At 38.3% G+C, this 57,671-nt stretch carries 58 protein-coding genes (1 of these 58 running past the window's edge); 41 read left to right on the plus strand and 17 right to left on the minus strand.

Translation table 11 applies throughout. The annotated features are described in order from the left end of the window. On the minus strand, positions 1-98 hold the beginning of the coding sequence (locus NOX80_RS15535; protein ID WP_256550716.1) for a metallophosphoesterase family protein. The gene continues 400 nt to the left of window position 1, outside the view; the window shows 98 of its 498 coding nt (coding positions 1-98); the start codon lies at positions 96-98; its stop codon lies off the left edge, out of view. Positions 99-254: 156 nt separating this feature from the next. On the opposite strand from NOX80_RS15535, the gene truA reads away from it, so the two are divergent. The 9 genes from truA (at position 255) to NOX80_RS15580 (ending at position 8,542) form a co-directional block, all read left to right on the plus strand. Continuing rightward, the gene (truA, locus tag NOX80_RS15540) at positions 255-998 is read left to right on the plus strand and encodes a tRNA pseudouridine(38-40) synthase TruA (protein WP_256550717.1); all 744 of its coding nucleotides are present in this window, start codon (positions 255-257) and stop codon (positions 996-998) included. 5 nt (positions 999-1,003) lie between these two features. Then, a complete protein-coding gene (locus tag NOX80_RS15545) occupies positions 1,004-2,752 on the plus strand; it encodes an ABC transporter ATP-binding protein (RefSeq protein WP_256550718.1) in 1,749 nt (582 codons plus the stop codon). Positions 2,753-2,940: 188 nt separating this feature from the next. Next, a complete protein-coding gene (gene lpdA, locus NOX80_RS15550) occupies positions 2,941-4,329 on the plus strand; it encodes a dihydrolipoyl dehydrogenase (protein WP_256550719.1) in 1,389 nt (462 codons plus the stop codon). Between the two features lie 194 nt (positions 4,330-4,523). Continuing rightward, complete coding sequence (locus NOX80_RS15555) at positions 4,524-5,159, plus strand: DUF4377 domain-containing protein (RefSeq protein WP_256550720.1); 636 nt, start codon at positions 4,524-4,526, stop codon at positions 5,157-5,159. A gap of 171 nt (positions 5,160-5,330) precedes the next feature. Beyond that, on the plus strand, positions 5,331-6,509 hold the full coding sequence (locus NOX80_RS15560) for a retropepsin-like aspartic protease (protein WP_256550721.1): 1,179 nt from the start codon (positions 5,331-5,333) through the stop codon (positions 6,507-6,509). Positions 6,510-6,515: 6 nt separating this feature from the next. Next, complete coding sequence (locus NOX80_RS15565) at positions 6,516-6,977, plus strand: GNAT family N-acetyltransferase (RefSeq protein ID WP_256550722.1); 462 nt, start codon at positions 6,516-6,518, stop codon at positions 6,975-6,977. Between the two features lie 77 nt (positions 6,978-7,054). Next, the gene (locus tag NOX80_RS15570) at positions 7,055-7,444 is read left to right on the plus strand and encodes a VOC family protein (protein ID WP_256550723.1); all 390 of its coding nucleotides are present in this window, start codon (positions 7,055-7,057) and stop codon (positions 7,442-7,444) included. A gap of 2 nt (positions 7,445-7,446) precedes the next feature. After that, the gene (locus tag NOX80_RS15575; RefSeq protein WP_256550724.1) at positions 7,447-8,016 is read left to right on the plus strand and encodes a Crp/Fnr family transcriptional regulator; all 570 of its coding nucleotides are present in this window, start codon (positions 7,447-7,449) and stop codon (positions 8,014-8,016) included. Positions 8,017-8,098: 82 nt separating this feature from the next. Beyond that, complete coding sequence (locus tag NOX80_RS15580; protein ID WP_256550725.1) at positions 8,099-8,542, plus strand: carboxymuconolactone decarboxylase family protein; 444 nt, start codon at positions 8,099-8,101, stop codon at positions 8,540-8,542. 44 nt (positions 8,543-8,586) lie between these two features. Here NOX80_RS15580 and NOX80_RS15585 read toward each other — a convergent pair whose 3' ends face one another. After that, a complete protein-coding gene (locus NOX80_RS15585; RefSeq protein ID WP_256550726.1) occupies positions 8,587-9,276 on the minus strand; it encodes a hypothetical protein in 690 nt (229 codons plus the stop codon). 174 nt (positions 9,277-9,450) lie between these two features. Between NOX80_RS15585 and NOX80_RS15590 the strand changes: the two genes are divergently transcribed. Continuing rightward, a complete protein-coding gene (locus NOX80_RS15590) occupies positions 9,451-9,855 on the plus strand; it encodes a VOC family protein (RefSeq protein ID WP_256550727.1) in 405 nt (134 codons plus the stop codon). A gap of 334 nt (positions 9,856-10,189) precedes the next feature. Here the strand turns inward: NOX80_RS15590 and glyA are convergent, their stop codons facing one another. Further along, positions 10,190-11,464 (minus strand): serine hydroxymethyltransferase, encoded by a 1,275-nt coding sequence (gene glyA, locus NOX80_RS15595; RefSeq protein WP_256550728.1) that lies wholly within the window; start codon positions 11,462-11,464, stop codon positions 10,190-10,192. 111 nt (positions 11,465-11,575) lie between these two features. Here glyA and fahA point away from each other — a divergent pair, with 111 nt between their 5' ends. The 12 genes from fahA (at position 11,576) to argH (ending at position 25,186) form a co-directional block, all read left to right on the plus strand. Next, positions 11,576-12,859: a fumarylacetoacetase gene (gene fahA / locus NOX80_RS15600; protein ID WP_256550729.1), complete on the plus strand. Its 1,284-nt coding sequence runs from the start codon at positions 11,576-11,578 to the stop codon at positions 12,857-12,859. 111 nt (positions 12,860-12,970) lie between these two features. Next, positions 12,971-14,155, plus strand: coding sequence for a hypothetical protein (locus NOX80_RS15605; RefSeq protein ID WP_256550730.1), 1,185 nt, complete (start codon positions 12,971-12,973; stop codon positions 14,153-14,155). 163 nt (positions 14,156-14,318) lie between these two features. Further along, on the plus strand, positions 14,319-15,167 hold the full coding sequence (locus NOX80_RS15610) for a TolB family protein (protein ID WP_256550731.1): 849 nt from the start codon (positions 14,319-14,321) through the stop codon (positions 15,165-15,167). A gap of 4 nt (positions 15,168-15,171) precedes the next feature. Continuing rightward, positions 15,172-16,641: an N-acetylmuramoyl-L-alanine amidase gene (locus NOX80_RS15615; RefSeq protein ID WP_256550732.1), complete on the plus strand. Its 1,470-nt coding sequence runs from the start codon at positions 15,172-15,174 to the stop codon at positions 16,639-16,641. A 471-nt stretch (positions 16,642-17,112) separates the two neighbouring features. Continuing rightward, on the plus strand, positions 17,113-17,730 hold the full coding sequence (locus NOX80_RS15620) for a GNAT family N-acetyltransferase (protein ID WP_256550733.1): 618 nt from the start codon (positions 17,113-17,115) through the stop codon (positions 17,728-17,730). A 40-nt stretch (positions 17,731-17,770) separates the two neighbouring features. Continuing rightward, entirely contained in the window at positions 17,771-18,961 is a 1,191-nt protein-coding gene (argG, locus tag NOX80_RS15625; RefSeq protein ID WP_256553026.1) for an argininosuccinate synthase, read from the plus strand. Further along, positions 18,954-19,919 (plus strand): N-acetyl-gamma-glutamyl-phosphate reductase, encoded by a 966-nt coding sequence (gene argC, locus NOX80_RS15630; RefSeq protein WP_256550734.1) that lies wholly within the window; start codon positions 18,954-18,956, stop codon positions 19,917-19,919. The genes argG and argC overlap by 8 nt, the downstream gene beginning before the upstream one ends. Positions 19,920-19,951: 32 nt before the next feature. Further along, the gene (locus NOX80_RS15635; RefSeq protein WP_256550735.1) at positions 19,952-21,088 is read left to right on the plus strand and encodes an aspartate aminotransferase family protein; all 1,137 of its coding nucleotides are present in this window, start codon (positions 19,952-19,954) and stop codon (positions 21,086-21,088) included. 6 nt (positions 21,089-21,094) lie between these two features. Further along, positions 21,095-22,048, plus strand: a complete 954-nt coding sequence (locus NOX80_RS15640) for an N-acetylornithine carbamoyltransferase (RefSeq protein WP_256550736.1) — start codon at positions 21,095-21,097, stop codon at positions 22,046-22,048. After that, positions 22,035-22,823: an acetylglutamate kinase gene (gene argB, locus NOX80_RS15645; protein ID WP_256550737.1), complete on the plus strand. Its 789-nt coding sequence runs from the start codon at positions 22,035-22,037 to the stop codon at positions 22,821-22,823. The genes NOX80_RS15640 and argB overlap by 14 nt, the downstream gene beginning before the upstream one ends. Position 22,824: 1 nt before the next feature. Beyond that, complete coding sequence (locus NOX80_RS15650) at positions 22,825-23,901, plus strand: M20 family metallo-hydrolase (protein WP_256550738.1); 1,077 nt, start codon at positions 22,825-22,827, stop codon at positions 23,899-23,901. A 4-nt stretch (positions 23,902-23,905) separates the two neighbouring features. Continuing rightward, a complete protein-coding gene (gene argH, locus NOX80_RS15655; RefSeq protein WP_256550739.1) occupies positions 23,906-25,186 on the plus strand; it encodes an argininosuccinate lyase in 1,281 nt (426 codons plus the stop codon). A gap of 32 nt (positions 25,187-25,218) precedes the next feature. On the opposite strand, the gene ytxJ is transcribed toward argH, so the two are convergent. Next, complete coding sequence (gene ytxJ / locus NOX80_RS15660) at positions 25,219-25,602, minus strand: bacillithiol system redox-active protein YtxJ (protein WP_256550740.1); 384 nt, start codon at positions 25,600-25,602, stop codon at positions 25,219-25,221. A gap of 153 nt (positions 25,603-25,755) precedes the next feature. Here ytxJ and clpB point away from each other — a divergent pair, with 153 nt between their 5' ends. The 4 genes from clpB to NOX80_RS15680 all read left to right on the plus strand — a co-directional run bounded on the left by clpB (position 25,756) and on the right by NOX80_RS15680 (position 30,024). Beyond that, positions 25,756-28,353 (plus strand): ATP-dependent chaperone ClpB, encoded by a 2,598-nt coding sequence (gene clpB / locus NOX80_RS15665; RefSeq protein WP_256550741.1) that lies wholly within the window; start codon positions 25,756-25,758, stop codon positions 28,351-28,353. 168 nt (positions 28,354-28,521) lie between these two features. Further along, entirely contained in the window at positions 28,522-29,202 is a 681-nt protein-coding gene (locus NOX80_RS15670) for a hypothetical protein (RefSeq protein WP_256550742.1), read from the plus strand. Positions 29,203-29,214: 12 nt separating this feature from the next. After that, on the plus strand, positions 29,215-29,811 hold the full coding sequence (locus NOX80_RS15675; protein ID WP_256550743.1) for a hypothetical protein: 597 nt from the start codon (positions 29,215-29,217) through the stop codon (positions 29,809-29,811). A 39-nt stretch (positions 29,812-29,850) separates the two neighbouring features. Then, positions 29,851-30,024 (plus strand): hypothetical protein, encoded by a 174-nt coding sequence (locus tag NOX80_RS15680; protein ID WP_256550744.1) that lies wholly within the window; start codon positions 29,851-29,853, stop codon positions 30,022-30,024. 12 nt (positions 30,025-30,036) lie between these two features. Here the strand turns inward: NOX80_RS15680 and NOX80_RS15685 are convergent, their stop codons facing one another. After that, on the minus strand, positions 30,037-30,777 hold the full coding sequence (locus NOX80_RS15685; protein ID WP_256550745.1) for a hypothetical protein: 741 nt from the start codon (positions 30,775-30,777) through the stop codon (positions 30,037-30,039). Between the two features lie 373 nt (positions 30,778-31,150). Here NOX80_RS15685 and NOX80_RS15690 point away from each other — a divergent pair, with 373 nt between their 5' ends. Both NOX80_RS15690 and NOX80_RS15695 read left to right on the plus strand, forming a co-directional pair. Next, positions 31,151-32,344 (plus strand): thioredoxin family protein, encoded by a 1,194-nt coding sequence (locus tag NOX80_RS15690; RefSeq protein ID WP_256550746.1) that lies wholly within the window; start codon positions 31,151-31,153, stop codon positions 32,342-32,344. Positions 32,345-32,427: 83 nt separating this feature from the next. Further along, positions 32,428-33,657, plus strand: coding sequence for an MFS transporter (locus NOX80_RS15695; protein WP_256550747.1), 1,230 nt, complete (start codon positions 32,428-32,430; stop codon positions 33,655-33,657). Between the two features lie 56 nt (positions 33,658-33,713). On the opposite strand, the gene NOX80_RS15700 is transcribed toward NOX80_RS15695, so the two are convergent. Together NOX80_RS15700 and NOX80_RS15705 are read right to left on the minus strand one after the other, a co-directional pair. Then, positions 33,714-34,391: an imm11 family protein gene (locus tag NOX80_RS15700; protein ID WP_256550748.1), complete on the minus strand. Its 678-nt coding sequence runs from the start codon at positions 34,389-34,391 to the stop codon at positions 33,714-33,716. A gap of 10 nt (positions 34,392-34,401) precedes the next feature. Then, complete coding sequence (locus NOX80_RS15705) at positions 34,402-34,905, minus strand: imm11 family protein (protein WP_256550749.1); 504 nt, start codon at positions 34,903-34,905, stop codon at positions 34,402-34,404. Between the two features lie 194 nt (positions 34,906-35,099). Here NOX80_RS15705 and NOX80_RS15710 point away from each other — a divergent pair, with 194 nt between their 5' ends. After that, a complete protein-coding gene (locus tag NOX80_RS15710; RefSeq protein ID WP_256550750.1) occupies positions 35,100-36,758 on the plus strand; it encodes an ankyrin repeat domain-containing protein in 1,659 nt (552 codons plus the stop codon). A 61-nt stretch (positions 36,759-36,819) separates the two neighbouring features. Here the strand turns inward: NOX80_RS15710 and NOX80_RS15715 are convergent, their stop codons facing one another. Together NOX80_RS15715 and ccsA are read right to left on the minus strand one after the other, a co-directional pair. Next, positions 36,820-37,053 carry a hypothetical protein gene (locus NOX80_RS15715; protein WP_256550751.1) on the minus strand — a complete coding sequence of 78 codons (234 nt, stop codon included), beginning with the start codon at positions 37,051-37,053 and terminating at the stop codon, positions 36,820-36,822. A gap of 133 nt (positions 37,054-37,186) precedes the next feature. Next, positions 37,187-40,324: a cytochrome c biogenesis protein gene (ccsA, locus tag NOX80_RS15720; RefSeq protein WP_256550752.1), complete on the minus strand. Its 3,138-nt coding sequence runs from the start codon at positions 40,322-40,324 to the stop codon at positions 37,187-37,189. 297 nt (positions 40,325-40,621) lie between these two features. Here ccsA and NOX80_RS15725 point away from each other — a divergent pair, with 297 nt between their 5' ends. Both NOX80_RS15725 and NOX80_RS15730 read left to right on the plus strand, forming a co-directional pair. Then, positions 40,622-43,693 (plus strand): choice-of-anchor I family protein, encoded by a 3,072-nt coding sequence (locus tag NOX80_RS15725; protein ID WP_256550754.1) that lies wholly within the window; start codon positions 40,622-40,624, stop codon positions 43,691-43,693. A gap of 129 nt (positions 43,694-43,822) precedes the next feature. Continuing rightward, positions 43,823-44,887 (plus strand): NAD(P)H-dependent flavin oxidoreductase, encoded by a 1,065-nt coding sequence (locus tag NOX80_RS15730; RefSeq protein WP_256550755.1) that lies wholly within the window; start codon positions 43,823-43,825, stop codon positions 44,885-44,887. A 65-nt stretch (positions 44,888-44,952) separates the two neighbouring features. Here the strand turns inward: NOX80_RS15730 and NOX80_RS15735 are convergent, their stop codons facing one another. Further along, on the minus strand, positions 44,953-46,170 hold the full coding sequence (locus NOX80_RS15735) for a porin (protein ID WP_256550756.1): 1,218 nt from the start codon (positions 46,168-46,170) through the stop codon (positions 44,953-44,955). Between the two features lie 89 nt (positions 46,171-46,259). Between NOX80_RS15735 and prmA the strand changes: the two genes are divergently transcribed. Together prmA and NOX80_RS15745 are read left to right on the plus strand one after the other, a co-directional pair. Continuing rightward, on the plus strand, positions 46,260-47,093 hold the full coding sequence (gene prmA / locus NOX80_RS15740) for a 50S ribosomal protein L11 methyltransferase (protein WP_256550757.1): 834 nt from the start codon (positions 46,260-46,262) through the stop codon (positions 47,091-47,093). A 26-nt stretch (positions 47,094-47,119) separates the two neighbouring features. Next, on the plus strand, positions 47,120-47,395 hold the full coding sequence (locus NOX80_RS15745) for an ATP-dependent Clp protease adaptor ClpS (protein WP_256550758.1): 276 nt from the start codon (positions 47,120-47,122) through the stop codon (positions 47,393-47,395). Positions 47,396-47,441: 46 nt separating this feature from the next. Here the strand turns inward: NOX80_RS15745 and NOX80_RS15750 are convergent, their stop codons facing one another. Together NOX80_RS15750 and NOX80_RS15755 are read right to left on the minus strand one after the other, a co-directional pair. Further along, entirely contained in the window at positions 47,442-47,855 is a 414-nt protein-coding gene (locus NOX80_RS15750; protein ID WP_256550759.1) for a DUF6691 family protein, read from the minus strand. A gap of 2 nt (positions 47,856-47,857) precedes the next feature. Continuing rightward, positions 47,858-48,418, minus strand: a complete 561-nt coding sequence (locus NOX80_RS15755; protein WP_256550760.1) for a YeeE/YedE family protein — start codon at positions 48,416-48,418, stop codon at positions 47,858-47,860. 117 nt (positions 48,419-48,535) lie between these two features. On the opposite strand from NOX80_RS15755, the gene NOX80_RS15760 reads away from it, so the two are divergent. From NOX80_RS15760 to NOX80_RS15775, 4 genes are all read left to right on the plus strand, one after another. Beyond that, on the plus strand, positions 48,536-49,021 hold the full coding sequence (locus tag NOX80_RS15760) for a DUF4199 domain-containing protein (RefSeq protein ID WP_256550761.1): 486 nt from the start codon (positions 48,536-48,538) through the stop codon (positions 49,019-49,021). Positions 49,022-49,023: 2 nt separating this feature from the next. Then, positions 49,024-49,491, plus strand: coding sequence for a 2-dehydro-3-deoxyphosphooctonate aldolase (locus NOX80_RS15765; RefSeq protein ID WP_256550762.1), 468 nt, complete (start codon positions 49,024-49,026; stop codon positions 49,489-49,491). Positions 49,492-49,582: 91 nt separating this feature from the next. After that, positions 49,583-50,401: a 3-deoxy-8-phosphooctulonate synthase gene (gene kdsA, locus NOX80_RS15770; RefSeq protein ID WP_256550763.1), complete on the plus strand. Its 819-nt coding sequence runs from the start codon at positions 49,583-49,585 to the stop codon at positions 50,399-50,401. A gap of 15 nt (positions 50,402-50,416) precedes the next feature. Continuing rightward, the gene (locus NOX80_RS15775) at positions 50,417-51,262 is read left to right on the plus strand and encodes a hypothetical protein (RefSeq protein WP_256550764.1); all 846 of its coding nucleotides are present in this window, start codon (positions 50,417-50,419) and stop codon (positions 51,260-51,262) included. 46 nt (positions 51,263-51,308) lie between these two features. On the opposite strand, the gene NOX80_RS15780 is transcribed toward NOX80_RS15775, so the two are convergent. Both NOX80_RS15780 and NOX80_RS15785 read right to left on the minus strand, forming a co-directional pair. Next, a complete protein-coding gene (locus NOX80_RS15780; RefSeq protein WP_256550765.1) occupies positions 51,309-51,665 on the minus strand; it encodes a DUF1801 domain-containing protein in 357 nt (118 codons plus the stop codon). Positions 51,666-51,683: 18 nt separating this feature from the next. Further along, positions 51,684-51,917, minus strand: coding sequence for a hypothetical protein (locus NOX80_RS15785; protein WP_256550766.1), 234 nt, complete (start codon positions 51,915-51,917; stop codon positions 51,684-51,686). 135 nt (positions 51,918-52,052) lie between these two features. On the opposite strand from NOX80_RS15785, the gene NOX80_RS15790 reads away from it, so the two are divergent. The 4 genes from NOX80_RS15790 (at position 52,053) to creD (ending at position 54,819) form a co-directional block, all read left to right on the plus strand. Beyond that, positions 52,053-52,661: a hypothetical protein gene (locus tag NOX80_RS15790; protein WP_256550767.1), complete on the plus strand. Its 609-nt coding sequence runs from the start codon at positions 52,053-52,055 to the stop codon at positions 52,659-52,661. Positions 52,662-52,666: 5 nt separating this feature from the next. Then, positions 52,667-52,963, plus strand: coding sequence for a winged helix-turn-helix domain-containing protein (locus NOX80_RS15795; protein WP_256550768.1), 297 nt, complete (start codon positions 52,667-52,669; stop codon positions 52,961-52,963). A gap of 51 nt (positions 52,964-53,014) precedes the next feature. Beyond that, positions 53,015-53,470 (plus strand): ubiquinone biosynthesis protein COQ4, encoded by a 456-nt coding sequence (locus NOX80_RS15800; RefSeq protein WP_256550769.1) that lies wholly within the window; start codon positions 53,015-53,017, stop codon positions 53,468-53,470. A 107-nt stretch (positions 53,471-53,577) separates the two neighbouring features. After that, a complete protein-coding gene (creD, locus tag NOX80_RS15805; RefSeq protein ID WP_256553027.1) occupies positions 53,578-54,819 on the plus strand; it encodes a cell envelope integrity protein CreD in 1,242 nt (413 codons plus the stop codon). A 47-nt stretch (positions 54,820-54,866) separates the two neighbouring features. On the opposite strand, the gene NOX80_RS15810 is transcribed toward creD, so the two are convergent. The 3 genes from NOX80_RS15810 to NOX80_RS15820 are packed head-to-tail and all read right to left on the minus strand — an operon-like array spanning position 54,867 to position 57,616. Beyond that, on the minus strand, positions 54,867-55,967 hold the full coding sequence (locus tag NOX80_RS15810; RefSeq protein ID WP_256550770.1) for a peptidylprolyl isomerase: 1,101 nt from the start codon (positions 55,965-55,967) through the stop codon (positions 54,867-54,869). A gap of 20 nt (positions 55,968-55,987) precedes the next feature. Beyond that, entirely contained in the window at positions 55,988-56,599 is a 612-nt protein-coding gene (gene gldI, locus NOX80_RS15815) for a gliding motility-associated peptidyl-prolyl isomerase GldI (RefSeq protein ID WP_256550771.1), read from the minus strand. 3 nt (positions 56,600-56,602) lie between these two features. Then, complete coding sequence (locus tag NOX80_RS15820) at positions 56,603-57,616, minus strand: DHH family phosphoesterase (RefSeq protein WP_256553028.1); 1,014 nt, start codon at positions 57,614-57,616, stop codon at positions 56,603-56,605. Positions 57,617-57,671: the final 55 nt, after the last annotated feature.

Below are 57,671 nucleotides of genomic sequence, written 5' to 3' on the forward strand. Positions count from 1 at the left end.
TCTCCTGCATGCCAGACTTCATCAGCCTGATCTACATATTTTAAAATGGTCGCATCCATATGGCTATGCGTATCCGAAAGCAATAAAATCTTTTTCAAAATAAAACTTTTTTATCGTGGCGTTCAACATTACTAATCCCTACAAAAATAAACATAGTTAACCGTGTTTTAACTTAAAATTATAGCAATTTCAAATTTGTCAATTCTCGAATTCCCGTATCTTTGTTCTTTTTGTATTAATCTGGAAATTGAACTTTGAGGTATTTCGTAGAATTTGCTTATAACGGGAAGAATTATCACGGTTGGCAGTATCAGCCACATGCTATATCTGTACAGGAAACTTTAAACAAAGCCCTGTCGCTTTTATTAAAAAAAGAGATTGATCTTGTGGGTGCAGGAAGAACCGACACCGGAGTACACGCCCGACAAATGTTTGCTCATTTCGATTTTGACGAAATACTCGATTCGGATTACTGGGTGCAAAAACTGAATTCTTTTTTACCGAAAGATATCAGCGTGTATCGCTTTATCGCCTTACACGATGCGGCTCATGCCCGTTTTGATGCAACCGGCAGAACTTACGAATACCATATCCACACGTTTAAAGATCCATTTGAAAACGAAGGAAGCTGGTTTCATTTCCATCCGTTAAACGTTGAAGCCATGAATCAAGCTTCGCAATTGTTATTTGAATATACCGACTTCGAGTGCTTTTCAAAAGTACACACCGATGTTCGGACATTTAACTGTACGATTACTGAAGCCCACTGGCAGCAAAACGGTACAAAATTAGTTTTTACCATTACCGCCGACCGTTTTTTACGAAACATGGTTCGTGCCATAGTGGGCACTTTAATTAAAATAGGACTGGGTAAAACAACATTGGACGAATTCCGAAAAATAATCGAAAGTAAAGACCGTAATCAAGCCGGTTTTTCCGTTCCGGCTCACGGTTTATACCTGACCCGGGTTGTTTATCCCTATATACAAGAGCGTTAATTCTTATGAAAGCCATAAAATCTATTTCTTTAAAAAAAGTATTGCGCTTTGCCAAACCTTACCAGGGGCGGTTTAACGCTGTTATTGCATGGGCTATATCCCTGTCAATATTTGCCGCATTACGTCCCTATCTGCTAAAAGAAACCGTAGACCGTTACTTAACGACCCACGATTCGAAAGGACTTTTGTTCTTTATTCTAATCATGGCCGTTATATTGCTTCTCGAAGTCGCTTCGCAATTTTATTTTGTGTACTGGGCGAACTGGCTGGGACAAGATATTGTAAAAGATATCCGTGAAAAACTGTTCCGTCATATCAGTAATTTCAAAATGAAGTACTTCGATAACGAACCGGTTGGAAAACTGGTAACGCGTTCTGTTTCCGATATCGAGTCAATTGCAAGTATTTTTAGTCAGGGGCTATTTATGATTGTCAGCGACTTACTGAAAATGGTTGTAATACTCGGAATCATGTTTTACATGAACTGGAAATTAAGTTGTATCGTTATTCTGGGTATGCCGATATTACTATATGCCACTCGTATTTTTCAGCAAAAAATGAAAATCGCTTTTGAAGAAGTGCGAAATCAGGTCGGAAATCTAAACACCTTCGTACAAGAGCGTGTAACCGGGATGAAAATCGTACAGTTATTCAACCGTGAAGCCATTGAATATGAAAAATTCAAAATCATCAACCAGAAACACAATGATGCCTGGTTAAAAAATATCCTTTATAACTCTATCTTTTTCCCGATAGCCGATATTGTATCTTCCGTAACATTAGGTTGTATTGTTTGGTATGGCGGATTAAACATCATTAACGGCGACAATATGACTTCATTTGGTGATTTATTTGCTTACACCATGTTAATCAACATGTTGTTCAATCCGTTACGTCAGATTGCGGATAAATTCAATGTAATGCAAATGGGGATTATCGCAGCCGAAAGAGTATTTGAAGTACTCGATATTGATGATCATTTACAAACTTCCGGAACCATTGAAGCCAAACATTTTAAAGGCGATATCCGTTTTGAAAACGTACGTTTCAGCTATATCGAAGGAGAAGAAGTTTTAAAAGGCATCAATCTAAAAGTAAATGCCGGTGAAACAATCGCAATTGTAGGATCGACCGGAGCCGGAAAATCGACAATTATTAACCTGCTGAACCGATTTTATGAAATTGACAGCGGTACGATTACGATTGATAATACTGATATTAAAGAATTCACAATCAACAGCCTTAGAAAGCAAATTGCCATCGTATTACAGGATGTATTTTTATTTGCCGATTCCATTTTAAACAATATTACACTTTACAATCCTGCTATTAGCCGGGAAGATGTGATTGAAGCCGCTAAAAAAATCGGTGCGCATGATTTTATTATGAGCTTACCTGAAAATTATGATTACAATGTAAAAGAACGAGGTATCATGCTTTCTTCCGGTCAGCGACAGCTTATTGCCTTTTTAAGAGCCTATGTAAGCAATCCGAGCGTACTGATTTTGGATGAAGCCACTTCTTCGATCGATACGTATTCGGAAGAACTGATTCAAAAAGCAACCGAAACCATTACAAAAGGCAGAACTTCCATTGTTATTGCCCACCGACTGGCAACGATTATCAATGCCGATAAAATTATTGTAATGGACAAAGGTGAAATCGTAGAAGAAGGCACCCATTATCAATTGCTAAACAAGGAAAACGGGTTCTATAAAAACCTGTATTATTCCCAGTTTGCCGTTACAGAATAAACAACAGAAACAAGTTATTTATTCTTAAAATTAAACAATCAGCAGTATTTTCCCGGTAAAACTGGAAATACACTATTTTTAAGCGATTTGTTTTCGGGATATTTTGAAATTTGATAGTATTAAACTTTTCAGGAAACAAATAAATCCCTATTTTCGTACGCAGAAAATTCATTAGAAATTATACATTTATGAAATACGATATTATTGTTTTAGGAAGCGGGCCAGGTGGTTATGTAACAGCCATCAGAGCTTCACAATTAGGCTTTAAAGTAGCCATTATTGAAAAAGAAAACTTGGGAGGTATCTGCTTAAACTGGGGATGTATTCCAACGAAAGCGTTATTAAAATCGGCTCAGGTTTTTGATTACCTAAAACATGCTGCTGACTATGGTTTAACGGTTAAGGAGTTTGATAAAGATTTCGGTGCTGTTATTTCCCGCAGCCGTGGTGTTGCAGACGGAATGAGCAAAGGGATTCAGTTCCTGATGAAAAAGAATAAAATCGATGTTATTGACGGTTTCGGAAAAGTAAAACCGGGTAAAAAAATCGATGTTACCGATAAAGACGGAAAAGTAACAGAATATAGCGCAGATCATATTATCATTGCAACAGGAGCGCGTTCCCGTGAATTACCAAACCTTCCTCAGGACGGTAAAAAAGTAATCGGATACCGTCAGGCAATGACATTACCGGAGCAACCAAAATCAATGATTGTTGTGGGTTCTGGTGCTATCGGAGTTGAGTTTGCCCATTTCTACAATGCAATGGGAACTGATGTAACTATCGTTGAATTTATGCCGAATATCGTTCCGGTTGAAGACGAAGATATCTCAAAACAATTTGAGCGTTCTCTTAAAAAATCCGGTATCAAAATCATGACAAATTCATCTGTTGAGAAAATAGATACAAGCGGAAACGGTGTAAAAGCAACTGTAAAAACAGCTAAAGGAGAAGAAATCCTTGAAGCAGATATTTTACTTTCGGCTGTTGGTATTAAATCCAATATCGAAAACATCGGATTAGAAGAAGTTGGTATTGCTACCGACAGAGATAAAATCCTTGTTAACAGCTACTACCAGACTAATGTTCCGGGTTATTATGCTATCGGAGATGTGGTTCCGGGCCAAGCATTGGCACACGTTGCTTCTGCTGAAGGAATCCTTTGTGTGGAAAAAATTGCAGGTCTGCATGTAGAACCAATAGACTACGGAAATGTACCGGGATGTACGTATGCTACTCCGGAAATCGCTTCTGTAGGTTTAACAGAAAAACAAGCAAAAGAAAAAGGATACGAAATTAAAGTGGGTAAATTCCCGTTCTCAGCTTCTGGTAAAGCAAAAGCTGCCGGAACTCCTGATGGTTTCGTAAAAGTGATCTTTGACGCTAAATACGGAGAATGGTTAGGATGCCATATGATCGGTGCCGGTGTAACGGATATGATTGCAGAAGCAGTTGTAGCACGTAAACTGGAAACTACAGGTCATGAAATCCTGAAAGCCATCCACCCTCACCCTACTATGAGTGAAGCGGTTATGGAAGCTGTAGCAGATGCTTACGGTGAAGTGATCCACTTATAAAACAAGAAAAACACGCATTTAAAACCGCTTTGAAATTTCAGAGCGGTTTTTTTATACCCTACTTTTAAAAATTAATACGATTTTTTTTAACAAAATTGACTATATTTGTAATAATCATTCACTTCACTACATCGTCCGGCTTCGAAACAGAAGCAGGACAAAATCCAAAAATTATTAATTTAAATTCTTGTATTATGTTTAGAACCGTAATGTATTTAGTAGCATCGCTTTTTTTATTTGCATCTTGTAGCAAAAACGAAGTGATAAAACTGACGATCGCTTCAGAAGAAGCCGATTGTGTTGGTGTAGCACCTCAAAAATGTCTTTTAGTTAAAAAAGAAGGTCAAACCGAATGGGAAAACCTGTATAACGGAATTGACGGATTTATCTATGAAGACGGAAACGAATATGTATTGGAAGTAAAAGAAGAAAAAATCGACAACCCGCCGGCTGATGCTCCATCAGTAAAATATGTACTGGTAAAAGAAATTTCGAAAGTTGCAAAAGTATCGGAAGGCTTACCGGAAAAAGCTGAAGCACCGGTGTCGGAAACCTATCAGATTACCGTAGCCTCTCAAAAGGCAGATTGTACCGGCGTAGCGCCTCAAAAATGTTTCCTGGTTAAAAAAGACGGCCAAAAAGACTGGGAATTCTGGTACAGCGGTATTGAAGGCTTTAACTATGAAGAAGGTAACGAGTATGTATTGGAAATCAAAGAAGAAAAAGTAGCCAATCCTCCTGCCGATGCATCATCCGTAAAATATATTCTGATAAAAGAGGTTTCTAAACTAAAGAAAATTTCGGAAAACCTCCCGAAACCAAAAAAATAAAAGACTGTCGAATCCTGAAATTTCAGGTAAACTACAGATAAAAATGGGCTTTTTTCACAATTAAGCCCATTTTTTATTTTTAAAAAAGATAAATTTTAACGAAATTTCAGGCATACTTTTTGTGTTTTTCCGCATCTATTAGAAACCAATTACACCAAAACGAAAAAAATTATGAGCCGTTATTTATACTTACTTCTGCTATTTCTTTTACCGATTTCTAAAAATGCCCAATCGATTACACTTAATCAAGGTAGTACTACCCAAAAAGAGTATTACTCCGAAATTCCTTTTGAAAATATAAACAACAAATTAATCGTTCCGGTTGTTATCGAGAATAAAACCTATCGCTTCCTGCTGGATACCGGTGCGCCTTGTGTGATTACCAGCAAGCTTAGCAAAGCACTGCAAGCTAAATTTCTGGCCAACATCAATACTAAAGACGCCAACGGAAAAAGTGATACCTTAAAAATGGTATCACTACAAGAATTAAAGTTAGGTGACATTACTTTTCAGGATATCCCGGCTATCGTTGCCGACAATAAATTAGTTTTTGATTGTTTTAATATTGACGGGTTTATCGGTAGTAATATGCTCCGTAATTCTGTTCTGCAATTATCATCCGTAAAACAGTCTATCATCCTGACCGACTCCCCTTCCCGATTAAAACTAAACAAAAAACACGCTTCCAAACTCTATCTGTATGACACACAAAGTAGTCCCTATATTAAGATAAAACTAAAAAACAAGGAAGAAGCCAGCGAGGAATTACTCTTCGATACCGGTATGAACAACATATATGATATGTCTTTACGTGCTTACGAAATCCTGAAGCCGGCCAATATTTTTACAGATGTTGAAGAAGGCTACGGAAACGCGTCAATCGGAATATTCGGTAATTCAGAAAGCACCAAAAACTACCGCTTTACAGTACCGCAAATCAAGATCAACGGTATGCCGTTTAAAAATATCACGATTGAAACAACAAATGATCAAAATTCCCGTATGGGTGCCGAGTTAATCAAACACGGATTAGTGACTCTGGATTATAAAAACAAATATTTTTATTTCGAACCCTATAAAGACAGTTATGATTTGAGCGAGAAACGATTTGGTTTTAAACCAACGCTTGTTAATGACAAACTGGTTGTAGGCATAATATGGGACGATTCAATAAAAGGCATTATCGGTATTGGCGATGAAATTGTTCAGATTGATGATGTAAACTATGACAATATGGATCACTGCCTGATCATCACTCAGGCTTCACTGTTAAAAGGTAAAGATACAGCCGTTGTAACCTTCCGAAACAGTGTAGGTGATTTAACCACGTTAACCTTAAACAGAAAATGATCGCAAATGAGTATACAACCGATTTACAGCAAATCTATCCCTTACACTCTTCTGCTATTAGCCGATCCGTATATCGACATGATCAATAGCTATATACATGAGTCATTTTTATATGGGATACAATCCGGAAACGATTATATTGGCGTCTATGCCTTATATCCGATTGATGAATCCAGTGTTGAAATAAAAAACATCGCGGTTCGGGAAGATCATCAGCAAAAAGGTTTCGGAAAACAATTACTGCAACATGCCTTATCAGAAGCACATAAACGCGGTTTCCGGGACGTGCTGATCGGAACCGGGAATTCCAGTATTCCGCAATTGTCTTTTTATCAGAAACTCGGTTTTGAGGTAACCGCAATAAAAAAGAATTTCTTTATCGAGCATTACAAAGAGCCCATCTATGAAAACGGAATTCAATGCAAGCACATGATTGTCTTAACCAAACATATTGCTTCTAATTTATAAGCCTTATATTTGTTTACCTAATGGAAAAAAAAAAATCGGAAACAAGAACAACTTATCCGTAATTAAATATACCTACCATGATTCAGTTTGCCTATACCATTTTATATGTTCAGAATGTAGCATCAGCAATGACTTTTTACGAAAAAGCATTTGGTTTCCAACGTAAATTTATAACTCCGGATGAAGATTACGGCGAATTAATTTCAGGTGCTACTACATTGTCTTTCGCTGTTCATACTTTGGCCAAATCGAATCTAAAAGACGGCTATATCGAAAGCAATATCGCTGAAAAACCATTTGGTATCGAATTAGGCTTTACAACTGAAAACGTAGAAAAAACGGTAGAAGAAGCACTTTTAGCCGGCGGTACACTTACAGAACCTGTTAAAACAAAACCGTGGGGTCAAAAAGTGGCCTATGTTAGAGATACAGAAGGCTTTTTAGTTGAAATCTGTAGCCCGATGTAAAAATGGAACAACTGATACAACATATCGGGAAATCTGTTGTACTGACACCGGAAGAAAAAAACAACTTAAGCCTTTATTTTCATAGTCAAACGGTTTCTAAAAAAGATTTTTTACTTTCCGAAGGCCAGGTCTGTCAATTCAACTATTTTATCATAAAAGGTTGTTTTCGCCTTTATCTCTGTACCGAAAACGGAAAAGAACAGGTGATTCAATTTGGTATTGAAAACTGGTGGATTACTGATTATTCGAGTTATACTTCCGGAAGACCTTCGAAATTTTATATACAAGCAATCGAAACATCCGAAGTATTGTATATCAGTCGCAACGAACAGGAACAGCTTTTTGAAAAAGTGCCCCGATTGGAAAGTTATTTCCGGAAAAATCTCGAAAGAGCCTATGCCGCTTCTCTTACCCGGATTGAATATCTTTTCTTATTATCCGGAGAAGAACGCTATCGGAATTTTGCTAAAATCTATCCGGGTTTCGTACAACGGGTTCCGCAATATATGCTGGCTTCTTTTCTGGGAATCAGTCCGGAATACCTTAGTGAAATCCGAAAAAAACCGGAGTAATTCACTTTCTTAAACCAGCTTAATTTTTTCCCGGTTTACAGTCTGTAATTTTGACTTAAATAAAAATAAAAATCAAAATAATATGGACACTAGAATCAACATCAGTCAGTTAGAACCGGAAGCGTATAAAATCATGTATGCTTTTGAAAAATATTTAAGTACAACCAAACTAACTCCCATCCACAAAGAGCTTATTAAAATAAGAGCTTCACAGATGAACGGATGTGCATTTTGTATTAATATGCACACAAAAGACGCGCGTAAATACGGTGAAACCGAACAACGAATCTATGCGTTGAATGCATGGCGGGATACTAACTTTTTTTCAGAAGAAGAAAAGGCTATTTTAGCCCTGACGGAAGAAATGACGCTGATTTCGAATCACATATCAGATGCCACCTATGAAAATGCCCGTAAAGCTCTTAATGATGACAATTATCTGGCACAGGTGATGGTCGCAATCATTACAATCAATTCCTGGAACAGAATCGCAATTTCGACTAAAATGATGCCGGAACAGGATTGATTAAACAATCTAATACCTGATAGGATAGAAACCTGTCAGGTATTTTATTCCTTAATAATCATAATTGTAGCTTTAAAACCGGTAGCCAGATCCCATCGGTTAGCCGAAAGTAAAGTTCCTTTATCATCATACACCTGGAATTCCGCTGTATTGGGTCCGGAACTCCCTTGATTCAATGCTTCGAAGTCTAATTTATTAAATCCTTTTTCGAGTCCTAAAGTCGTCCCTTTATATTCGCCATACAGAATAATCTGCGGGATCATGATTTTACCGTTAACTAAGAATTTAATCATATCACCGTCCACATATTCGTGATCGCGGTATATGATTTTCACATATTCGGATTTGGTTCGGATTTCGCCAAACGACTGGTCTCTTTTAAATATTCTGGAATCGCCGTTACCTTCGCCTTTAAGCTCTTGTTTTAGCTTTTCCACATAAACATCGCCCGGGTTGGCAAATTTTTCTTTTTCCGCTCCGAATTTGGAATTATCCTCTCCGATCTGAAACGAGGAATTGTTCGGTTTTATGGATTCCAAAGGATTTACAGGCCCGTCAAAAATAGACGAACTAAAATTCATCGAAGGAAAAGCAGTGGTATTAGATGATTTATCCGGGCTGATCGCCGGTATTTTTAAACGGGGAATCGGTTTGGATTTCGTCACAAAATCATTTTGCGCCCATCCGCTTGCCGATAAGCCGATAAAAAATAGCAAGAAATATATTGACTTCACTCGTTTTCTTTTAAAGTCTAAAAATAGCAAATAAAGACCGACCTGAAAATATTCCGGCTATTTTTAACGCTATTTTAATCCTTTTAATTCTTAACTTTTCATTACCACTACCGCAAACGAAAAATAAGTACCTTCATGGTCTTTCTTCTGATAACCAACTAAAAAGGCATACTTATGGCAACAAAAATCTTTGTAAACTTACCCGTTAAAGACCTCAATCGATCGGTTGTATTCTTTACAAAACTGGGATTTACCTTTAATCCGCAGTTTACAGACGACAAAGCCACCTGCATGGTCGTTAGTGATACTATTTTTGTGATGTTACTGGTTCATGAACGCTTTAAAGATTTCACCCGTAAACCGATCAGTGACGCTTTACAAACAACTGAAGTCATACTTTCTCTGGACACTGACAGTAGGGAAAACGTAAATGCTATTATCGCCAAAGCAGTAGAAGCCGGCGGTATAGTCTATGCAGAACCTATGGATTACGGCTGGATGTATTCGCATAGTTTTTCGGATTTGGACGGTCATCAATGGGAAATTGTTTTTCTCGATCCCGAGGGAATGCCGCAGTAAAAATTTATGATTTTTTTAAGACAAATCCGCAATAAATAATAGCGAAAACCGTAATTGACTAATAACTTTTTTTGTAACTTGCAGTTCGTTAAATAATAATTAAATCATTGATTTACTTATGGTACAGCTAATGATTATGCTAGTCAAACAACTGATACTGCTGATAATTAATTTCGGCCAGTTGTTGTAATTTAGCGCCCCTATTTAATTGTAACTATTTAAATCCTTACTACAGGTTTTATATAGATGCCGACTCTTTTATCTTTAATTTTAATACCAATAAAAAATCCCTCTGAACTGAATGGAGGGATTTTTTTATGATTATAAAGATGGTTTAGAAAACGAACATCGCTCTTTCTCCCATCATATCATTTACAGCATCAGCTACTTCTTCCAGTACCGCTTCATCTGTATGATTCATAATTACTTTATCAATAAGCGCTACAATTGTTTCCATATCAGCTTCCAATAAACCTCTTGTGGTTACAGCCGGAGTTCCTACACGGATACCGGATGTTACAAACGGTGATTTATCATCAAAAGGAACCATATTCTTATTTACAGTGATTTCAGCTTTAACCAATGCATTCTCAGCTTCTTTACCGGAAATATTTTTATTTCTAAGGTCAATAAGCATCATATGGTTATCTGTACCACCGGAGATAATATCATATCCTCTTTTTACAAAAGCAGCTGCCATCGCTTTAGCATTTTTCTGAACTTGCATAGCATAAGTAAAGAATTCATCGCTTAAAGCTTCTCCGAAAGCGATTGCTTTAGCCGCAATAATATGCTCTAACGGACCACCTTGATTCCCAGGAAATACCGATCCGTCTAATAAAGACGACATCATACGGATTTCTCCTTTTGGCGTTTTGATTCCAAACGGGTTTTCAAAATCTTTCCCCATCATAATCATACCCCCTCTTGGACCGCGAAGCGTTTTATGCGTCGTTGTTGTAATGATATGACAATGCGGAACCGGATCATTCATCAGTCCTTTAGCAATTAAACCGGCCGGATGCGAGATATCTGCCATTAAAATAGCACCTACGCTATCAGCGATTTCACGGAAACGTTTAAAATCCATATCGCGGGAATACGCAGAAGCTCCGGCAATGATAAGTTTAGGTTGTTCTTTGGTAGCCACTTCCTGAATCGTATCATAGTTTAGCATTCCGGTTTCTTTTTCTACTCCGTAAAACACCGGATTGTATAATTTACCGGAAAAGTTAACCGGTGAACCGTGTGTTAAGTGTCCTCCGTGTGAAAGGTCGAAACCTAATATTTTATCACCCGGTTTTAAACAGGCAGCAAAAACAGCTGTATTAGCCTGTGAACCCGAGTGTGGTTGTACGTTTACATATTCTGCTCCAAACAAAGCTTTAGCTCTGTCAATTGCAATTTGCTCAATTACGTCCACTACTTCACATCCGCCGTAATAACGTTTACCCGGATATCCTTCGGCATATTTATTTGTTAAAACTGAGCCCGCAGCTTCCATTACCTGATCGCTCACGAAATTCTCAGATGCAATAAGTTCCAAGCCGTGAATTTGTCTGTCTTGTTCTTCAAGAATTAAGTCGAAAATTTGTTCGTCGCGTTGCATTTTATAATATTTCGTTAAATTGAGCTCAAAAATACGAAATTGGTTTGTTAAATTCACAATAGCTACTATATTTGATTTCGAATTTTTCAACAACAAAAACAAACATACAACATGCCTATAAGTGCCAACGACCCTAATAGAAAATCGTGGTTACACGTCCCTGAGAACAGTGATTTCCCTATACAAAATATTCCTTTCGGAGTTTTTATAACAAAAGATGATGTCGTAACAATCGGAACGCGTATCGGTGATTTTGCTATCGATATGGGAGCCTTACAACAGTTAGGCTATTTTGAAGGAATTGAATTAACGGATGATATGTTCATGCAGGATACGCTGAACGATTTTATTTCAGATGGAAAAAAAACCTGGCGTCTTGTCCGCAACAGACTGGCAGAGATTTTTGACGCCGAAAACCCGCAATTACGTGATAACGAAGCGCACAAAGAAGTCGTTATTTTTAACGTAAACGAAATTGAAATGCAATTACCGGTTTTAATCGGCGATTATACTGACTTCTATTCCAGTAAAGAACACGCTACCAATGTTGGTAAAATGTTCCGCGACCCGGAAAATGCTTTAATGCCTAACTGGTTACATATTCCGGTAGGTTACCACGGAAGAAGCTCTACTATTGTTCCTTCCGGAATTCCGGTACACCGTCCGATGGGGCAAACTTTACCTAACGGTGAAACACTACCTGTTTTCGGTCCTTCCCGATCTGTTGATTTTGAATTGGAAACAGCTTTTATTACTACCGATGCCAATATTATGGGTGAAAATATCCCGGTTGGAGAAGCGGAAGATTATATTTTCGGTATGGTATTATTAAACGACTGGAGTGCCCGTGATATTCAGAGATGGGAATATGTGCCGCTGGGACCATTCCTTGCTAAAAACTTTGCCTCTTCTATTTCTCCGTGGATTGTAACCTTGGATGCATTAGAACCGTTCCGTGTAGCAAGTCCGAAACAGGAACCTACTCCGCTTCCTTATTTACAGCAAACCGGCGATCATGCGTTTGACATTAACCTGGAAGTATTGATTGCTCCTGAAAGTGCGGATGCTACATTAGTATGCCAATCCAACTTTAAATATATGTATTGGACGATGAGTCAACAGTTAGCACACCACACGATCAACGGTTGTCGTGTTAACTCCGGTGACATGATGGGCTCCGGTACTATTTCCGGATCAACGGAAGACAGTTTCGGTTCAATGCTGGAATTGACATGGGGTGGTAAAAACCCGCTTCAAATGAGCGATGGCAGCGAACGTAAATTCATCAACGATGGTGATACGGTAATCATGAAAGGTTTTTGCCAGAATGATACAGTACGTATCGGATTCGGAGAAGTTTCCAGTAAACTGTTACCTCCTTTCGAAAGAAAATAAACTTATTTTTACATTTCGTATAAAACTCCGGTATAGCCGGAGTTTTTTTTATGCTCCATTCTTATAATACGCTCAAAATTTATACTTTTGAACCAGTTAAATCAGAAATTTATGAGGAAAATTACGGCTTTATTGTTTGTTCTGGCTTTTGTTTGCTCCTGCGGTGTTAAACAAACCCAGAATATGCTAACGGAAGGCGATTACGACGGTGCTATTAACCGTGCTATCGAAGGATTACAGGGTAATAAAAATGCAAAGGGAAAGCAGGATTATGTTTACCTTCTTGAAGAAGCGTTTGCCAAAGCAAAAGAACGTGACCTTCGCACCATCGAATTACTTGTGAAAGATGCCAATCCTTCTAAACTGGAAAAGCTGTACAATACCTATTTGCAGCTTAATAACCGTCAGGAACAAATTCGTCCGTTGTTACCATTACGATTGATCAAAGCAAATCGCAATGCTATTTTTCCTTTCGATGATTATTCCGATCAGATTATAAGCAGTAAAAATGCACTGGCTAAATTCCTTTACGACAATTCAAAAGCCTTAATGACCACTAATAATAAGCTGAATTATCGAAGAGCATATGATGGTTTTGCTTATCTGCAAACCTTAAATCCAAACTTTAAAGATGTTCCTGAATTAATGGACCAGGCGCAGTTTAAAGGGACAGATTTTGTAAATGTTTATACCAAAAACGAAACCAATATGGTGATTCCGGTACGTTTACAAGCGGATCTTTTGGATTTTAGCACACTTGGTCTGGACGACAAATGGACAGTTTACCACAGCAACCGACAAAAGGGTGTTACTTATGATTACGGTTTGATTGTTAATTTCAGAGAGATCCAAATTTCTCCGGAGCAAATCAAAGAACGGCAGTTTATTAAAGAAAAACAAATTAAAGACGGAGTGAAAAATCTGGTTGATGCCAATGGTCGTATAGTACGGGACAGTTTAGGAAAACCGATTAAAGTTGACAACTTCCGTACAATCAAAATCAATATTTATGAATTTACGCAGTTTAAAGCTTGTCAGATAGCGGCCAAAGTAGATTATATTGATTTTAAAACCAATCAGCTAATCGATACTTATCCGTTAAGCAGCGAATTTGTTTTCCAGAATATCTATGCCAATTATAACGGAGATCGTCGTGCCTGCGATGAAAATTATTTCCCATATTTTGATCGAAAAGCGGTTCCGTTTCCAAGTAACGAGCAAATGGTATATGATACCGGAGAAGATCTGAAAGCAAAACTAAAAAACATTATTACCCGGAATAAATTCCGCAAATAAATACAGTAAAACAATAACGAAGCACTTCCACAAGAAGTGCTTTTTTTTATGCCTGATCGCCTGTAAATATTAACAAGTAGTATAATATTAATTATTTGTTAATAAATATTTCGCATTTTGTACTATATAAATCGTAGCTTTATGGAAATCAAATCTATACATTATGAAAAAAAACCTACTGTACATTTCGATGTTGTTTTTAGGCATCAGCGGGCATGCACAAAAACTATCCGATTTTAATCGTGTAAACATCGAAGGATTTTACACAAATCCCGTGGTTTCACCAGACGGAACCCATGCCCTTTTAACCGGCGAACATTTTAAAGGTGTTTACCTTTTAGACATTGCCAAAAATGCAGTACAAACGATTTCCGATAAGGAAGGAAGCGGTTATGGCTACTCCTGGGATCGCAACAGTACTACTTTCTACTTCAAAGAAAAAGGAGAGAAAGATTTCTTTACCCAATCAAAAGTTTACGCTTATGATCTTTCTAACAAAAGACGTGAGCTGAAAGAAGAAATTAATCACAATTTCTTACCCTCCTATCAGGGGAAAGAAACCCCGATTGTGGTATACACCAATGTGATGACATTAAAAATTGAAGCCAAAGACCTTGCGACTGAAAAAACCTGGGTGGTTACCAATGATGAAGGACAGTTTTACAATGCTATATTATCAAACGACGGTAAAAAAGTAGCGGTACATAACGGTCCTAATATCTTTGTTTACGACCTGAACAACGAAACTAAACCGATTAAAGTAGGCACCGGAATCGCAACTTCCTGGTCGGCTGACGATAAATACCTGTTAGGATTTTTAGACGAAAGTGAAAACGGACATACCGTGAGTAATTCCGAATTGTACCTGTTTGACACCAAAGCTTTCAAACCGAGAAAAATTACCAACACCGAAGTTTTTACCGAAATGTTCCCTTCTTTCAGCGGAAAAGGTAAAATCGTATTCTCGGATGATAAAACCGGTAGAATTTTCACTTCTGAACTAAAAAACTAATCCTATGAAAAAAATAACTACACTCCTTTTTGCCCTGATGTTGAGTTTAGCGGCAAATGCCCAAATTATTGTGATTGACCCGGGACATGGCTATGGTGCTACAACCAGCGATAATCCTGACGGCCGTACCGCTACCGAAATTGAAACCTCCCTTGAAGTAGGTTTACGTACCCGTAATCTTATCCAGGGTAGTTGTTCCTGGACGGTTTATATGACACGTACAACCAACCTGAACAGCTGGATTTCGGTTACCCAACGGGCAACAATGTCAAACAACTGGAACGCCGACCGTCTATTGAGTATTCATTGTAATGCAGGTGGCGGAACCGGAACGGAAACATTCTATTGTACTGCTGACGATGCTGACACCGCTCCGGATATTGCTTTTGCGCAAAAAATTCAAGCCGATATGGTTTCCTACGGTTCGTGGGCCAATAGAAGATGCGTAGAAGACAATAGCTTCTTGGCCTATCACCTCGGTGTATTGCGGTATTCGTCTGCAACCGCTTGTTTAAACGAAATCGGTTTTGTTGATACAACATCCGATGCCGCAAAACTAACCAGTTCTACCTGGAGAGATTCATTTGCTTCTGCTTATTTCAACGCTTTAAAATCCAACTTAGGATTAACTTGCAGCACAAGTGCACCGGGAGCATTTACTTTAACCGCTACCCCTGAATGTAACGGAACGGCTACACGTGTACGTTTAAACTGGACAGCTTCTGCCAATGCAACCAGCTATGATATTTATCGTAACGGTGCTTTATATGCCAGCAGCATTACCGGAACGCAATATCTGAATACAGCGGTTACTTCCGGAACGGCTTATACCTACTATGTAAAAGCGAAAAATGCAGGAAGTACTACAACCAACAACTCAAACGGAACATTATCAGCTACTCCGCCGGCTTGCGGTGCACCGGGTGCATTTACCGTTACGTTAACTCCAACGTGTAGCGGTACAACAAGTGCTATCAATGTGACCTGGACGGCTTCTGCCAATGCTACGACTTACGACATCTACCGCAACGGGAATCTATATGCTCCGGATGTTACCGGTACGTCGTTTTTAAATACTTATTTGATCAATGCCGGTACAACATATACGTATTCGATGGTCGCTAAAAACAGTGCCGGAAGCACAAGTAATTCCAACGGAACCCGTTCGGCAGTTGCGATCAGCTGTGGTGCTAAAATGGCTGCACAAAGTACTGTAAATGGCTTTGAAAATATTCAGCTATTCCCGAATCCTTCAGATGGTTTTGTTAATCTTTCGGTTGAAAATGTTCCGGATCAAAAAGTAAACCTAATGCTTGTGGATACAAACGGTCGTATTGTTTTCGAAAACAATGTGATGCCGTCCAACAATACATTATCGGAACAAATCGATATTCGTAATCTTGCTACCGGTATGTATATTCTGAAAATAACAACTGACAATAAAGAATATGTCCGTAAAATCGTGAAAAAGTAAAACCGTACTTTTTCGTAAAACCGGGGTGGTCTGTTATAGGATCATCCCGGTTTTTTTATTGAATAAATCTTACAAAACCAATCGTTTGACCTATAAAAAAAGTGTTTTTCTTATTTTTTTTCAATTTATGTTATAATTTATTCTACATTTGCCTCGATGAAACTAACACCGTTACATAGTAACCTTTCTTTACGGAAAAGCCTGTCCACTTCTTCGCGGACAGAGCGGAGTCTATTCTAGTACCCGAGTTTTTCCTATTGTTATTCATCTTTTTATATTTTTCCCTTTGGAATTATCTGTTTTTTTACCCGGCTTTAAAGGCCTTATTATTTCAAATACTATTTTAACTGTACCGTTTGTAGCTGCTACACAACGACGGTAAACCTTGTCATACCCGAAACGAATCCTCGTTTCATTCCCCATTCCCCTTAGATTTTATTGTTTATTAATATTTACTCATCATTGTAAAAAATGGATGTAATCATTGTTATTGCTCAAAAAGAGCATTATTCCTATGCGCAGGAAATTTGTGATACGATCGAAACCTCAGCGTTGCAAAGAGGTACCGGAATTGCTAAAAGAACTCCGGAATACATTCACAAAAAGATTGCGATGCAGGATGCTGTCATTGCGTTGGAAAACGGAAAATTCGCGGGTTTCTGCTATATCGAAAGCTGGAGTCACGGAAAATTCGTAGCCCATTCCGGACTAATTGTTCATCCGGATTACCGTCATCTCGGGTTAGCTAAAAAAATCAAAACGTTTGTTTTCGAGTATTCGCAAAAAAAGTATCCTGAAGCTAAAATTTTCGGTATTACAACCGGATTAGCTGTTATGAAAATTAATTCCGATCTGGGTTATAGACCTGTACCGTTTTCAGAACTCACCGATGATCCGAGTTTCTGGAGTGGCTGTAAAACCTGCTCGAATTTCGATATCCTGCAACGGAAGGAAAACAAAATGTGCCTCTGTACCGGAATGTTATACGACCCGAACGAGAAAAGAAACCGAAAAATCACCTATACGTTTAATCAGAAAGTATTAAGCCGACTCAAAAACATCAAACAGGCTCTTTTTCTAAAAAAATAACACTATGAATCAACATCAAAATACAAACAACAATAGCGGAATCAAAACAGTGGTTTTAGCTTATAGCGGCGGACTCGACACTTCATTTTGTCTGAAATATTTACAAGACAAAGGATATCAGGTGCATACCGTTTTAATTAATACCGGCGGTTTTTCCGATACCGAATTACAAGCCATTACTACCCGCGCTTATGAGTTAGGAAGCTTTCAGCATACCAACCTTGATATTATTGAAAAATACTATCAAAAAGCAATTAAATACCTGATATACGGAAACGTACTAAAAAACAACACTTATCCTTTATCCGTAAGTGCCGAACGTGTTTTTCAGGCTTTGGAAATAATCAACTATGCTAAAAAAATCGGTGCCAATGCAGTAGCCCACGGAAGCACCGGTGCCGGAAACGATCAGGTTCGTTTTGACCTTATCTTTCAGACAATTGCACCGGAAATGGAGATCATTACGCCTATCCGCGATTTAAAATTATCCCGTCAGGAAGAAGTCGACTATCTGAAACAAAAAGGGGTTTCCTATTCCTGGGAAAAAGCACAATATTCGATCAATAAAGGGATTTGGGGAACCAGCGTAGGCGGAAAAGAAACACTTACTTCCCATCTTCCGCTACCGGATGAAGCCTATCCGTCATCGTTACAAAAAAACAAACCGGAAAAAGTGGTATTGGAATTTGTAAAAGGAGAATTAGTAAGTCTGAATGGTGAAAAAGCCGCACCAACGGTTAACATTCTAAAACTGGAAGCATTGGCAAGTTCTTTCGCAATTGGTCGTGATATTCATGTTGGCGACACCATAATCGGCATCAAAGGGCGTGTCGGATTTGAAGCGGCCGCTCCATTGATCATTATAAAAGCACATCATTTATTGGAAAAACACGTACTCGTTAAATGGCAGCAATACTGGAAAGAACAACTCGGCAACTGGTATGGCATGCTATTTCACGAAGGACAATATCTGGATCCGGTGATGCGCAATATTGAAGCCTTTCTTACCGATACCCAAAAGAATGTTTCCGGAACCGTTACCGTGACCTTACAACCCTATCATTTTACATTGGACGGTATCGAATCGGAATATGATTTAATGAATTCGGAATTCGGACAATATGGTGAAATCAACAAAGCGTGGTCGGCTGACGATGCTAAAGGATTCATCAAAATACTAGGAAACAGTCAAACGATTTATTCACAAATAAACAAGCCCGATTATGATTAAAGCAGGTATTATAGGAGGATCAGGCTATACGGCAGGAGAATTAATGCGTCTGATCCAAAACCACCCGAAAGCCACTGTCGACTTTATATACAGTACCACCAATGCAGGAAAACCCGTAACCGATATCCATCAGGATTTATTGGGTGATACCGATTTGATTTTTACGGATACAATAAATCCGGACGTTAATATCGTTTTTCTTTGCCTCGGACACGGACAATCGAAAGACTTTCTGGAAAAACACAGCTTTGCCTCACATACGCGAATTATTGATTTAGGGAATGATTTCCGTTTGAAACAAGACGCTGATTCTTTTGTTTACGGACTTCCGGAATTAAATCGCAAGGAAATTAAAGCCGCTAAATATATCGCTAACCCGGGTTGTTTTGCTACGGCAATTCAGTTGGCACTTTTGCCATTGGCACAAAATAGTCAACTGACTGATACGATTCATATCAACGCAACTACAGGAAGTACCGGAGCCGGTGTAAAGCCGTCGGCAACGTCACATCATAGTTGGCGCAATAATAATATGTCGCATTACAAAGCTTTTGAACATCAGCATCTGGGCGAGATCCGTCAAAGTCTGATGCAGCTTCAAAGCGATTTTAATCACGAGATTTTATTGATTCCGAACCGCGGTGATTTTACACGTGGCATATTCGCAACGCTTTATATGAAAACTGATATTCCGCTGGCAACAATTACAGAACAATATCAAACGTATTATCAAGATCATCCGTTTGTTGTAGCTACAACCGAAAATATACATCTGAAACAGGTTGTCCAAACCAACAAATGCATCATCAGTCTGGAGAAAAAGGGCGACTATTTCCTGATTACGGCTGTTATCGACAACCTGATAAAAGGAGCTTCGGGACAAGCCATTCAAAATATGAACCTCATGTTCGGTTTGGATGAAAAAACAGGATTACAATTAAAATCCGGCAATTTTTAAAACAGATTCTTTATTCTACAAAATACATTAAAATGAGTTTATTCAACGTTTATCCGATATATAATATAACACCGACCAAAGCATCCGGTGCCAAAGTTTGGGATGCTAACAATCAGGAATACCTGGACTTCTACGGCGGTCACGGAGTGATTTCGATCGGACATTCCCATCCGGCTTATGTAAAAGCGATTACAGAGCAGGTCAATGCTATCGGTTTCTATTCCAATTCAATACAAAACCCGATACAGGAACAGTTGGCGCAAAAGCTAACAACCCTTTCCGGCTATCCGGATTATTCATTATTCCTTTGTAATTCCGGTGCGGAAGCCAATGAAAACGCCTTAAAACTGGCTTCATTTCACAACGGAAAATCAAAGGTAATTGCATTCCGAAAAGCCTTCCACGGCAGAACCTCAGCAGCTGTTTCCGTAACCGATAATCCTGTAATTGTAGCACCGATAAACCAAAATCATCCGGTGGTTTTTCTTCCGTTAAACGATATTGATGCCGTAACTACGGAAATCGCCAAAGGTGATGTTTGTGCTGTTATTATAGAAGGAATTCAGGGTGTTGGCGGACTAGATGAAGGCACAACTGCTTTTTTTCAATCGTTACAACAATTGTGCAAGGACAGCAATGTCGTACTAATTCTGGATGAAATACAAAGCGGATACGGACGTTCCGGGAAGTTTTTCGCCCATCAATTCCATGCTATCCAACCGGACATTATTTCGATAGCCAAAGGAATGGGGAACGGATTTCCGATCGGCGGTATTCTGATCAGTCCGAAATTCAAAGCAACACACGGTTTACTGGGTACTACTTTCGGCGGAAATCATCTGGCTTGTGCGGCAGCGTTAGCCGTTTTAAATACCATCGAACAGGAACAGCTTATCGAAAATGTTAACCAAATCAGTTCCTATTTTAGAGTACAAATTGAACAAATACCGGAAATCAAAAAAATAAAAGGAAAAGGATTGATGTTAGGGTTAGAATTTGATTTCGAGGTAAATACCTTACGTCAAAAACTGATTTATGAAGGCCATATTTTTACCGGTAATGCTTCTCAAAAAAATCTGTTACGAATTTTACCTCCGCTATCAATCACCAAACAGGATATCGATTCATTTATCACCGGGCTTCAAAAAGCCTTGCAATCCTTAAAATAAAATACCATGAAACATTTCACAACCGTAAATCATATAGACGATCTGGACAGCCTGTTATTACTGGTCAAACAAATCAAATCCGATCCTTATAGCTATAAAGAGCTGGGAACCAATAAAACAATCGGTCTTTTGTTTTTTAATCCGAGTCTGAGAACCCGTTTAAGTACGCAAAAAGCAGCTGTTAATCTGGGAATGAATTGTATCACGCTCAACCTCAACAATGAAGGCTGGAGTCTTGAATTTGAAGACGGTGCCGTTATGGATGGTAATAAAGCCGAACATATCAAAGAAGCCGCACAAGTAGTGTCGCAGTATTGTGACATCATAGCGATACGTAGTTTTCCGACACTAACCGATAAGGAGAAAGATGAAGCCGAACATGTTATTCATTCTTTTTTACAATACGCAACCGTACCGGTGATTAGTCTCGAAGGCGCATCCGAACATCCTTTACAGGCCGTAGCTGATATTCTGACCATACAGGAATACAAAACCAAACAAAAACCGAAAGTGGTTTTAACATGGGCACCGCATCCGAAAGCATTACCACATGCCGTACCGAATTCATTTATTAAGATGATGCAAAAATCAAATGTCGACTTTGTAATTACGCACCCCAAAGGCTATGAACTGAATCCGGACATTACCAAAAACAGTACTATCCTTTACGATCAGGACGAAGCTTTTCAGAATGCCGACTTTATTTATGCCAAAAACTGGAGTAATTATAACGATTATGGAAAAATCACCTCACAAGATCCTTCCTGGATGGTTACCACTGAAAAAATGGCGCTGACTAACAATGCAAAATTTATGCACTGCCTTCCGGTACGTCGAAATCAGATCGTAAGTGATGCCGTATTAGATGGCGATAATTCAATCGTGATTCCGCAGGCGAATAACAGAACCTATGCTACACAAGCTATTCTAACTAAAATTTTACAGGATGAAGACCACTAAACCGGAACTGACCATCGTTAAAATCGGTGGAAATATTATCGATGATACTACCGCTTTAAACCGTACACTTCATGCCTTTTCACAACTAAAAGGGTCGAAAATACTCGTTCACGGCGGAGGAAAAGAAGCCAGCAGAATAGCCGAAGCACTGAATCTGGAACCGCAAATGGTTGACGGCAGACGAATAACGGATCAAAATATGCTGAATATTGTGGTCATGACGTACGCCGGATTGATCAATAAGAGAATTGTCGCAGAACTCAATACACTACAAACCAATGCATTTGGCTATACCGGTGCCGATGGTAATCTGATTATTTCAGAGAGAAGAAGCGTCAAGGATATTGATTTCGGATTTGTGGGCGATATAAAACAGATCGATACGCAACAACTCGTAACAATTCTGGACGGAAAAGCAGTTCCGGTTTTTTGTGCTATCACCCATGACGGTAAGGGCCAACTACTGAATACCAACGCTGATACTATCGCCGCTGAACTTGGCATTGCTTTGTCGGAGTCCTATACCGTAAAAATAATATACTGCTTTGAAAAACAAGGCGTGCTGATTAATACAAACGATGAAACTTCACTGATTCCGCTTCTTACCACATCAAAATATCAGGATTTATTGACCATTGGTGCTATTTATTCGGGTATGATTCCCAAACTCGACAATTGTTTTAGCGCCTTAACAAAAGGCGTTCATCAGGTGATCATTGGAAACGCTGCCATCCTGGAAAATCAAAATACAAAGTGTACTGTCATTCAACTATAATATGAAAACGATAACAACCTTAATCGCCGAAGCGATTGAATTATTAAAAAAGCTAATCGAAACGCCTTCTTTTTCGGGAGAAGAAAACCAAACAGCTTTACTGATTGCCAATTGGTTTGATCAGAATAATATTCCGTATACAAGAGAAAACAACAACCTTTGGGCTTACAATCTGCATTTTGACAGTACAAAGCCTACGCTCCTCCTAAATTCCCATCACGATACCGTAAAACCTAATCAGGGCTATACACTCGATCCTTTTACAGCTTTGGAAAAAGACGGTAAAATTTTCGGATTAGGAAGTAATGATGCCGGAGGTTGTCTGGTCTCACTTTTAGCTACCTTCACCTATTTTTATGCACAGGAAAACCTATCTCATAATATTGTTATCGTAGCATCAGCCGAAGAAGAAAGCAGCGGACCAAACGGATTAAACAGTGTTTTAAAACAACTTCCGGAGCTGGATTGCGCCATCGTAGGCGAACCGACCGAAATGCAATTGGCAATCGCCGAAAAAGGACTTTTAGTATTGGATGTAACGGTAAACGGAACGGCCAGCCATGCAGCACATACCAACAACGACAATCCGATTTACAACGCATTGCAAATAATCGAGTGGTTCCAATCGTACCACTTTGAAAAAGTCTCCGAAATTCTCGGTCCCGTTAAAATGACCGTCACGCAGATTAATGCCGGAAAACAACATAATGTCGTTCCGTCTCAATGTCATTTGGTCGTGGATATACGCGTAAATGAGCTGTATACCAATACCGAAATACTGAATATCGTAACGGAAAATGTAAAAGCAATTATACAACCCAGATCCATGCATCTGAATGCTTCGTCAATTGCTCCGGAACATCCGTTGGTGCAATCCGGTATTGCATTAGGGCGCACAACTTACGGTTCTCCTACCCTTTCAGATCAATCGGTTTTATATTGCCGGTCACTTAAATTGGGACCCGGAAATTCCTTGCGCTCCCATACGGCTGATGAATTTATTTTTCGCGATGAGGTCGAAACCGGAATCGCTTTATATATCCAGATACTCAACGGTTTTTTAATCCAAAAAATATGATACTATGAAATTATGGGAAAAAGGGATCGCAACCGATCAAAAAATAGAACACTTTACGGTAGGCAACGACCGCGAACTCGATTTGGTATTGGCACGATATGACGTATTAGCTTCCATAGCACATGCCAAAATGTTGGCTAAAACCGGTTTATTGGAAGAACAGGAAACAACCGACATTGTGCTGGTTCTGGAAGATATTTTACAGTATATTCAAAACGGAAGTTTCAGTATTGAGGCTACTTTTGAAGATGTACATTCCAAAATCGAATTCCTGCTTATTGAAAAATTAGGTGATACCGGAAAAAAAATACACACGGCACGTTCCCGAAATGATCAGGTTTTAGTTGCGATGCATCTTTATATGAAATCGGAAATTCAGACTTTAAAAACACTAATTTCAACGTTGTTTGAATTAGTCTTGACATTGGCCGAAAAACATAAAAATGTTCTATTGCCCGGTTATACGCATTTACAAATTGCCATGCCATCGTCTTTCGGATTGTGGTTTTCTGCTTATGCCGAAACGATGATCGATGATATTTCACTGCTGAACGCCGCTTTAAAAGTAGTCGATCAAAATCCTTTAGGTTCCGCAGCGGGATATGGGAGTTCCTTTCCGATAGACCGTACCTACACAACGGGATTATTACAATTCGCTTCGCTAAAATATAATGTAGTTGCAGCCCAAATGAGTCGCGGGAAATCCGAAAAAACAATGGCTTTTGCCATGAGTAGTATTGCCGCTACTCTTTCTAAAATGGCTACGGATATTTGTTTATACCTGAGCCAGAATTTTGGTTTTATCACACTACCGGCACATCTTACAACCGGTTCCAGTATTATGCCGCATAAAAAGAATCCTGATATTTTCGAGCTCATTCGCGGTAAATCCAATAAAATACAAAGTTTACCCTACGAACTAACACTGTTAACCAATAATTTACCCAGCGGATACCACAGGGAATTTCAATTATTAAAAGAGGGATTATTTCCGGCCATCGAAAATCTCAAATCCTGTCTGGAAATGACTCATTATGCGTTACAGGATATTGAAATCAATACAACCATTTTAGACGATCCGAAATACCAGTATTTATTCACTGTAGATACTTTAAACGAACTGGTAACGCAGGGAATAACTTTTCGCGATGCTTATAAAATTGTCGCGGAACAAGTTGAAAACGGGACGTACAAAGCACCGGAAACGACTTCACATACGCACGAAGGCAGTATTAATAATTTATGTCTGGATGCTATTCGTCGAAAAATGCAACAGGAATTATAATGATAAAAAGAGGTGAAACAGTGCACCTCTTTTTATACCCATTTTTTTAAATCATCGGCCTGAATACCACTATGTGAAGTATGATAAACTACTTTCCCTTCTTTAATTACAAGTAATTGAGGTGATTCGTGCTGTACTCCGAAACGCTCGGCGATTTCATTTGAAAGCGGACGATACTCCAGTAAATCCAGAAAATACAAATCCATTTGATCATCATCAAGATCAAATTCCCTGTCAAATTGTTTTAAGGCCATCCTGCTGATACTGCATCGGGTACTATGTTTAAAAATAACCGCCGGCTTTTCAAAAGACTGTTGTTCCAGTACGTCCAGTGTCGTTTGTTCTAACGGTTTCCAATTCACCTTATCAGGAGCGGCTTCCTGATTTCCTCCAAATATTTTATCTAAAAACCCCATTTTTGTCCGATTTTACGCCATTTTGGCATTAATATTTTGTAAATTTAAGCAATAAAACGCCAATTTGTCTTATTTTTTATATTGGAACATAAATTGACTTATACCAATCAAAGTTAAAAAAACTACCATAATCGACAAACAACATTTAAAAATATGAACTTTAACAATTTAACAATCAAATCACAGGAAGCCCTGCAACAAGCGCAACAGATTGCGCAAGGTTCAGGCCATCAACAAATCGAAAACGAACATATCTTTAAAGGTATTCTTGAAGTTGATGAGAATGTAGCACCATTCATTTTGAAAAAACTGAATGTGAATGTAAACCTGTTCAAACAAATTTTGGACAGTACAATCCAAAGTTTCCCTAAAGTAAGCGGAAGCGAACTGATGTTTTCCCGTGAATCCGGAACAACATTAAATGAGGCTGCGAATATCGCTAAAAAGATGAACGATGAATACGTTTCTATCGAACATTTGTTACTGGCCATATTTAAGTCCAAAAGTAAAGTGGCACAAATCCTGAAAGATCAGGGTGTGACCGAAAAAGGGCTGGAAAGCGCCATTAATGAAATCCGTAAAGGAGAAAGAGTAACTTCGGCATCTGCGGAAGAAACCTATAACGCCCTAAACAAATATGCAAAAAACCTGAACCAGTTGGCTAACGACGGTAAACTGGATCCGGTAATCGGACGTGATGAAGAAATTCGTCGTGTCTTACAAATCCTGTCCCGTCGTACGAAAAACAACCCGATGCTGGTAGGTGAACCCGGTGTAGGTAAAACCGCTATTGCAGAAGGATTGGCACATCGTATTATACAAGGTGACGTTCCGGAAAACCTAAAAGACAAAATAGTCTTTTCATTGGACATGGGTGCTCTTATCGCCGGTGCAAAATATAAGGGGGAATTCGAAGAGCGTTTAAAATCCGTTGTAAAAGAAGTAACCTCAGCCGAAGGAGATATTGTCCTGTTTATTGATGAGATCCATACATTAGTAGGTGCCGGAGGCGGTGAAGGTGCAATGGATGCAGCCAACATATTAAAACCGGCTTTGGCCCGCGGTGAGTTAAGAGCTATTGGTGCGACGACATTAGACGAGTATCAAAAATATTTTGAAAAAGACAAAGCGCTTGAGCGTCGTTTCCAAAAAGTAATGGTAGACGAACCGGATACTGAAAGTGCAATTTCAATCCTTCGCGGTATCAAAGAGAAATATGAAGCACACCATAAAGTACGAATCAAAGACGATGCGATTATAGCCGCTGTGGAATTATCACAACGTTATATTACCAATCGTTTTCTACCGGATAAGGCGATCGACTTAATGGACGAAGCAGCATCTAAACTGCGTATGGAAATCAATTCCAAACCGGAAGAATTGGATGTACTGGATCGAAAAATCATGCAGTTGGAAATCGAAATTGAAGCGATTAAACGTGAAAATGACGAAAACAAACTGAAAATCCTCGGAATGGATCTTGCGAATCTGAAAGAAGAACGCAACGAAATATTTGCCAAATGGAAATCGGAAAAAGACGTAGTCGATAATATTCAGGCGACCAAACAGGAAATTGAAGATTTGAAATTACAAGCCGAACGCGCCGAACGTGACGGAGATTACGGAAAAGTAGCCGAAATCCGTTACGGAAAAAGCAAGGAAGCTCAGGAACGTCTGGATGTATTACAAAAACAATTATTAGAAAATCAATCCGGTCATTCCCTTATTAAAGAAGAAGTGACCCATGAAGATATCGCAGAAGTTGTAGCCAAATGGACCGGTGTACCGGTAACCAAAATGCTGCAAAGTGAACGTGAAAAACTGTTGAATCTGGAAGACGAACTACACCACAGAGTTGTAGGACAGGAAGAAGCCATACAGGCGATTAGTGACGCCGTACGTCGTAGTCGCGCCGGACTTCAGGATGCCCGTAAACCAATCGGTTCCTTCCTTTTCCTCGGAACAACCGGTGTCGGTAAAACCGAATTGGCAAAAGCTTTGGCCGAATACTTATTTGACGATGAAAATGCAATGACGCGTATCGACATGAGTGAATATCAGGAGCGTCATAGTGTTAGCCGACTGGTAGGTGCGCCTCCGGGATATGTAGGTTATGATGAAGGAGGTCAATTGACGGAAGCAGTACGAAGAAAACCGTATTCTGTGGTCTTACTGGATGAGATTGAAAAAGCCCATCCGGATACGTTCAACATTTTATTACAAGTATTGGATGAAGGACGATTAACAGACAACAAAGGTCGTTTAGCCGACTTTAGAAATACGATTATCATTATGACATCCAATATGGGTAGTCATATCATACAGGAAAAATTCGAAAATCTGAAAGGTAGTGTTGAAGCTGCAACTGAAGCCGCTAAGGTAGAAGTGTTAGGTTTATTAAAACAGACCGTTCGTCCGGAATTTATCAACCGTATTGATGAGATTGTAATGTTCACACCGTTGAGCACTGCTAATATCCGTGAGATTGTAGGATTACAACTGAAAAGTGTTATCAAAATGTTGGCACAACAACATATCACGATGGATGCAACTCCGGAAGCTATCGATTATCTGGCAGACAAAGGATATGATCCGCATTTTGGTGCCCGTCCGGTAAAACGGGTGATCCAAAGAGAAGTACTAAACGAGTTGTCTAAAGAAATCCTTTCCGGAAAAGTGGCAACCGACAGTATTGTACTACTCGACAGTTTTGACGGCAAACTGGTTTTTCGTAATCAGGAAGCTGTTTAAACTAAAACAACATAAAAAAGTATCCGATACTAACGGATCAAAACACATAAAATAGTTTTCATAATACCCGAAAGGGTTGGTTTTTGGTTGAAAAGCACCGGTTCTGTAAAAGGCCGGTGTTTTTTGTATTAGAAAGTTTTATAAATTGTATTCCTTTTTATAATCGATATGGCAACACTTTCAACTCGGGCAATTAACTACTTAAACACACTCAAAAGAGCTACTGACTGGATGACTACAGCCGATAGTCCCGAAAAATACCTGTCCCGGTATCGTTTGGAACAACCCGACCGATTACTGCAAATCCAACAAGACTATTCCGGTTATACTTTTGTAGAAAACGCGAATCCCGATTATACCATCCGATTGTATTTTTTATCCGATGGCATCATACGCAAAAATCAAAAAATATATTACACTACTATCAACGATAAAGCGACCTTTTCATTCGATAACAGCAAAACAGAACCCAATTACCTACTCACAGAAAACGGATCCGTTTGGTATTGGGACGATGCAGTCAATCAATACTTTTGTTTGTATGAAACCATCGAAACGATGATCGAAATTCAGGCTTTGGAACAGGAATACCAATACTACCAGTCGTCACCGGTAAAATATCTTGCTAAAGAAAAGAGTCTAAACATCATAAATCACATGAATGATCATTATGTTTTTCTACCGGAATGTTCCGATAAATATCAATATTACTGGCTAACGGATTTCGACCTTATCCGGATAACCTATAATGATTATGAAGAAGAATATACTTTACATATCAGCAGTATCAGTCCTTACAATTCCCAACTTATTTTGGACGGACTAAAGCGGGATAATCTCTATCTTTGAAAAAAGATTAGCATGATTCGCTTTATTACAGTTTGCCTGTTGCTTTTAAACACATTTATCGGTTATTCACAAAAAGGTAGCGTCGACATACGTCCGGTAAGTCGTTTTAGCAGTGCCAAATACATTGCATTTCACGGAGAAAAAATTCAGGAATTTAAATATTCAGGTTGTATTATTCGAGCTGAAGAAAAAAATTATACTATCGAAATGACAATACACGGTCATCAACGAAAATTCACTTTTCCGTTTACCAAAGAGGCCGTAAAAACGAAAGATTCCTTACAAAACGGATTAACCGATGCTTTTTATGCCGAACCGATAACCTATCATCTTAAGGATAAAGAATATACTTTATATAAACACATTGATTATAACTGCTATGATCCGTTGTGTGGTTCCCGACATAATCATAAAACGATGATTACCGGTATCTCCTATTTCAGTCCGGATTACGGATTACTGTTTATCAGTCAGAACAACAATATGACACTTGAAATACTGGTTAGTTTAAACGGAAAAGAAGCGCCAAAAGATTTGATCATCGCTATTTTAAAAGACAATCAGATCGACAATAGCGTTATAAAAGAATACAAAAAAGCGAAGTCGTAATTTACTTTTAAGGATACAATAAAAACAAGAGGTATCAAAATGATCTACAAGCAAATCACCAATGATAACGAACTCTATATCTGGATGAATGGCAGATTGCTATTTAAAAAATGGCCTGGTACCCAATATCACGCCAAAGTTTTTGATTTAATGGCCTATGGAAAAAACACCTATATAAGCATAACCGAAAAAGGAATACAAATTAATTCATAATACCTCACACGGTTAATGTCGCAAATAATCCAATCCTTTGCGATACCCATCCATAATCGATTTGAACAATTCTCCGCTAGTTGGCGGATTTAACACAATTGCATCAGCTCCGGAGTTAATGGCATTCTGAATACTTTCCAGGCTTTTTCCGCCGGTCGCCATAATCGGATAACCGGGAACTGCATAACTAATATGTTCCAGTATTTTATCTGTGTTTTTGCCACCGGTGATATGAAAAATATCCACACCGGCATCTACCCGATCCTGAAATGAAAAATCAGCTATTGATACACTGGAAATAATCGGTATTTTAATTTTCTTCCGGATGCTGGCAATATCTTTATTTTTAAACGGCTGATTGACGATAATCGCAGCCGCACCCAAAGCTTCAGCCTGAATAGCCATTTCCATTGCCACCTTCCCTTGCGTAAGCCCCCCGCCTACACCACATATTACCGGTTTATCGGAAAAGTTAATTAATACCTCCATAATTTTCGGAGAAGGGGCAAATGGATATACAGCCAGTATTGCATCGGCATCATTATTCTCAATGATCGCCATATCGGTTGAAAACAACAGTGATTTTACTTTTTTTCCTCCTAACATAATGCCGTTACATTCTTCACCGATAACCTTGGGTGTTGTAAGCGGTTTCGGAGTCGCTTTCGGACGTCTGAAAAAAAGTCGCTGTAAAAAAGAGAGCGCTTTGGTTTCAGCTTCCCAAATAGACATTATGTTGAGTTCGTGCTTCATTATATTACTTTTAACGGAATAAAATTACAACCGGCAATCACCGTAATAAACACAACTGAAAAGACTATATCCTATTCTGTAATATGACGTCAAAAAAATGTAGTAAAACTGAAAATGTGCTTTCATAGTAGCACAATACCAACCGTTTTCAGATTAAAAACGATAAACCTAAACTTATTAAACGCTATTTTTCCTATCTTTAGTATAGTTTTTACCAAAACACCCACAAATAGCATTCATTTTGCGAATAAAACTATCTGAATAGCATAGGCTAAAAAAATGTTAATCCGGTTACAGCACTCCTTATATCTCCGGCTATAATGGTAATTTTACAGGACTTTTCACCTTTAATTCCGATCTAAATTCTTACGGTATGACTACAAAAATAACTTCCCTCCTGTTTCTGTTCTTAACAGTGTTATCGCTCAACGCGCAAGGTGTTCGTTTTGAATCCAGTTTATCGGCTGCACTTGAAAAAGGAAAAAAAGAAAACAAACCCGTTTTTATTGAATATTATAATGAAAACTGTTCGGTTTGTAAAACACTGAATCCGATATTTGAAGATCCGGCAATGGGCGATTTTTATAACACTCATTTTGTTAATTACAGAATGAATACCGAAAACATTAAAAAAGAAGATAGTCTCTATATTGTGCAATCCAAGTTAAAACTGGAAAGCGTTCCGTATTTTCTGTTTTTTGATTCCGACAATACCCTGATTCATTGCTCCGGAGCAAAAGCGGATGCTAATTATTTGATCAATACAGTTGGAAAAACCGCTCTGGATCCGGAAGAGAGAACTGCCAATCTCGCTAAAAAATATGTCTCGGGCGACAAAAGCATCCGTACCCTTTATGCTTATTCTAATCTGGTACAACTTTATAAAGATGAGCGTATGGTGAATCGTATTGCAAACGATTTGTACGATGCTTTTCCAAAGGATCAGTTGGCTACGCAAAAAAGTTATACCCTACTCAAAAACTGTGTTTTTTCCATCGATAATGGCTTTTTTACGTATTGGGTCAATAATATCGACAAGCTAAAAGACTTTGAAACCGGATATAAAGCCGGTACCGAAATTAAAGTCTTACAAGAGATTCTATTAAAAACGATCAATAGTGATGCAAAAAACAGTTGGAATCTGGCTAAAATTAAATCCGTTAAAGAACTGATAGAAAAAACAGGACTTAGTACTAATCCTGATGCGTATCTATGGCAACAGGAAGCCGCTGTTCTGATTAAAGAAGGTCGCGAACCGGAAGCCGTTGCGCTTTTTAATAAAATGACGGATAATGAAACTGTAGCCGGTGCCACCTATGTTATCAATCAATTTTTGGATATTGTAAAAGAAAAAAACAGTTTTGCCGTGATCAAATCCAAAATCGAAGCCCTACGCAATTCCACTCACGACAACGATGATAAAGCCGATTTACTGTACACTGAACTACGCTACTGGCAGAAAATAAACAACAAAGACGAATTAAAGAAATTGCTGATTAAAGCCAATACGTTTTACAAAACCAATCAGCTGGATCTGGCCCGTCTGAATGAATTTAAAGTGAATTAGAACCCTTTAAAAATAATCATCCAAAAAAAAAGCTCTCAAACACAATTATTTATATTTTTGGCAATACTTAACCTAAAATATAAATGGAATTCCAAAAAATTAAACATTTATTATCGTTTCCTGTAATTGTAGCTGCCCTGGGCTATTTTGTCGATATTTACGATTTATTGTTATTTGGTATTGTTCGCGTTCCCAGTCTAAAAACACTGGGACTTGATGTCGATACCGACGGTACGATGATTCTTAACTTTCAGATGGTTGGTCTGCTATTAGGCGGTATTATCTGGGGGATGTTAGGCGACAAAAAAGGACGTCTTTCGGTACTTTTCGGTTCCATATTGGTGTACTCATTAGCTAATATTTTATGCGGTTTTCTTCCGTTTTTACCATTTGATGATAAAGCCACAACGTATGCTATACTTCGCTTTATTGCCGGTATCGGACTCGCGGGTGAATTAGGCGCCGGTATTACTTTGGTATCCGAATCCCTTCCTAAGGAACTACGCGCCATCGGAACTTCTATTGTGGCCGGTTTCGGTCTTTTAGGTGCCGTAGTTGCACAACTTACGGTAGAACTCGCCGGTGACTGGACTTATGCTTATTTTATCGGTGGTTCACTTGGTCTTTTTCTCCTCTTTTTACGGGTTGGCGTAATGGAATCCGGAATTTATAAAGACATTCGGGATACCGAGATTCAAAAAGGAAATTTTCTAAGCTTTTTCACGAATAAAGAACGGTTTATAAAATATATAAAGTGTATTGCCATCGGATTACCAACCTGGTTTTGCGTGGGAATTCTGGCTGTAATGGGAAATCAATTTGCTGCTTCTTTCGGAATCGGGGAAATTGAACCCGGTAAAGCAATTATGTGGGCCTATGTTGGAATTTCGGTGGGCGATTTTGCCAGCGGACTGATTTCACAGGCATTGCGTTCGCGAAAAAAAGCGATCTTCTATATGATGTTGTTTACGATAGTCGGAATTATTCTGATGTTATATGGCGGAACGCGATCAGCTAATATGTATTATTTTTATTGTGCCTGGTTGGGATTAGGCACCGGTTATTGGGCGATGTTTGTTACGGTTGGCGCCGAACAGTTCGGAACCAATATCCGTAGTACGGCAGCCACTACGATTCCGAATATGGTTCGCGGCTTACTTCCGGTGATGTTAATAGCATTTGATCATCTAAAAATAAAAAACGGGGTTGTCTTTTCGGCTACTATTGTCGGGCTGGTTGTTTTTGCTCTGGCGATTTATGCGACGCTTACGATTGCCGAAACACATAACAAGGATCTGGATTATACAGAATAAAAATTGTCATTTATTAATCAGGGATTGCAAATCCGTGATATCAATTTAGCCACGGATTACAAATCCGCGGCTTCGGCATCGGCAGTATAAAACTCACAAACAATATGGTCATCAAACCAAACACCCGTAATACCTGCTTCTTCTATCGCAGCTTTGAGTGGTTCGGAAACCAGAATACTGACATCATAAGGAGAGCAAAATAAATCAGGGGTTTCTGTCAGAACTAATTTTCTGGGGTATAAAAACATCGATCTTTGTTCTTCATTTTCTATAGTAACCATTTGATTGGTTTTTAAATTTTCATATACCGATTGCTTAAAATCAATAAGATCGGTAGTATGAATCAAATTCAGATAATTAAAATGAAATAATTCAGGTTCATTTCTTTTATGAAAGTTTTCATCGTATAAGGAAATTAGCTTACAATCGTAAAACCGAAAATCCTTTAAGGCATAATTCCCTACAAGCGTTTTAAATTTGTCACTCACAAACATTCCTATACGCGAACCGACACCCGGCATTTCAGCACTTAAAACATCTGTTCGTTTCGCTATGCGTTTTAATGTGAAATGATCAAGGTTCGGAGCTTCTTCCGGAAATTTCCTAAAATCCAATGCGTCATCATAATTATTCTTTATTTTCCAATAGCGTTTTGGCGGTTCTAACTGAGGCCAACAACCAACATTTTCACTTTCTGTAGCCTGTTTAATACTGTAATAAATTATTTTTTTCATTGCTTTTGCCTTAACTGATTTCTAAAAATTTAATTCCTTTAAATTTATGTTGTTCTATGGCTATTTTCATTGCTTCATTCACTGCAATTCTTAATTTCAAGCCTTTTATCTGAAAAAGTAATTTATCAAAATCATCTTTAAGCTTTAATTTGTTTATTTTTCGTATTAAATCCTGAATGATTACTACATCAGACTTCTCATAATCAATACAATCTTCAGACGTATTCAATTTTAACAAATAAAACGTTTTCTCATTTTTATCTTTTTGTGCGATCACAATTGGAATAAACACAACATTTTCAATATTCATAGAAAGTATAAACTCCATAAAGCGCTTTGAAAAAACATGCATCCCGGAAGTTATATAATCACTATCATTATCCCCAATATAAGGTATTGTTTTCAACTTAGACTCTTTTCCGTCAAGTACTACTTCTAAAGACTGATGATACTCAAATGGTATTATAATATCACCTTCTGTATAATCTCTTTCTAAAAAATAATATTTATTCATATAAATTAAATTCTTAACCAACTAAATATTCATTTTTTGTAATCTTTTCTTTAACAAAAATAAAGGTAATTTTATATATTCGGCTTTAGTCATAGTGGAATATTGGAGCATAAAAACCCGCAACTGCTTATAACCGGCCGAATTAAATACCACTTTACGACAAAGCTAAACTTTAACCAAAAAACTACCTATAAATGAGTTCGCTTTCCAATCAAAAAATAGCTATTTATTCCATTTCCGATATTTACCCACTGTTTGAATACATGCACAATCAAGTCAGTCTTTCTTCCGATCGGTTTCAGGAGCAAAATGAATTTGCACGAACCATTTGGTTGACTATGCGAATTGACGGAGAAATTAAAAACGGTGGTATCGAGCAGCTTTTCTCCAATTTGGGAGAAGGTTTTAATCCGGATTATCTGATTGAAGCGCTTCAGAATATCAAAAGTGAAAAAGGTTTGGAAATCGTTCAAAAATTCATTGATTTTATCTACCAATCCGATAAGCACACCACTTCATTTTACGGAGACTATGCCTACGTTAGCGGTTTTGATAAAAAACTGAACAAACTGCACAATGAATTAAGCGATACCTATTATACATTGGACCCGAGTGTGGAAGCTTTGATTGTTCAATATGCGGAAGCCAACTGGAGTAATCCTGATTTTCAGGAAGCGATTAAAGACGTTGTTTTTAAATCCAACGAAAAGGATGAATCAGAATTGATTGATAGTCTGAATGATGCTATCAAAAGCGGCAATGTTGCAACCGTAAAAAAAATCCTGAAAAAACTGAAAAACGTCAATCAGGCTAGCGAATACGGATCTGTTCCGATATTTGAATTGCCGTATCTTTCCAATACTGCTAAAAAAATCGAGATTTGTCAGTTGCTCATTGATCATAGTGCCGACCTTCGATTCACGGATAAATATCACAACTCCGTACTTCATCTGGCCGCCAAAACCGATGGCAACACCGAATTTATCACATTTCTACTCGATCAGGGAATGGATATCGAAATCAAGGATAATTATGACAATACTCCTATTTTCAGAACTGACAAAAATCCCGAAAATTGCAGTCTTTTAATCAGTCGCGGTGCTAATGTGAATGGTAGAAGCAAAATCGGGTTTTCACCATTAACCAATGCGCTTAAAAGTTATTATGGTTGGTATGGAAATCCGAATGCTAAAGAATATCACCCAAAAATCAAAAAATCAATTGATCAACTATTAGTTGCCGGAGCCACGTTTCATTCCGAAGGTTTAATTCATGAAAACACGGAACTTTCGATGTTTGTACAAGATCCGAAAATGTTAAAGCATCTGTTCAAGCAGAAATCGGTTAAAAATGCGCCGGAATTTGATCCTAACTTCAAAAAATGGTCGGCTGTTTTCGAGGCTAGTTTAAAGGGAAATCTCGAATGCCTGAAAATGTTGGCTGAAAAAGGTGCATTGTTAAATCAGGAACTTGATGTTCCGCATTATGAAACCAAAACATTTAGTGGCGGAACACCTATGAATGTTGCACTGAACGATGAAATACGCGCTTATCTTGAAACGCAAAATGTATCGTTGGGAAGTCGGAAAAGTTATTCCTTGTTTCTTGAAACCAGAGGAAACGATGAAGCCGCTGTTGTTGATTTGATTCAGCAACTAAAAAATGTAAATAAAGAAGAAGCTTTAAAAGACTTTTATACCGTTAAAAAGAAAATGGATGAATCCTATGAGAGAATTGACGGCAAATATTTCTATTACAAGCCTTTATTTTTGAAAAGTACGGAAAGCGAAGAAGAATACAAAAATATTGAAGCTCTGCTCAAATCGTTTAATTGCGAATTGACATTAATTTAATGATAGGTTCAGAAGCTAAAATAGTCAGAATAAAAAAGCGGCCTTTAAGCCGCTTTATTTTTTACTTTTTCTTCATTTCCTCTTTCACTTCCGCTTTTACTTCGCCTTTGGCTTTTTTCGCTTCGTTCTTCATTTCTTTACCTTCGGCTTTCATTTCTGCTTTGGCTTTTTTGCCTTCATGCTTCATTTCTTTTTTAGCTTCATTTACCTTTTTATCTGCTTCTTTTTTTACTTCCTGAGCCGACATTGCCATTGTAAATAATAAGGCCATTCCTAAATAAACCACTTTTTTCATGTTGTTTTGTTTTTATTGGTTAACGGAGATAAATTTAAACAGTATTTATGTTAATAAAATGATAAAAATTCAATCAGTTAACACAAAAATAAAAAAAGCCGTCAATTGACGGCTTTTTAACTATTTTCTATCTTTATTTCTTTTTATGCAGGTACTTTTTATTCTTGTAATACGCCAGTATCGCAATAAACGAGACGATTCCCAATGAATAGTACACAAAATTAGGCGTTACCACTTTATCTCCTTTGGCATACGAGTGTAATCCGGACAGATAGAAGTTTACACCGAAATACGTCATCAGGATCGAATAAAAAGCTAAAACACTAATTACATTGTAGAACCATTTTCCTCGCATCGCCGGTACGAATCGCATGTGGATTACAAAAGCATATACCATAATACTGATCAATGCCCATGTCTCTTTCGGATCCCATCCCCAGTAACGTCCCCAACTTTCGTTAGCCCATTGTCCGCCCAGGAAGTTTCCGATCGTTAACATCACTAATCCGACAGTAAGTGCCATTTCGTTGATATAAGTAATCTCCTGAATGTTCAGGTTCATTTTTGCTTTATTCTTTTCGTTGGTAAAAATCATCAGTAATAGCGCTACAACGCCAAGGATCATTCCCAATGTAAACGGACCGTAACTTCCTACGATAACCGCTACGTGAATCATTAACCAATATGAATTTAAAACCGGTTGCAGGTTAGCAATAGCCGGATCCATCCAGTTCCAGTGGGCCACCATTAAAATCATCGCCGCTACAAAAGCTGTCGAAGCAACTGTTAATTCCGATTTTCTTCCGAAAAGCAATCCGAAAAGCATTGTCGCCCATCCTACATAAATCATCGATTCGTAAGCATCACTCCATGGCGCGTGACCGGAAATATACCAACGGAAAATTAATCCGGCTGTATGTAATAAAAACAATACTATAATGATAGCATGAGAAATTTTCACCAATATGTTGACCGGCTTGCTCGCATTGAAAATTTTAATGATTACCAAAAGGAACATCAATACTCCGGCATACATATACCAGGAGAATAGTTTTTTGAAAATATCGTATTTATTATACAGAATCTCAGTATCAATCTTTTTGTCGCTTGGGCGCACTTTTGCTCCGTATTTGATCTGATAGTTCTCCAGCCCTTTTAATAAGCTGTTTGACAATTTATAATCTTTGGTTACAGCCGCTTTATCGATACTGCTTAAATAGTACGGAATTACGTTTTTAATTGAATCCAATGCTGTATGCGTCTGCTCATTGATTTCAAGAAACGATACCCATTTGTTCCCCGGATCATTCGGTACCGGGAACACTTTTAAGATTTGTCCGCTTAAAGCCGAATATAATAGGTTAACTTTTTTATCTGCTTCAATAAAATCTTTCTGGAACTGATTCGGAACAGCGGCTTTATACGCTTCATCCAAAACACCGGCCAATTTATAATTTCCTCTTTCGTCGAAGAATTTCACCAATGGTGCATATTTTTCACCCAGTTCTACTCCGATCAGTTTATGAATACTGTCGTTGTCTTTTTTCATATAGATCAACGGTACGTTATACCAAACCTGCGGAAATTGTGTCATGGAAAGGAAAGCCTGATCGGAATTCATTCCTTTATAATGATCTTGTTTGCTTACTTTTCGCAATAATTCGGAGGAGAACGTATTAATAGGCTTCATACGTCCGCCCTGATCCTGAATAACCAATCGGCCGAATTTAGCAGCCTGCTCTTCCGATACTCTATATTTTGTGAGTAGCGAATCGATTTGCTTTTCCGACGGCATTTTGTGGTCGTGATTCTGAGCAAATCCGGTAAAAGCGAACAACAAGGCTATTACAGGTAATAATTTTGCTTTTTTATCCTTTACTTTTTGCAGTTTACGTTTCAGGTCGCCGAAACGGGTGTTTTTATCAAATAAAATGGCCATAAGTCCGATATAAAGTAAGAAGTAACCCAAATAGGTAATATTAGTTCCCCAGAAATCGTGGTTTACCGAAAGTACGGTTCCTTTTTCATCCGGATCGAATGACGACTGGAAGAAACGGTATCCTTTATAATCCAGAATATGGTTCATATAAATACGTTCGTCAAAATGCTCAGCACCGTCAATTACCGTTACCTTACTTTCGAAAGAAGCATAACTCTTTTCCGTTCCCGGATATTTCTCGGCTACGAAATCATTTAATCGGATATTGAATGGTGTTTCATACACTTTACTTCCGTACATCATCGTGAATTCCAGATTTCCTAACTTAAAGGAATTCGGAACGCCCATTTTTCCGCGCGCTCCCAATAACGTAACATCGTGTTCTTCATTACCTACCTTAACGGTTAATATTAAAGCATCATCCGCTTTATTGTCTTTAAAATCGTTGTTCGATTCGAAAGCGATTTTTCCTTTCATCGCCGCTTCCGGTAATACGAATTGCGTTCCACCCATATTATATAAGGAACGGAACATTAACGGCTGAACGATATCTTTAGCAACATCACCTTTCATCTGATCGGCCATTCGCATAAAGTTTCCTTCAAAAGGGGATTTGATTTTATAATCATCCCCTTCCTTTATGATATTAATAGCACCGTCTGTAGGCTTGTTAAAAGCAAACAATACATTGTGGATATTTTGTACTTCTCCTTCTTTCAGATAATGTTCATGACGGGTTCCGTCTCCGGATTCTACCAATTTTAAAAACAAAGTTCCTTTTTCATCCGGTTTTATAACCTCTTTCGCGCCCATTACAAAATCTTTATAACGGATTTCAAACGGCGTTTCGTTGAATTTTTTAGCGATCGTAAAATCATTATTCGTCACCGGTGAAAACAAAGCCGGTTGTTCAAATGTTCTTCTTCTCATTTCGCCCTGATATTCACCGTCTACAAAAACAGTCAGATATGTTTTGTCTGAAAAAATCTGATGTGCAGTTTCGCCTTCACGGATTGGCATTACTCCTTCATAACTGATATATCGGGTGATAAATGCACCCAAAATGATAAAGATAAAGGACAAGTGAAGTAATAACGTTGCCCACTTTTCTTTTTTGTGTAGTTGATAACGCTTGATATTTCCGAAAAAGTTGATCACGAAAATGGCCATAATCCCTTCAAACCATTTGGTATTGTAAATCAGGATTCGGGCGGTTGTGGTATTATAATCGTTTTCAATAAACGTTCCTACTGCCATTGCTGCCGCAAAAAAGATAAACAGGAATGCCATTAAACGCGTGGAGAACAAAAATGAGACTATTTTTTTACCCATGATGTTGGTATTGTTTTTATAAATTGTCGCAAAAGTACTTAAAAACAAAATCCAATTAACGCTTTTTAACTTAATATTTAGTAGCTGTTAAAAATTATAAACCTTTCTTAAAACCGGCCTTTTTATCCGCTTTTTTTATACTACTGTAAGCGTCGGGAAAAGATAAATTAACACCGGCGCTATCATCGGTTTACCTTCCTAACTTATTCTTAAACATTATATCACACCGATTTATTTTTAAGTTAATACTTCCCTAACCTTAAACCTTCACTTTTGTAGCCAACAAAAACAACACACATGACACAACTTTACACTTCAAAAAAGAACTTATTACGTCTGTTTCTCTTTATGGGAACAACCTTTTCCTGGGGACAAACACAACAGATTCATTACTGGAATTTTAACGCCTTACCTTCCGGAACTCTTACAACTGTTGCACCGGATGCTTCGTTATTATCAAGCGGAGCTTTAATTTCTTATCCCGGAACCGGTGCCGGATATATGGACAATGTAGCCGGATCACTTTTAAACGCTCAAAACGGAGATGCTGCCGGATTGGGATTACGCCCGCGAAATCCGAGTAATACCAGAGCCTTACTGGTTAATGCGCCAACAACCGGATATCAGAACATCATTATTAAATTTGCTACAACCCGAACCACTCAGGGAGCTTCAATTCAAAATTATTCCTATACCTTAAACGGAACGGACTTTATCACTACCGGTCTGGCTGTGACTTCTTATTCTCCTCAAACTGAACCTACATATGAGGTGGTTACTTTGGACTTCTCCGGAATTACCGGTGCGGCCAACAACCCTAATTTTGCCCTTAAAATTGAATTCGGAGGTACTACAGCTGCCGGTTCGAGCGGAAATAACCGTTTTGATAATCTGACCATTACCGGAACTACAGTTGGCGGTAATGATACAACGCCTCCGCAAGTTACCTTTAATCCGGCCCACAATACAACTAACATTGCCATCAATACGCAACCTACCATTTCTTTTAATGAAAACGTTCGTTTGATTGACAATTCGCCTATTACCAATACCAATGTTGATGCTTTAGTCCAGGTACGCCAGGGCAGTATCACAGGAGCTACTGTACCATTTGACGCTACTTTTGACAACAACACGAACACGATTACGATCAACCCAGCTCAGCCGTTTAATAACAGTACTACCTATTTTGTATTCTTATTACCGAATCAGATCGAAGATATGCATGATAATGCCATAACATATAGTTCTGCGGTTTCTTTTTCTACCGTTGCCTTTGATACAAAGATCGCGATGGCTTCCAATTTTGTAACGGTAAACGAAAATCACGGTACGCTATCATTTAACCTAAATCTGACGAATCCTGCTAATGCATCAGTCGATTTAGTTGTAAAAGCAGCTCCGTTCAGTACAGCTGATCAAAATGACTTTACATTACAGACGCAAACATTACATTTTACAGCCGGAAGTACCGCTACCCAAACCATTTCAATTCCGATTATCGATGACAACCAGGAAGAACAACATGCTGAATATTTTGTTCTAAGTCTTGAAAACCCGGTTGGCTTATCAATTAACGGAAATCCAATGGCTACTGTGTATATTAAAGATAATGACCGACAGGCGCCGGTACCGAATAACGATATTCAATTGGAATATATCGGTAGTTTCGACCCGTCCGGAGCCAGTAGCAGTTCTTGTGAAATTATCGTACATGATCCGGCTTCGCAACGTCTTTTTACCATTAGTGCGATTTCCGACAAACTGGAGATCATCGACTTTTCAAATCCGACTGCTTTAAGCGTGATCAACTCGATAAACATGGCATCTTACGGTGGAATCACCAGTGTAGCCGTTAAAAACGGAGTAGTGGCTGTTGCTTCACCTAACGCCAACGAACAATTAAACGGATCTGTAGTGTTTTTCGACACTAACGGTACATTCCTAAAACAAGTAACCGTAGGTGCTTTACCCGACATGGTGACTTTTACACCGGACGGAACAAAAGTAATAACCGCAAACGAAGGACAACCTAACGATGCGTATACCGTAGATCCGGAAGGTTCCGTTTCGATTATCGATATTTCAGGAGGTATCGCTTCACTTTCGCAATCGAATGTAACAACCGTTTCATTTGCTTCTTTTAACGCTCAGGAAGCGGCTTTGATCGCATCCGGTGTACGTAAAACAAAAAGTACCAGTACACTGGCCGAAGATCTGGAACCGGAATACATCACCATCAGTCCAAATTCACAAAAAGCATGGGTAACGTTACAGGAAAACAATGCAATTGCTGAAATTGATCTGGTAACCAAAACCGCTACCGATATCTGGGCTTTAGGAACAAAAGATATTAGTTTGCCGGGTAACGGAATGGATATATCCGATAACAATAATGAGGTATTAATTGCCAACTGGCCGATTCAAGCCTATTATATTCCGGATGCTGTAGCCAACTATAGCGTAAACGGAACCACTTATCTGGTTATGGCTAACGAAGGAGATGAAAAAGAATATGCCGGTTTAACCGAAAGAACCACTATCGGTGCTAATACGTACACTTTAGATCCTGCCATTTTTCCGAATGCATCCATTTTAAAACAAAATCACAATGCCGGAAGATTACGTGTAACGAACCTTAACGGTAACACCGATTCAGATTCCGACTTTGAAGAAATCAAAATCTTAGGATCCCGTTCCTTCTCCATCTTTAATGCCGATACTAAAGAAATCGTATTTGACAGTGGTGATGATTTCGAAATGTATACCGCAATGACACCGTCTATCAGTCCGATTTTCAATGCCGATCACGGTGATAACGTTAAAAAAGGAAGAAGCCGTGCCAAAGGTCCGGAACCGGAAGGCGTTACTGTAACGCAAATCGCCGGTAAAACATTCGCTTTTATCACTTTGGAACGTGTTGGTGGTGTGATGGTTTATGACGTAACCAATCCAAATGATGTAAAATTCGTAGACTATAAAAACAGTCGTAGCACTTCGGCTTATTCCGGTGATTTCGGTCCTGAAGGTGTTACTTTTATCAAAGCAGCTGACAGTCCGAACGGTAAAAATTATGTGGCAGTAGCCAATGAAATCAGCGGAACGATCAGTATGTATGAAGTAAATACAGCAAATCTAACCAACGACGATTATGTTAGTGCTCCGAAAACATTTACCGTCTTCCCGAATCCGTCTACTAAAGGAGTCGTTTATTTTAACCGTATGGCGAGTTATTCATTATACGATCTGACCGGAAAATTAATCCAGTCGGAAAAAAACGCTATGTTGATCAATACATCTAAATTGACTTCAGGTATTTATCTGATCAAAACCGATGAAGGGATCACTCAAAAACTGGTTGTTAAGTAGTTTATTATATTTTTAGGAGAAAGCCGGGTTGGATTCGTTTCCAATCCGGTTTTTGTTTTTAGGGCGTTAAATTGCTCCTAAAACAGAATTAAGGTCTGACAATTTTATAAATTTGAGAAAACAATTATCATGACCCGGAACCATTTAATTACCGAAAAATTACAAATCCGCTACCCGATCGTTCAGGCTCCTATGTTAGGCGTAACAACACCTGAAATGGTCGCCGCGATTGCCAATGAAGGCGGACTGGGTTCTTTACCGGTTGGCGGTTTATCTCCGGAAAAAACAACTGAACTGATTCGAAAAACAAAACAATTAACTTCATATCCTTTTGCGGTTAATCTTTTTGCTCATACTATCCCTGATATTACTATTGCCGAAGCGCAACAAATGCAGGAATATCTGTCAGAACTCGGCCGAAAAAACGGATTGGAGTTTCCCGCTCAATCAATTGAGAAACTCGTCTTTTATTCTTATAAATCCCAAATTGATATTCTTATTGCCGAGCAGATTCCCATCGTTAGCTTTACTTTCGGAATTCCGGATGATGAGAGTCTTTTAAAATTAAAAGCAAACGGGATTCTTTTAATCGGAACAGCGACTTGTCTTGAAGAAGCACTAATACTCGATAAAAAAAATATTGATATTATTACTGCACAGGGAATCGAAGCCGGAGGACATCGCGGTACTTTTCTCGATACTATTCCATTACCGCAAGTAAGTGTTATGGCATTGGTTCCGCAAATTGTCGGCCGTATTAACAAACCGGTTCTGGCTTCCGGTGCTATTAATGATGGTAATACAATCCGGGCGGCACTTGCTATGGGTGCTTCCGGTGTTCAAATCGGGACAGCTTTTATTGCTTCATCCGAAAGTATGGCCATTCCGACCTATAAACAGGCCGTTTTAAACGCTAAGGATACGGATAGTACACTTACCCGTACTTTTTCCGGTCGATGGGCCAGAGGACTTCAGAATCAATTTATGTCGGCATTGGATCATAGCGGACTTACACCGCTTCCCTACCCGATTCAGAATAGTTTAACTACACCGTTACGCCAGGTAGCACAACAACATAATAATAACAATTTTACGAATATGTGGTCCGGACAATCCGCTCCGAAAATACAATTACCGGATTGCGCGGCCATATTCCGGGAATTGGTTCGGCAAACGGAAATAAAAAACACCTGACAGGTTTTAAAAACCTGTCAGGTGTTTTTGCAAGACCGGTTTCGAAACCTGTCGGGCGTTTTTATCTAGATTCCTATTTCGATCTGGAAACGAACATACCAGTTATTTTTAGTTGATCCGTCATTAAAACTTAAACGGTCATACGTAAACTCCGTTTGTAGTTTAAAAGCATGCTCCCAAAGGTATTTGGTCAATCCTAAAGTATATTCATTTGTATTCGGTGTTAAAGCCTGAATATCTTTATTTGCTTTTTGTGTCGAAAAACGTCCGATAATTTCATAATTCGTCGGGAACGTATAACTCAACTGATAATCCATACCATGTCCGACATATACGTAATTCGTTAAAGTCGGATCTAACGGATCAACCGCTATCGGATTGTGTGAAGCACGTGACATATAGGATGCCATCGCCGCCCAACCGTTGTATTTTAACATCGCATCCGCAAAAAAGGAGCGCATCGTTTTTTGCTGGTATAAATCATCACCCAATTGTCCTTGCGTTCTTCTTGCATTATTATTTTGATGATAAGCTCCTGAAAACAATAATTTCGGTGTTTTTTCACGTGCCAAATCGCCTTCAAAGTTCGATCCGTCTTTTGTAAAAGCACCTAACGGGAATAATTCGATTTTACCGGTAAGCGCGACACCGTTATCCGGGCTTTTTGTCCAGTTACGACCTTCTCCGGTTGTCACGGCTGCTTTTAAATTATAAGAGAACTGATCCTTCTTTTCATTTAGAAAATAGGCCTGAATACCAAAATCGCGGTCAATATTAAACTTTGCATTATTAATCGAACGATCGGTTAACTGTAAAGCTCCGGATGAATTCACCCGTTGACGGTTCCCCGGTAGTTTCGTTTGTCCGAATGTAAAACTCCAGTTGCGATTAGGTCTGTAGATCACCGCCGCATCCCGAATAATATTGATGTTTTCACCATCATGAATCTCCCCTACATCACCCGGTGCAAACGACAATTGCAATACATACAGGAAATGCGGATTTCCTACATAACCGTCAAAACGCAAACGCAAACGACGAATCTGTCCGTCATACGCATCATCCTCTCCTTCATTCTTGATAAACCCGATTCTGTTTTGCATCCGAAAACGGATATTCAATTGAAAAAGACTATCGGCAGACGTAATCCCTAAGCCCTTACCATAGCTGTAATAGGGTAATGCGGCTAATTTTAAATCGTTATCTTTGGTAGTAATCTTAATGTCCTGCGCCTGTAAGACAGCTGCAAAGAACAGTAAAACAAAGGTTAGTTGTAATCTCATGTTAGTGTTGTGTTATCTGACAGCAAAACTAATGTTATTTATTGGCGGACGATATTAAGATAATGTTACCTTTGCGAAAAATTAATGTTATGCAGAACAATTATATAGGATATCATTTTACAGTGGAACCCAAGGAGTTAGGATCGGAAATTTTAATTGCCGAACTGGGAGAAACAGCTTTCGAAAGTTTTATTGAAACCGAAAACGGACTTTCCGCTTATGTTCAAAAAGAGCTTTGGAATGAAAATATACTGGATGATATTCAGATTTTACACTCTGATGAATTTACGATTTCCTATACGTTTGAAGAAATCGAACAAGTGAACTGGAATGAAGAGTGGGAAAAGAACTTTGAAGCAATCGATATTGACGGTATTTGTCATATCCGCGCCCCTTTCCATGAAAAAACCGACGCACAATATGATATCGTGATCGAACCGAAAATGAGTTTCGGAACCGGACATCACGAAACGACTTTTATGATGGCACAACACCTGTTGGAAACCGATGTAACCGGTATGAAAACTTTGGATATGGGATGCGGTACTGCTATTTTGGCCATTTTAGCCGAAATGCGCGGTGCACAACCAATCGACGCTATTGATATCGATAACTGGTGTTACCTGAATTCTATTGAAAATGCAGAACGTAACAACTGCAAACACATCACGGTTTATGAAGGCGATGCTGCGCTGCTTGTAGATCAGAAATACGATTTGATCATTGCAAACATCAACCGAAATATACTCCTAAACGATATGCAGGCGTATGTTAACTGTCTGAATAAAGGCGGATTACTTTTATTAAGCGGCTTTTATGAAGAAGATATTCCTTTTATCGATGCATCGTGTACAGAGAAAGGATTGACATATGTTAAAAAGTTACAAAAGAACAATTGGGTATCTCTAAAATATGTAAATTAGCTAAAAATTAAACTAAGCTTCTGATTATGAGTACCCATGAAAAAGTTTTAGAAAGTGTATCCGTTGAAGAACTGATTTCGCTAAACAATGAAATCGTGCTGTTTAATGACGATGTAAACACTTTCGATCACGTAATTGATACTTTAATTCGCGTTTGTGACCATACGGCCGAGCAAGCGGAACAATGTGCTATTCTGGTACACTATACCGGAAAATGCACGGTTAAAACCGGTTCGTATAAAGACCTGAAACCACAGTGTTCATCACTGCTGGATGCCGGTTTAAGCGCTGAAATTCAATAATAAAAAAGTCCCGAAAATTCGGGACTTTTTTATTATTGCTTCTCTACTAATGAGGCAGAATATCTTTTAACAATCCATAGATATAAGTTCCCAAAAGTGCTCCTAACAAGATCACTCCGGCTCCCCAGAATCCGGCTCCTAACAGAATAAAAATTGGTCCCGGACACGATCCGACCATTGCCCATCCCAATCCGAATAAAGTACCTCCGATAATATAACGGGCAAATCCTTTTTCTTTATCTTCAATTTTAATCGGCGCTCCGGTATAATCTTTTACATTATTCCGTTTAATTAACTGAACACCAATTACACCGGTTACTACAGCAACCATAATAATCCCGAACATATGGAACGACTGAAATTGAAACATTTCATAAATACGGTACCACGATACGGCTTCCGATTTGGTTAGTACGATTCCGAAAACAAATCCTACCAGTATAAATTTTATATATTTCATGACTATCCGAAAATTAAGGGTAAAAGAAAATGGGACATAATCAATCCTCCGATAAAGAATCCGATTACAGCGATTAAAGACGGTAATTGTAAATTACTCAATCCCGAAATCGCATGTCCGGACGTACAACCACCGGCATAACGGGTACCGAAACCGATCAGTAAACCACCAACTAACAATATAATAAAGGTCTTCGGACTTTTCAGGGCTTCAAATCCCATTAACGAATCCGGAGCCAGTTTTCCTTCCGGCGCTTCAATATGCATTGTTGCCAGTTGCTCAACTGTTTTCGGATTAAGAGCAACACCGCTTCCGTCGCTTAAAAAATGAACCGCTACAAAACCGCCCAGCATCGCTCCGAAAACAACAGCCAGATTCCAGCGTTGTGCTTTCCAGTCGAATCGGAAAAATTCGGCAAAACGACCCGCTCCCGCTACACTGCATAATGTTCGTAAATTAGATGACATACCAAACGCCTTTCCAAAATAAATAAGCATTAGCATAACCATCCCGATCAAAAAGCCCGATATATACCAGGGCCATGTTCCATAAATAATTTCCATAAAAAATTGATTTGAGACAAAAGTACTTATTCAACTATTATTTTGTGTAACAATGATTACATAATTTTCAGCAAATAAAATATTCTGCTACCTTTGGAATCATAAATTTATCCGCACATGAAAAAGTTTTTTACCGAAATAAAATGGAGTGTTATTTTTTCCGTTACTGCTATTTTATGGCTGTTTTTAGAGAAAGCAACCGGTTTTCACGATGAAAGAATCAATCGTTATTTCTTTATCAGTCTGCTTTTCGGGATTGTTTATATTATCATTTATACACTGGCTTTAAGAGAGAAACGAAATACGTTCTATAACGGAAACATCACATACAAACAGGCTTTTATTTCCGGTGCGATTCTAACTTTATTGATTGCAGCAATCAGTCCGCTGGTACAAATCATTTTTCACGAACTGATCGCTCCTGAGTTTTTTACAAATGCTATTGCCAATGTTGTCAAAACCAATCCGGCCCGAAAAGAATTTGCTACAGGTTATTTTAATCTGCAAAGTTTTATTTCACAAGGATTTTTAAACATCTTGTCACTTGGTATCGTAGCATCAGCAGCTATTTCCTTTTTCATTCAGACTAAAAAACAAAATTAATTATGAAAAAAATATCATTTGTCCTACTTACGCTGGCTTTATCTGTTACTTCCTGCATCAGTACCAAGTCGACCATTAAAAACATAGATGATACGGCTTCACGACCGATTATCCGGGATGATTATTATGTTTTAACCGAATACAGTGACAATGCCAAATACGGCTATGATCAGGACTATCCGATCAATATCGGCTTTATAGCCGAATCACAGGAAAAGAACAATGTAACTTACTTTTTTAACGGATTAGAAGGTCCGGACGGGCAAAAATTACAATTCGAAAAAACCGGAACCTGTTGTCCGTTTCCTACCAAACACAACCGGGTAGGAGCCGGAATGCTGGCTGTATATACCGTAACCTGGGAAGGCAATTCAAAACCGGTTACGCTTCATTTCAACACTTTCGAAAAAGGCAAAATAATGTGTCCGAAAGGTTTATCCATTAAGAAAAACCCATCCAGAACACACTAATTTTAAGAATTTTATAAGAAATCACATCCTTTCGGAACGTATTTCGGAAGGATTTTTGTTGTATATTTGTTGCACTTTTTAAGAATCAACTATGAACTTATCCAATATACCGCAAATCAAACATACTGATAGCGGAAATTTCTTTTTATTAGCCGGTCCTTGTGCAATTGAAGGCGAAGAAATGGCTATGCGAATTGCTGAAAATCTGGTTGGTATTACTGATCGTCTTCAGATTCCTTACATATTTAAAGGCTCCTTTAAAAAAGCAAACCGTTCCCGAATTGATAGTTTTACCGGTATCGGGGATGAAAAAGCGCTTAAAATATTACAAAAAGTATCCAAAGAATTCGGAGTACCTACTGTTACCGATATCCATGAAAATCACGATGCTGTAATGGCTGCCGAATATGTTGATATTTTACAGATCCCGGCTTTTTTAGTGCGTCAGACTGATTTAGTTGTAGCAGCTGCTGAAACCGGAAAAACGGTAAACCTGAAAAAAGGTCAGTTTATGAGTCCGGAAAGCATGAAACACGCCGTACAAAAAGTATTGGATTGTCATAATGAAAACGTTATGGTGACCGATCGCGGTACGATGTTCGGTTATCAGGATATGATTGTTGACTATAGAGGTATTCCTACGATGCAACAATTTGCTACCACGGTACTTGATGTAACACACTCCCTGCAACAACCTAATCAAACTGTAGGTGTTACCGGAGGTCGTCCGGATATGATCGAAACGGTTGCTAAAGCCGGAATTGCCGTTGGCGTAGACGGAATCTTTATTGAAACCCATTTCGATCCGGCCAATGCGAAAAGTGACGGAGCCAATATGTTACACCTTGATTATTTCGAAGGGCTGATGGAAAAATTGGTTGCGATCCGTAAAACAGTAAATTCATTTTAATTTTTACTATCAATAATGAAACATCCATTTTTAATGGCTGTGCTAACTTTTTGTGTTTTTTCACAGTACACCTTTGCTCAGGAAGAAGCAGTAAGACCTGAAAAATACACGGCGCATAACAAAGGTAAATTCTATATTTTCTGGGGTGGAAACCGAGCGAATTTTACCGATTCCGATATTCATTTCCGAGGAGCTGATTACGATTTTACGCTTCATAATGTTGAAGCACAAGACAAACCCAAAGGATGGCACGTTGACTATATCAACCCGGGAAGAATGACAATCCCGCAAACCAATCTTCGTGTCGGTTATTTTATCACAGACAAATACAATATTTCAATTGGTGTTGATCATATGAAATATGTAATGCGTCAGGATCAGGTAGCCCGAATTTCCGGTAATTATCCTTCAACTTACGATCAGACAGTTGTTAACAACGGGATGGTTGATTTAACCGATGAAAGTTTCCTTACTTTCGAACATACAGATGGTTTAAACTATATCAATACTGAGTTTTCACGTGTTGATGATATCTCTAAATGGTTTGGTATTACCGACACTGATATATTTCAGATTAACGTAACCGAAGGTGTTGGCGGTGGTGTTTTATTCCCTAAAACCAATGCCAAACTATTTAACAAAGAACGTCACGATGATTTCCATATTTCCGGATTTGGACTTTCTGCAAAAGCAGGACTTAATCTTACCTTCTTTAAGCATTTCTTTATTCAGGCTGAACTAAAAGGAGGTTATATCAACATGAATGATATCAAGACTACTTACAGCAATGACGATAAAGCCTCGCAGCATTTTATGTTCTTAGAACGTGTTATTGCTTTTGGTGGGATTTTCAGAATCTAATTCTCGGTGAGAAATAAAGAAAAAAGACTCCCTATGGAGTCTTTTTTTATGGATATAATGTCATGGCTTCCCGGATCAAATCGACTAAAATTTCATGATCAATTTCCTCTAGTGATTGATACCGCAATGATTTCATGGTATTCCTTCCGCCATCGGCAACCAGAACATCCTGGTGTTGCTGTAACTTAAATCCTCTGGAAAAACCTAAATCTACAAATTGCCTTTTATGACTGGCATTCAAAAAACAAAACGGTCGGCCTTTATAATACATATATGGTACCTTCCACTTGCATTCCAACTGGTAGGATTCTTTTATAGTAGCTTCCAAAACCGCTACTAAATGTAACAATATCGAACGATACGGTTCCGGTTGGTTAATAATATAAAGGTCTGCCGGCTTCATTTCTGTTTTTTTTATATGTTATCCTATATTTTTTGCCTTTCGGATTAATCGTTTTCCCAACCAAATCAATAGAAAGTCAACTGCTGCCAATAGCACAATCGCTACAATCGTCCCAAAACGATGTCCGATAATATAACTTTGCTTCTCCCCCTTTAAATCGGCCGGAGCAATTGAAAGTCCGACAACTATCATCAGAAGGTACAATCCGAACAGAACACCGATAGTTACCAAAAGAAAGCCTAATACACGCATTTTTAAAATATTTATACAAAAATATCACTTGTTTCGGGAATTTCCGATCCTTCTGATTTTTATCTGAAATATTTTCGCAAAATATTGTTCATTTCAAAAATTATACATTACTTTGTATTTCAAAGTACTTTAAAGATGGATCATAATAATTATTTGCAGGACTTAAAAGAGATCAAAGACTTAATGAATAAATCCACACAGTTTATCTCATTAAGCGGTCTTTCCGGTGTAGCTGCCGGCGTGTATGCATTAGCAGGTGCGTTTTTCGCTAATTATCTTGTTCAGCATAATACCGAAGCTTACATCTCAACAGGCAGTCCTTTGTTCCGACAATTGGTTCTTATTGCTGCTATTATCCTTATCGCTTCATTGGTAACGGCCTATTTTCAAACGGCGAATAAAGCACGTATAGTGGGCGAAAAAATGTGGAATCCGTCTTCAAAAAGACTGTTGATCAATTTTTGCATCCCTTTAGTTTCGGGCGGCATTCTAACCTTATTACTGATACAAAAAAGCTACTATGATCTGGTTGCGCCAATCACGCTTATTTTTTATGGTATGGCCTGTTTAAACGCCAGTAAATACACCTTAAGAGATGTCCGCTATTTGGGAATCACAGAAATAATATTAGGCCTTTTCGCTGTAGTATTTTCCAATTATGGTTTGTACTTTTGGGCACTTGGATTCGGAATTTGCCACATTCTTTACGGTGCTGTGATGCATTATAAATACGACCGAAAATAATTGTTTTGAAAAATTTACTCGAAAATATCAATAAAGCATTCGACCATCGCATCCGTTTGGGGATTATGTCCATTCTGATGGTTAATGAATATGCTGATTTTAACACACTTAAAGAGCTTTTAGGTGTGACTGACGGTAATCTGGCCAGTCATGCCAAAGCTTTAGAAAGTGAAGGTTATATTGCGATTGAAAAACAATTTATCGGAAAGAAACCCAATACCCGATATATTGCTACAAAAGAGGGACGCAAAGCTTTTCAGGATCATATTGATGCGCTGGAAAAATTAATTCAAAAACAATAACGCTATTTTTTTACCCTTTTACTTTGAAATTCAAAGTGCTTTTAAAAAACTATGAAAGATAAATTATTCGAACTACTTTACAACCTGAGCAAGATCCCGTACCAACGTTTCTTTAAGAATAAAGAACCCTGGACCGTTAACAGAGAAATACTACTAACCTATCCGGAACAGTCATTAGGCCATGATTTGGGTCTTTTTTTAACAGTAAATCATTTTTCTATGGAACCTAAACTCGAAGATCATGACGTAATGCACGTACTCACCGGTATTGGCACGAGTGTAAAAGAAGAAATTGCCATGCAGTTTTATTTATTCGGAAACGGAAAACGAAGTCTTTATCTTCTTGCTGTATTGTTTATTGGTTCCCTTTTTTACCCGCTGGAACTCTTCTTTTTTATTTCGTATTACAAAAGAGGTCAAAAAGCGCTGTCATTTTACTATCTCGATTATTCAAAATTGTTATTGCATCCTACCGAAAAAATCCGAAAAACATTTAAAATCATATAATCTTAAATCTAATTATCATGGACCAATCATCTGAAAAAAGACCTTTCCAACCGGAAGTAACTACTCCTAAAATTGAAATTCCTTTTCTGCAAACACCGACTGTCAAAATGATCATGGTTGGTTTTCTGGCACTGATACTTTTAATACCACTGGCTTTTGTACAAAACTTAATTGAAGAACGTTCCGAACGAAAAAATGAAGTTGTAAAAGAAGTCGGTGAAAAATGGGGAAGCAGCATTTATTTTTACGGGCCGATATTAAAAATTCCGTATACCGATCCTAACAGCAAAACATACAAATATGCTTATTTATTTCCGGAGCAACTGGACAATCAGACAACTGTCGAAACGAAACCGTTAAATCGCAGTATTTATGATGCAACGGTATATACTGCTGAAATGAATTTTAAAGGCTCTTATATTAAGCCGGATTTTGATTTGCATAATATTCCTGCCGGATATGTCCATTGGGATAAAGCAACAATATTGATTCAGACCACCAATCTGAAAAGTATTAAAGATCAGGTTGACATTACATTTAACGGTCAAAAGCACACCTTTGAACCTATATACAATAGTAATTCCGGTTATGAAGCGCTGGAAACCCCGTACATTGACTTATCCGGTTCCGCTCTTTTTCCGGCTGCTTTCCAGTTTAAAATCAAATACAATGGAAGCGAGTTGATCAAAATGGTTCCTATCGGAAAAACTACGGAAATGAGTATGAAATCCAACTGGCATAGCCCGAGTTTTACCGGTAATTTTCTTCCTAATGATAAAACCAAAGTAATTACCGATAATGGTTTTTCTGCCAAATGGAAAGTACTTCATATCAACAGAGCCTTTTCGCAACAGTACTTTAAAACACTTCCCGATCTGAGTAAATACGCTTTTGGTGTTAACTTTGTTGTTCCGGTAGACGAATATCAGAAAAATGAAAGAGTGTCTAAATATGGCTTTTTAGTAATCGGACTTACATTCCTGACGTTTTTCCTTATTCAGGCCATCAGTAAAATCCGGGTTCATATTTTCCAGTATTTTATGATCGGTATTGCATTGGTAATGTTCTACACATTGCTTATTGCGATAACAGAACACAGTAGCTTCCGGTTAGCTTATGTTATTTCCGGAATCGCCGTTGTTATAATGATCACGCTCTATTCCTTCTCTATTCTAAAGAATCGCAAATTTCCGGCATTAATCGGCACCTCACTATCTGCTTTGTATTTATTCATATACATCATCATTCAAATGGAAAATTATGCCCTTCTAGTTGGCAGTATCGGTTTATTTATCATTCTCGGACTGGTCATGTATCTTTCCCGTAAAATCGATTGGAACAGCAACTAATGTCATAAAAAAAGTCCCGAAAATTCGGGACTTTTACTTTCTTTTATTTATTGTTTTGCTTTCGGAACCGGTGGCGTTTCCAGCATTTCAATTTCGAAAATTAAATTTGTGTTTGGCGGAATGATTGCATAACCTCTTTCACCGTAAGCTAAATGCGACGGGATAAAAAGGATTGCTTTATCACCAAATGACATATTTTCCAGACCTTCAATAAAGCCCGGGATCAGACCTTCTTTCTTTCCGTACGGAAAAGGAAACGGCATATATTGATTCGCTGCAGCGCGGTTCGGATCCAGTTTACCGAATGCTGTTGCGATATCTTCATAACTTGTATCAAATAAGTCTCCGTTTTCAAAATAACCGGCATAATGTACATATACCTGAGTTCCGTTAGCCGGTTTTTTACCGCTTCCTTTATGTACAATAGCATATTGTAATCCGGATTGCGTTTTAGTCGCTCCGGTTCTGGCAGCAGCAAAAGCGGCAACTTTTTCCGTTTTTACTTTTTCCAGACTTTCAGCTAGTTTCTTTTGTGCTACCGACTCAGTATCGTAGTAGCCTTTAAACACTTTTGCAGCGTCAAATTTCTTAGCATCTTTACCTACACGGATGATCGTAATCTTTTTAATTACATCGTTTTGTTCGATTTTATTTACGATATCCAATCCTTGAACTACTTCTCCGAAAACACTGTGTTTTCCGTCTAACCAAGGCGTTGCTTTATGTGTAATGAAAAACTGGCTACCATTAGTACCCGGTCCTGCATTTGCCATTGATAAAATTCCGGCTTTAGAATGTTTAAGATCCGGTGCAATTTCATCTTTAAATTTATAACCCGGTCCGCCTTCTCCGTTTCCGTCCGGATCACCGCCCTGAATCATAAAATCTTTGATCACACGGTGAAACTTAATGTCGTTATAAAACGGTTTCCCTTTGAATTTATCTTTTACAAAAGGGTTTTTACCTTCCGCTAACGATACAAAATTCGCTACCGTAACCGGTGTTTTCTGGTATTCTAATTTAACGATTATGTTACCTTTATTGGTTTCAATATCAGCATAAAGTCCGTCGCCTAATTTGTCATAAGACGATGTACAAGATGTAAATAAAGCAATAAGGCCTAAAAATAAACTTGTCATTGATTTCATTTTTAAATTGATAATTATTACTAGTTTTCGGGTTGGTTTTTCGGTTCTGTTTTGGTTGCTGTTTTAGGCTCTGCCTTGGTCTTGGTTGTGGTATCCGGTTTAAAATCGGTTAATGTTACCGTACATATCAACGGTTGATTGGTTCCGATTTTATCGTTATCACCGTGATAACCGTATGCCATATGTGACGGAAATAAAAAGGTTACTTTCTCTCCTTTTTTCATTAGTTTGATTCCGTCCCGAAGTCCCATCATGATATTTTGTTTATCTACATGATAGACCTGCGGTTTTAAATCGGATTCGCTGTAAATAATTTTTCCTTCCAGGTCACTGATATGATAATCGAAGTAAGCCACATCTCCTTTTTTAGGTGTCAGCGTTTCCTGTTCGTTTTTCACATCATAACGGTACCAATATCCTTTTGCAGAAGCAACATACGTTTTGGCTGTATCTTTATTGATCACTGCTTCAATCAAAGACTCTTCATTCGCAATCAATTTCTTATTTCGCTGGATCGATTCTTTTATAAAAGTTCCCGAACTATGCGAAATCGGTTGCCGGGCCTGTTGCTGGGAACAGCTTGTAAATACAAACCCCATAATGGCAACGCCTAAAAAACATATTCTTTTCATAACTTACGTTGTCTTTTCCGATGCTAAAATAGCAATAAATTGTTGTATCGTTTCGTCTAACGGTAAAAAGGATTTACCTCCTGCTGCATTAATATGTCCGCCACCGTTAAAATGTTGTCTGGCAAACTGATTTACATCAAAATTACCTTGTGAACGGAATGAAATTTTCACAATACCTTCCTCTTTATTTTCAATAAAAATAGCTGTAAAATTAATTCCCTCAATCGATAATCCGTAGTTTACAATTCCTTCCGTATCTCCTTTAACATAATGAAACTGATCCAGTTCCTCCTGACTTAAAGTAATATAAGATGTTTTATACTGCGGCAATAGCTTCAGATTTTGCAAACCACGCCCCAATAACTGCAAACGATTGTAAGAACTTGTATCGAAAAGCAAATTATGAATTTTACTGTTTTCTACTCCTCTATCAATCAGATCGGCTACTACACGATGCGTTGTACTTGTTGTTAACGGAAAACGGAAAGAACCGGAATCCGTTACAATACCGGTATAAATACAGGTTGCAATAGTTTTATCTATTAATTCCGCCATCCCTAATTCTGTCAGGAAGGTATAAACCATTTCACAGGTCGATCCGTAATTCGTATCGGAAAACTTATATTTTGCATAGGTATCCGGTAACTGGTGATGGTCAATCATGATAAACAATTTATCTGTCAACGTTTTTAAGAACGTTTCCATCTGTTCACCGGTTCGGTGCAAAGCATTAAAATCGAGAGTAAAAATGATATCTGCCTGTAACAATATTGTTTCACAGGTGTTTTTTTGAGTTTCAAAAATCCGAACCTTATCAGCAGCCGGAAGCCAGTTTAAAAAATCAGGAAATTCATTAGGCGCTATAACTACTGCTTCATGTCCTAATTTAACAAAAGTATGATATAGTGCCAACGTAGAACCCATAGCGTCTCCGTCCGGGTTTCTATGAGGAATGATTACTATTTTTTTGGGTGAAGCTAACAATAACCTGATCGCTTCGATTTCATTTTTATTCATCATGCTGCGAATTTACATTTTTTGACGCATAAAATCGTTTATGTTTCCTTAAAAA

The organism is Flavobacterium cerinum (assembly GCF_024496085.1).
Taxonomy (GTDB): Bacteria; Bacteroidota; Bacteroidia; order Flavobacteriales; family Flavobacteriaceae; genus Flavobacterium; species Flavobacterium cerinum_A.

Coding starts and splice junctions, on each gene's coding strand:
- NOX80_RS15790 (WP_256550767.1), top strand. CDS start 52,053: ATGGATCATAATAATTATTTGCAGGACTTAAAAGAGATCAAAGACTTA.
- NOX80_RS15615 (WP_256550732.1), top strand. CDS start 15,172: ATGAAAAAAATAACTACACTCCTTTTTGCCCTGATGTTGAGTTTAGCG.
- NOX80_RS15810 (WP_256550770.1), bottom strand. CDS start 55,967: ATGAAATCAATGACAAGTTTATTTTTAGGCCTTATTGCTTTATTTACA.
- prmA (WP_256550757.1), top strand. CDS start 46,260: ATGCAGAACAATTATATAGGATATCATTTTACAGTGGAACCCAAGGAG.
- NOX80_RS15755 (WP_256550760.1), bottom strand. CDS start 48,418: ATGGAAATTATTTATGGAACATGGCCCTGGTATATATCGGGCTTTTTG.
- NOX80_RS15760 (WP_256550761.1), top strand. CDS start 48,536: ATGAAAAAGTTTTTTACCGAAATAAAATGGAGTGTTATTTTTTCCGTT.
- NOX80_RS15640 (WP_256550736.1), top strand. CDS start 21,095: ATGAAACATTTCACAACCGTAAATCATATAGACGATCTGGACAGCCTG.
- NOX80_RS15700 (WP_256550748.1), bottom strand. CDS start 34,391: ATGAAAAAAATAATTTATTACAGTATTAAACAGGCTACAGAAAGTGAA.
- NOX80_RS15690 (WP_256550746.1), top strand. CDS start 31,151: ATGACTACAAAAATAACTTCCCTCCTGTTTCTGTTCTTAACAGTGTTA.
- NOX80_RS15590 (WP_256550727.1), top strand. CDS start 9,451: ATGGCAACAAAAATCTTTGTAAACTTACCCGTTAAAGACCTCAATCGA.
- NOX80_RS15800 (WP_256550769.1), top strand. CDS start 53,015: ATGAAAGATAAATTATTCGAACTACTTTACAACCTGAGCAAGATCCCG.
- gldI (WP_256550771.1), bottom strand. CDS start 56,599: ATGAAAAGAATATGTTTTTTAGGCGTTGCCATTATGGGGTTTGTATTT.
- NOX80_RS15710 (WP_256550750.1), top strand. CDS start 35,100: ATGAGTTCGCTTTCCAATCAAAAAATAGCTATTTATTCCATTTCCGAT.
- NOX80_RS15605 (WP_256550730.1), top strand. CDS start 12,971: ATGAGGAAAATTACGGCTTTATTGTTTGTTCTGGCTTTTGTTTGCTCC.
- NOX80_RS15765 (WP_256550762.1), top strand. CDS start 49,024: ATGAAAAAAATATCATTTGTCCTACTTACGCTGGCTTTATCTGTTACT.
- NOX80_RS15820 (WP_256553028.1), bottom strand. CDS start 57,616: ATGAATAAAAATGAAATCGAAGCGATCAGGTTATTGTTAGCTTCACCC.
- NOX80_RS15735 (WP_256550756.1), bottom strand. CDS start 46,170: ATGAGATTACAACTAACCTTTGTTTTACTGTTCTTTGCAGCTGTCTTA.
- NOX80_RS15730 (WP_256550755.1), top strand. CDS start 43,823: ATGACCCGGAACCATTTAATTACCGAAAAATTACAAATCCGCTACCCG.
- NOX80_RS15725 (WP_256550754.1), top strand. CDS start 40,622: ATGACACAACTTTACACTTCAAAAAAGAACTTATTACGTCTGTTTCTC.
- fahA (WP_256550729.1), top strand. CDS start 11,576: ATGCCTATAAGTGCCAACGACCCTAATAGAAAATCGTGGTTACACGTC.
- NOX80_RS15650 (WP_256550738.1), top strand. CDS start 22,825: ATGAAAACGATAACAACCTTAATCGCCGAAGCGATTGAATTATTAAAA.
- NOX80_RS15560 (WP_256550721.1), top strand. CDS start 5,331: ATGAGCCGTTATTTATACTTACTTCTGCTATTTCTTTTACCGATTTCT.
- NOX80_RS15685 (WP_256550745.1), bottom strand. CDS start 30,777: ATGAAGCACGAACTCAACATAATGTCTATTTGGGAAGCTGAAACCAAA.
- ccsA (WP_256550752.1), bottom strand. CDS start 40,324: ATGGGTAAAAAAATAGTCTCATTTTTGTTCTCCACGCGTTTAATGGCA.
- NOX80_RS15555 (WP_256550720.1), top strand. CDS start 4,524: ATGTTTAGAACCGTAATGTATTTAGTAGCATCGCTTTTTTTATTTGCA.
- NOX80_RS15545 (WP_256550718.1), top strand. CDS start 1,004: ATGAAAGCCATAAAATCTATTTCTTTAAAAAAAGTATTGCGCTTTGCC.
- NOX80_RS15695 (WP_256550747.1), top strand. CDS start 32,428: ATGGAATTCCAAAAAATTAAACATTTATTATCGTTTCCTGTAATTGTA.
- NOX80_RS15750 (WP_256550759.1), bottom strand. CDS start 47,855: ATGAAATATATAAAATTTATACTGGTAGGATTTGTTTTCGGAATCGTA.
- NOX80_RS15715 (WP_256550751.1), bottom strand. CDS start 37,053: ATGAAAAAAGTGGTTTATTTAGGAATGGCCTTATTATTTACAATGGCA.
- clpB (WP_256550741.1), top strand. CDS start 25,756: ATGAACTTTAACAATTTAACAATCAAATCACAGGAAGCCCTGCAACAA.
- lpdA (WP_256550719.1), top strand. CDS start 2,941: ATGAAATACGATATTATTGTTTTAGGAAGCGGGCCAGGTGGTTATGTA.
- NOX80_RS15780 (WP_256550765.1), bottom strand. CDS start 51,665: ATGAAGCCGGCAGACCTTTATATTATTAACCAACCGGAACCGTATCGT.
- ytxJ (WP_256550740.1), bottom strand. CDS start 25,602: ATGGGGTTTTTAGATAAAATATTTGGAGGAAATCAGGAAGCCGCTCCT.
- NOX80_RS15670 (WP_256550742.1), top strand. CDS start 28,522: ATGGCAACACTTTCAACTCGGGCAATTAACTACTTAAACACACTCAAA.
- argB (WP_256550737.1), top strand. CDS start 22,035: ATGAAGACCACTAAACCGGAACTGACCATCGTTAAAATCGGTGGAAAT.
- glyA (WP_256550728.1), bottom strand. CDS start 11,464: ATGCAACGCGACGAACAAATTTTCGACTTAATTCTTGAAGAACAAGAC.
- argC (WP_256550734.1), top strand. CDS start 18,954: ATGATTAAAGCAGGTATTATAGGAGGATCAGGCTATACGGCAGGAGAA.
- NOX80_RS15620 (WP_256550733.1), top strand. CDS start 17,113: ATGGATGTAATCATTGTTATTGCTCAAAAAGAGCATTATTCCTATGCG.
- NOX80_RS15635 (WP_256550735.1), top strand. CDS start 19,952: ATGAGTTTATTCAACGTTTATCCGATATATAATATAACACCGACCAAA.
- NOX80_RS15570 (WP_256550723.1), top strand. CDS start 7,055: ATGATTCAGTTTGCCTATACCATTTTATATGTTCAGAATGTAGCATCA.
- kdsA (WP_256550763.1), top strand. CDS start 49,583: ATGAACTTATCCAATATACCGCAAATCAAACATACTGATAGCGGAAAT.
- NOX80_RS15565 (WP_256550722.1), top strand. CDS start 6,516: ATGAGTATACAACCGATTTACAGCAAATCTATCCCTTACACTCTTCTG.
- NOX80_RS15680 (WP_256550744.1), top strand. CDS start 29,851: ATGATCTACAAGCAAATCACCAATGATAACGAACTCTATATCTGGATG.
- NOX80_RS15580 (WP_256550725.1), top strand. CDS start 8,099: ATGGACACTAGAATCAACATCAGTCAGTTAGAACCGGAAGCGTATAAA.
- NOX80_RS15775 (WP_256550764.1), top strand. CDS start 50,417: ATGAAACATCCATTTTTAATGGCTGTGCTAACTTTTTGTGTTTTTTCA.
- NOX80_RS15785 (WP_256550766.1), bottom strand. CDS start 51,917: ATGCGTGTATTAGGCTTTCTTTTGGTAACTATCGGTGTTCTGTTCGGA.
- argH (WP_256550739.1), top strand. CDS start 23,906: ATGAAATTATGGGAAAAAGGGATCGCAACCGATCAAAAAATAGAACAC.
- NOX80_RS15610 (WP_256550731.1), top strand. CDS start 14,319: ATGAAAAAAAACCTACTGTACATTTCGATGTTGTTTTTAGGCATCAGC.
- NOX80_RS15705 (WP_256550749.1), bottom strand. CDS start 34,905: ATGAATAAATATTATTTTTTAGAAAGAGATTATACAGAAGGTGATATT.
- NOX80_RS15745 (WP_256550758.1), top strand. CDS start 47,120: ATGAGTACCCATGAAAAAGTTTTAGAAAGTGTATCCGTTGAAGAACTG.
- NOX80_RS15675 (WP_256550743.1), top strand. CDS start 29,215: ATGATTCGCTTTATTACAGTTTGCCTGTTGCTTTTAAACACATTTATC.
- NOX80_RS15575 (WP_256550724.1), top strand. CDS start 7,447: ATGGAACAACTGATACAACATATCGGGAAATCTGTTGTACTGACACCG.
- creD (WP_256553027.1), top strand. CDS start 53,578: ATGATCATGGTTGGTTTTCTGGCACTGATACTTTTAATACCACTGGCT.